Below are 57,671 nucleotides of genomic sequence, written 5' to 3' on the forward strand. Positions count from 1 at the left end.
TCGGCATCGCCGTACGCCACGCCTGGGAGATGACCGGTCTGCCGATCATCGTCACCGAGAACGGGATCGCCACTGCGGACAACTCCCGGCGCGTCGCCTCCACTGCAGCGGCACTGGGCCACTTGATGGAGGCTGTCGTCGACGGTATCGACGTGCGCGGCTATCTGCACTGGAGCGCGCTGGACAACTACGAATGGGGTCATTGGAATCCGACATTCGGTCTTATCGCCGTGGACCGCGATACCTTCGACCGTCATCCCAACCCCAGCCTGGCATGGCTTGGCGAGACCGCCCGCGCAAACGGCGCCACGATCTTGCACCCCGATATCTCACCGCAGGAGGACACCTGAGGTCTGAGCCCTGCCCATCAGGGCCAGGCCATGAACCCTTCCTGCCGGATCGTCCATGTGCCGTCGTCCGGGAAGCCCGGGCAGTTGGTGGATCCGCCTGCCCAGCCGGCGACCATGAGTGAGACTGCCGCGAGCAGGGCGCCGTTGGCGGGCAGGTAGATCGGCAGCAGGCTTCCGATCTGTGTGCTGTGGCCGACTCGATTGATGGTGTTCTTCGCGGTATCCATCAGCAGCGAATCGATCGCCAGGTCCGGGCGGCCGACCCTGGTCGCGGTCATCGCCATCACGGGGAAGTCCCAGCCCCACGCCGAATCCCATTTCCATTTCGCGCGCACGTCGAGCAGGGTTGCCGCCATAATGTCGCGATCGATCAGTGGCGTGGCGGGAACCATGCCGAGGGCACACAACAACGAGGGATGGTCGTCTCGGCGCAGGTAGGGCTCGGTGGCGATCGCCTGATAAACACCACCGTCCCGGTGCGGCCGGGTGAGCCCGTTCTGGACGCGCCCCCAGTGCGCGCGCCGCTGCAAGCCGCGCCGTTCCCGCCAGCCCTGCGCGATCTCCAAGCCCCACCACCAGTAGGCGAGTTCGAAGGTCGGGTCGGCGGTGGTCGTGGCGTCGTAGAACTCCTGGGCCGGCACCAGCGGCGCCGACAGGTGATGTGTCCCGTCGCGTTCCTCGGTGAAATCGGCCATGAATTCCGCAGTCTGCTCGACCAATTCGGCGTAACGCGCCACCAATTCCTGCCGGGCGGTCTCGTCCTTTTCGTTTCGGTAGACGAGCTCGAGCAGATACAGCGGATGCGGTTGCTGCCAAATGAGCAGCGCGCCGATATCCGATGGGCTCTCTCGGCCCTCCGGGCCGACCGCCTTGGGCCACCGGACTCCGGCGTAGCGCTGCCGCTGCGCGGTGGCGCGCGCCGATTCGAGGATGGACAGGTACCACCCGAGGCTGCGTTCGAGCAGTTCCGGTCTGCCCCAGGCAGCGAAATGCGCGGCATGCCACCAGTGCATCTCGAGGTGGAATTTGCCCTGCCACGAGTTCGTGACCAATCCGGTCTCCGCCGGCGGCAGGCTGCCGGAGCAGTTCACAGCGGTCTGGTACTGCGACAGCACTACCCGGCGTTCCAGATCCGCGGCACGCGGATCGCTGCTGCCGGAGAAATCGATCGCAGCACCCGACTGCCAGAACTCCCGCCAGCTGGCCACCGCACGGTCCTGGACCGCGGCGAACTCGCCGGGTTCGGGGTCGGCACCGCCCCTCGGGAGAAAGGTGACGACGAGTTCGAGGGTGTCATCGCCGGCGGTGAGCTCGAAGTGGTGCCCTTCTTCACACTCGGCGAGCCGGCCACCGGACCATTCGAGGCGCACCGAGTACTCGGTATCGTCGAGGGTGCGCCCGAATACACACGAGCTTTCTCCGGTGTGCTCCAGCACAGTCCGATGCCGTTCCGGCACAGCCCAATCCGCGGTGTGGAAGAAACCGGTGCTGGCGTAGGGAAACCGGATGGCGACGGTGGCCAGCCCGGCGGTGAGCAGCGCCGACTCGATCCGGAAAGCAACACGGGCCAGCTGCGGATCGGCGACGGTGGTGACCTGCATTTTCCGTCCCTCGTACTCGAAGGCACTGGTGACCGTGCCGGTCCACAGGTCGAGCTGCTGGTGCGGAACGTCGAGTACGGCTGGGTCATCCGCCGCCTGGCTTCCTGGGTGGGGTCGCAGCGCCAGCCCGATCCGGCCCAGGTCGAGGCGGTGCGGGTTGACGTGCAACCACGTCCCGGCCCGGTATTCCTCCGGCACCCCGGCGCCGAACACGGCGGCCATATCGAACTTGTCCGGGTACTGCACCGCACCGCGTGGCGTCTCATAGGTGGACATGGCATCGTCGAGCACGAACCCGTCCGGGTTCGGCATCGAGTGCCAGCCCCAGGAGGTCATGGTGGCGGTGTTGACCGCCAGCCGACCCGCCGGATAGGCGGCGGTCTGATCATGGAACGCAGTGAAGGTCTGCATACCGGTGATATCGGCGGTGAACCCGAAGTCGCCGTTGCCCACCGTTACCGGGCACGAGGCGTCCGGCGCCGTCAGCGTCACGTTGTGCCGTCGGACCACCGACTCTCGGTCGATCATCTGCACTCCCTTCTCAGCGGACCGATTTGATTCGAGTTGCGACAAGCAGGCCGCTGACCACCGCAAGGGCCGCGGCGACCAGATACAGCAATGTGTAGTTCTTGTCGTCACCGTCGGCGCCGATGAGCAGGAACAGCGGCGCGATGAAGGGCGCGACGCCTTGCGGTATCGCGGTGGAGAACTGGTAGATGCCGACATAGCGACCGGCGTCGGTCTCCCGATCGGGAATGACGTCCAGCATCAGCGCCATATCCACCGACGCGAACAAACCGAGCCCGAGATTGCCGATGATGACACCCGCGATGATGACCGGCACGCTCGGCGCGAGCGCCATGATGATCGCCCCCACGGCGAATATCGACCCGCCCACCAGGACGAACACCCGCCGCCGTTGCAGCCGGTCGGAGAGGAAGCCGCCGCCGAGTGCGCCGAGCATGGTGGCCGGCAGCGCACCTCCCGCCATGATCGCGACTACTCCGGACACCTCCTCCACGCTGACATCCATGCGGGAGGCGATGAAGAACGCGGTGAATGTCGTGTTGAAGGTCACCGCGAGCATGAACAGGAATTTGCCCAACCAGTTCCACGCGAAGTCGGGAGAACGGCGCGGGTCGAACGTGAACGAGCCGACCAGCGACCTAAGTCCCACCGGTCCGGCCTGGACCTTAGCGTGCCGGGTGTCCGGCTCGGGTACGGCGAGGACGAACAGTCCCACCGCCACCATAGCCACGATGCCGGGAACCAAGAACAGCGCGAGCGTGTTGCTGGACAGTGAGCCGGCGATGAGCGCCCCGGCCACCGGGGCCAGATGTTGCACAACACCCAGCATGGCCGATACCCGGCCACGCTGGGTGGGGGCCAGTCGATCGGCCTGCGAGGCAAGCAGAACCGTGATCACGCCGTTGAATCCGGCCTGCGCAATGACCCATCCGAGACAGAGCACCAAGATATTCGGCGATTGCGCCATCACGAGCAGTCCGAGGATGCCGACGACCATGCCCACGACGGCGACGGGGCGGCGCCGGCCGAACCTGTTACGCAAGCCATCACTCAGGCGGCCGATCAGCGGCCCGGTCAAGACCGCAGCGAGACCACCGGCACCGGCGATATAGCCCAGATACTGCTCACGGCCGGGCGCGAGTTGCTCCACCCGGATCGCGAGAGATATCGCGATGGGGGTAACGAACGCCATGTAGACGCCGAAAACCGCGAAGATCATCATGACGACATAGCGGGGACCTGCCGGTGTGATCGTCGCGGACTCACCGGTGGCGAGGCCGGAACGGGTGGGAAGGGGATGATCGCCCGCGGACGGTCCATCCGCGGGCGGCTCTTCGAAAGGAGTGAGCGTCATGAGGACCTCGATGTCGGGATGATTCTGCTCATCGCAGGTGGCCGAAACGTTCGGCACAAGCGCATATGCTGCGCTGACACGTGTTACAAACGCGTGTTAGTACTGAACCTGAAAACAGAATACACTTCAAGTGAGGCGGCGATAACGGATCGGCCACAACACGTCCGCCACGAACGTGAGACGGGCGCTCGCATGCTCCCCTCGCCGATCATCGAGGTCGAACACTGGACAGGCAGGGAATGTGAAGAGGCAAACGACGCGATCCGCCAAACGTGTCACGAGTAGCGACGTCGCCTTCGCGGCAGGCGTCTCCCGCACGACCGTCAGCTTCGTGCTGAACAACCGCGCCGATCAATCGATTTCGGAAGCGACCAGGCAACGCGTCCTCGACGCAGCTCAGCGCCTGGAGTACCGGCCGAACGCGTCGGGCCGCGCACTGGCCGCGGGGCGCAGCGATATCGTCCTGCTGTCCATCCCCGACCTGCCGATGGGCGCCGGGATCAACCGCTTCGTCGAGGAACTCGCCGCAGCCCTCGGCTCCCACGACCTGACCCTGGTCACCCACCTCGCCGGAGCGCACGGCGCGCCCTTGCCGGACGTGTGTGCCACGGTCAACGCCTCGGCGGTCGTCGGCCTCTCACCGTTCGAACCCGAGACCGCGGCCGCCTTGCGCCGCGCCGGCGCCGAAGTGGTGCTGCCCGAGGGGCACCCGGACGAACCGATCATGGAACCGGTGGGCAGGCTCCAAGCCGAACATTTGATCGGCCGCGGGCACCGACGACTCGGTTACGCCCTTCCCGGACACCCGAACCTGCGATCGATGGCACAGGAGCGTTTGCTCGGCGCACAACAAGCATGTGCCGACGCCGGGCTCGAGCCGCCCGCCGTTCGCGTGGTGAACCTCGATATCACCGCCGCCACCGAAGCCGTGCAAGCGTGGACACGTGATTCGGTCAGCGGCGTCTGCGCTTTCGACGACGACACCGCCCTCGCCGTCCTCGCCGGCCTGCGCGAGACCGGCCGCAACGCCCCGGCGGATCTCGCCGTGATCGGCGCCGACGACATCCCCGCAGCGGCACTGGCAGGACCACCGCTGACCACGGTCGTCTTCGACCTCCGGTCGGCGGGACGACGCCGCGCCGAGGCAGTCGTCAGCGCCCTGACCGGCGGACCTCCGCAGTCTTCTCCGGTGTCGGGCCGGCCCTACATCATCGAACGGCGCTCGACCTGATCCGAGCAACCAAAACCGAGGGTGCTGCACTGCTACGACGAACGCGCCACCGCGGCCGGTCGCAGCTCCCGCCCTGCCGAGGCCGAATCTGCGCCACGGGACCGAGTCGGCACGAGAACCCTCCGGCCGCGGGCCGGCCCGGTTGATCTGCGTACGACCAGCCGGGCGGGGAGCGTCACGACGTCCTGCGCATTCATCGGGGCCCTCCGCATCGCATGTTCCAACTGCCGGAAGGCTGCCGCTCCCAGACCCCTCATCGGGGCCGCCACGGTAGTCAGCGGTGGCGAGCAGAAGTCGGCGCCGAACATATTGCCGAATCCCACTACGCTCACCTCTCCCGGAACCTGAATACCCGCTGAGGCCAAGCCGCCCAGCAGACCGATGGCGAGCATGTCATTGAAGAGCACCACAGCCGAGGGAAGGTGGCGCCGCACCGCCTCTGCTGCCGCTGCCCCGCCCGGCACCGTGGGCATATACGGACCGACGCGATAGAGCTTCAAACCGAGTTGTGGCGCGGTTTCGCGCACCGCCCGCCACCGCATACCGTCAGCCCACGACTCGGCCGGACCGGCTACATAGGTGACCGACCGATGTCCGAGATCCGCCAAGTGGCGCAGTGCAGCGCCGACTCCTGCCGCGATATCGTAGTTCGCGCTGCGGGTTCCGGGCACGATCCGGTTCAGCAGGACCGTCGGACACCGGCTCGCCGCTGCACGCAAGCTTCGATCGGACAGTCGCGAACCTGCCGAGATCACACCGTCGAAACCGACCAGGGCCCGGTCGAATACTGCACGTTCCTGTGCCTCTGACCATCGCGTGTCGGCCAGCATGACGCCGTAGCCGGCCGCAGCCGCCGCTTCCTCGATCCCACGGATCAGTCCGAAATAGACCGGGTTCGTGACATCGGGAAGGACCACGACAACCGTGGACGACTTCTGATCCCGACAGGCCTGATGCAGCGGCTTGGCTCGGTAACCCAGATCCTCGGCAACACTGCGGATGCGTGCCGCCGTCTCGGCACTGACCCTTCCTGGCCGGGAGAACGCGCGGGAGACAGTCGACGGTGAGACGCCGGCCTTGCGCGCAACGTCATAGATGGTCACCGGTAAGCCGGTAGCCGGCTGGGACTCGGCCGGATCATTTGTGCAGGACAGCGTCATGGAGACCTCGTCGTCGGAAAAAAAGCTCCGCCCCGTCTAGGGCGATTCTCTAACAAACGCGCTTACCAACGCGCGTTAGTACTCAACCGCGTCAGCGCATCCGAAGGCAACAAGTCGAGGTCACGAAAAGATAACGAATCCTTCGATAAGGGCCCTACCGGGGCTGTCAGCCTGCGAAGCAGGTCTGTGGAAGACCTCGTCCCACATCGGGTACTACGAGGAGCGAACCCGCTTCGACTTGCGGACGGGTGAGCCCGGTCCGGGCGCTCGTGACGTACAGATCGGTCAGCCCCGAACCACCGAACGCACAGGAGGTCGGACGCGACACCGGCAGCGGCACCTCCTGGTCGAGGCGTCCATCCGGCGTGTACCTGCGCACAGCCGCTCCGTCCCACAGCGCAACCCACACTGCGCCGGCAGAATCGACGGTCAGGCCGTCCGGCCATCCCGCCCCCTGTTCGATCTCGACCCATGACCGGCGGTCCCGCGCCTGGCCGTCGACGAACGTGAAGACGTCGATGCGCCGGGTCGGCGAATCGACGTAGTACATCCGGCTACCATCGGGGCTCCAGCCGATGCCGTTGCTTACCGTGACGTCGTCCAGTACGAGGGTGACAGCACCATCCGCGGCGATCCGGGACAGAGTGCCGCCGCCTGCTGCCTCGTCGTAGCGCATGGTGCCCGCCCACAGCGCTCCGTCCGGGGCCACGGCGGCGTCGTTGCCACGGCGGCCCGGCACCGGTTCGAAGTGGAGCCAGGAGAATTCGCCTGCGGGGTCGAGCAGCCCCACGCCGTCCCGGAGGTTCAGCACCGATCCGCCGGTCGCGCGTGGTGCGATCGCACCTACATGCTGGTTCAGGACAAGAGTCTCGTTCGTCCCGGTGGCCGGATGGAGGCGGTGCACGTGGGACGCCAGGATGTCGACCCACCACAGGTTCTCGGACTCGGCGTCCCAGGTCGGCCCCTCACCGAGTTCGGCGCCGGCCGCGACGGCTTCGTACCAGTCGGTCACTCGGGGGCCTCGTCGGCCGGGAACCGGCGGAGCTCGCCGGGTAGCCGCGCACCGATCGGAGAAAGGCCATCTCCGGCTCCGTGCCGCGCCAGCAGATCCATCAGCAGACGGCCCCGGCGCACACGTTCCCGAGCCGTCGTCAGCACGGTGTCGCGCAGATGCAGGCCCGCGGGGTAGATACCCGGCGCTTTCGCCAGGCCGCATTTCAGGTAGGCCGGCGCACCCCGGCGGATGATCTCGGCCGCCTCGTACATTCGCACGTACCCGCCCAGATCGTCCGGTGTCTCGACGTACAGGTCCAGCGGGACCCAGCTCGCACGGCGAATCTCGGTGAGATGCTGGACGGTCAGGTCCGAAGGCACATTCACCGAGTCTGCGCCGAGCCGCTCGTACACCGCGACTGCGGCGGGGTTGACCGGGCCGATCAGGGCCGACAGTTTGAAGGTGGTGTCGGCGGGCAGTGCACTGTTGCACCGCATCCGATGCAGGGTCCACAGCACACCCTCATCGGCGACGAGCAGGCATCGGACCCCCAGTTCGCACGCGCGAACGGCATCCTCCACGCATCCAGCCAGCCCTGCATGGCCGAGCGCGCGGGGACCGGTCCCTCCGGCAGCGGTCCGGGTGCCCGCGCCGATATCCCATGTCGCACGGGGTCCGGTGAACAGGCAGAGCTCGACGTCGTGGGCGGCGCAGGCTTCGACCATCTCGGCGATCTCGGCGTCGGTCAGCATCCAGATCCCGCTGCCCTGGCTGATCCGGTGCACCGGGACATCGAGCCGCTGAGATTCCGCCAGCACTGTCACGACGGCTTCCGGTCCTTCGACGGACGGGATCTCGATCCGCCAGGTGCCGCCGTCCGGGAAGGTTCGCGGCGACGCGTCGCCGTCACGATGCTCAGGACCAGATAGTCCGAGGTCCGCCAGGTGGGGTTCGCCCGCACGCCGGGCTTGCTGTACACCGCTCACGTCGTATCCTCTCGATGGGGGTGGTGATGACCGGAGCCCGCTGGGAGAGCCAGCAGGACTTTGCCGACGGCGGGGTCGGCACTGCGAACCAGGTCCATCGCAGCGGCGAATTCCGCCAGCTGGAACCGGTGGGTCACCAGCGGCCGGGGTCTCAGAATCCCGGCACCGAAGGCTCGTACGGCATACGCCCACGCGGCCGGGGGTGCGCCGAAGACGGTGCGAATCTCGATTTGCCGCACCACCAGGTCGGTGGGGTTCAGACCGGCCGCGCCGGCAGCCGGGATTCCGGTGAGCACCAGCCGGCCACCGCGACGCAACAGCCCGGCCGCGGTACAAGCAGACTCGGGCGCTCCCGCCGCTTCGACCACGAGATCGAAGTCGCCCTCATCAGCGAGATCGTCGCTGATCCGATAGCGGGTCGCGCCGAATTCCGTGGCGAGCGAGTCGAAATGGGAATGCCGCCCGACGACGAGCAGATGCGCCGGGGAGCACGCGGCAAGCAATTGCACGGTGAGCAGTCCGAGCGCCCCGGTGCCCACCACCGCGACCCGCTCTCCGGGCGCAACCGCTGCCTTCAGCGCCGCTGCGGCAGCGCAGGCGGCCGGCTCCAGCAGTGCGGCGGCAGTGAGGTCGGCGTCATCGGCCAGCACATGCAACAGCCTCGCGGGTAGCGTCAGAGTCGTCGCCATCGCGCCTGCGGTGGTGAACCCGGTTTCGTGGTAGCCCGCGGTGCACAGCGTCGTCTCGCCGGATCGGCACCGATCGCATTGCCCGCAGTTCCGGAAACCCTCGCCGACCACCTTCCGGCCAACCAGCGACACGGGCACGCCGGGGCCGACCTCTACCACCGTGCCGGACCATTCGTGGCCCGGCACCACTGGATAACGCACGAAACCTTCGGGCCGGGTTCCTTGCAAGATCTCCCGGTCACTACCACACACGCCGACGGTGTGCACCAGCACCAGGGCCTCGCCGTAGCCCGGCGGATGTGGTCGGTGCGCGGCGATCCGGAAAGAGCCCGGCCGGTCGATGATCAGTTCGGCCCCGGACGGACCGATCATTGCCATACCTTCGGGGCACGCTTCTCCCAGCCCTCGGCCCACAGGTCGAAATGTGCCTGCTTCTGCGGGAACTCCGCGGCCGCATCCGGGTCGAAACGTACCCCGAGGCCCGGTGCATCGCTGCGGTGGAAGTAGCCATCGACGACTTGCGGCGCATCCTGCACCACGGCCTCGATCTCCTGGTCGGCGAAATCGTTGAAGTGCTCCAAGATCTTGAAGTTGGGGGTGTTGAAACCGACCTGCAGGGAGGCCGCGGTGAGCACGGAGCCGCCGACATTGTGCGGGGCCACCAGCACATAGTGGGTCTCCGCGGTCGCGGCCAGCTTGCGGGTCTCCCCGATCCCGCCGATATGCCCGAGATCGGGCTGCACGATATCGGCTGCCTGACTCTCGAAGAGCTCGCGGAACTCGATGCGATCGTGGATGCGCTCGCCGGTCGCGATAGGAGTCTGCGTCTGCGCCGCCACTTTCGCCAGTGCTTTCAAGTTCTCCGGCGGCACCGGCTCCTCCAGCCACGCCGGATCGTAGGGTGCCAGCTCACGGGCCAGGCGTACTGCGGTCGCGGGGCTGAACCGGCCGTGCATCTCCAGCATGAGCTCGACCTCGGGGCCGATCGCGTCCCGGATGGCTTCGATCAGCGCCACCGCCGTCATCGTTTCCCGGTGCGACAGTTCGAACCGCCCGGCACCGAACGGGTCGACCTTGAGTGCTCGGTAGCCCCTTTCGACCACACCGCGGGCCGCGTGCGCGTAGGCCTCCGGTGTCCGCTCGGTGGTGTACCACCCATTGGCATAGGCCTTGACCTTGTCGGTCACCGCGCCGCCCAGCAGCTGCCACACCGGCACACCGAGCGCCTGGCCCTTGATATCCCAGCACGCCATCTCGACGCAGGCGATACCCGACATCACGATCTCACCCGCCCGGCCGTAGTCCCCGTACTTCATCCGCTGCACCAGATCGTCGATGGCAAACGGGTCCGAGCCGAGGATGTGATTACGCTCCGCCTCACGCAGATACCCGAGCAACGCGTCGGTATGCCCCAGCATCCGGGTCTCGCCGACACCGACCAATCCGTCGTCGGTGTGAACCGTCACATACGTCAGATTCCGCCACGGCGTACCGACGACATGGGTGTCCAGCCGCGTGATTCGCATACTTGTGTCCCATCAGAATTCAGACGAAGCCCCCACTCCGACAGCGAGCCTAGCCGGGCGATTCACCTGGTCAAGGCCGTCGGCAACCCTCGGCGGAAACTCGCGGCAACCGCCTGGCATGGACGCTGGGACATGCCCAGAATCGGTCAGGTGACCGCTCGAGTGAATACTGTGACGACAGCAACCGTATGGAGTCTGGACGCCCGCACCGGCGCCCGACGCGAACAGGTGACGATCGAGGCGGACGCGCCCGCGGTGAACACCGCGGTCCGCGCCGCACACGCCACGCTCCCTTCGCTCGCCGATCGTGAACGCCGTGCCGAGTTCCTGCGCGCGGCCGCCGATGAGCTCGATACGCGGCAACAAGAGTTGACTGCCGTGGGTGATGCCGAGACTGCCCTGGGAATCCCCCGGATGACGAGCGAGATCGCTCGCGCCAGTGGGCAATTGCGGATGTTCGCGGAGATCGTGACAGTCGGCGATTTCCTCGACGTGATCATCGACCACGCGGATCCGGGCGCGGTGCCACCGCGCCCGGACCTACGTCGGTACCGGGTCCCGATCGGCGTCGTCGCCGTCTACGCGGCATCGAACTTCCCCTTCGCCTTCTCCGTCGCCGGTGGCGATACCGCGAGCGCGCTCGCGGCCGGCTGCCCCGTCGTGGTGAAAGCCCATCCGGACCATCCGGCAACCTCCGAGGCCACTGCCCGGGTACTCCAGGACGCCGCGCAACGCAGCGGCCTGCCTCCGGATGTGGTCCGAGTGGTGCACGGTTTCGACGCCGGTGTGGCACTCGTCCGGCATCCGCTCGTTGCGGCAGCAGGATTCACCGGTTCAGTGCGCGGGGGACGCGCCCTGTTCGACGCGGCCGCCGCGCGCCCGGTACCGATCCCATTCCACGGCGAACTGGGTTCACTGAACCCGGTCGTCGTCACATCCGCCGCGGCGGCCCAACGTGCCGAGGAGATCGGTACCGGCTTAGCAGGCTCGATGACCCTGGGCAACGGCCAGTTCTGCGTCAAACCCGGTCTCGTCTTCCTGCCGTCCGGTGCCGACGGGGATCACGTCCTGACGACACTGGTCGAGACGATCGCGGGCACCGAACCAGGATTCATGCTGGACGACCGAATACGCGAGAACTTCATCCGTGGGGTGGCCGCCCGCGGCGCACTGCCCGGTGTGGAAACGGTGGTGACAGCGATCCACGAACACCGCCGCGCCGGCGCAGCCGTGCTGACCGCTCCCGTCACCGCTCTGGCCGAGCACGACGTACTGCTCGAGGAATGTTTCGGCCCGGTGACGGTGGTGGCGCGCTACGACTCCGTCGAAGACCTCGACCCTGCGATGGGCCTGTTGCCCGGTAGCCTGAGCGCCACCGTTCACATCAGCGACACCGACTCCACCGACAACTCGACGCATGCCCTGCTCACCAGGCTCGGCGCTGTGGCCGGGCGGCTGGTGGTGAACCAGTGGCCGACCGGCGTGGCGGTCGCTGCCGCGCAGCACCACGGCGGCCCCTATCCCGCGTCGACCTCCACGTCCACGTCTGTCGGGGCCACCGCTGTCGAGCGCTGGCAGCGCCCTGTCGCGTACCAGAACACACCCGATCCGCTGCTTCCGCCCGAACTCCGGGAACAGAACCCGTTGCAAGTGCCGCGCATCGTCGATCGATTCACGACGTAAGCGGCCGACTCGGCCACCCGTTGGTAACCAACACCGTGCGCCACGGCTACTTCCGGCGCGCTCGGCAAGCGGAGCCGGCGAGCAACACGTCGCAACAGCAGTGCCGGCTCTGTGATAGCCTCACAGGGAAGTAACGCGCGTTACCTTTCTTATTGGCAACCCCGCCGAGGCCGTTTTCTCTTGGCGCTTACTGCCGCCATGACCGACCACACCCTTTTTCCTGTCGAGAGTTTTCGCCGAGGAAGGCAGAGCATGTCACGCGAGGATTTCAACCGGAACTGGAGCTACCGCCGGAAGGTGACCCCGTTCCAGGAACTCGGAGGTTCCCAAGTGGCGGCATGGATCCCGGTCACCCTGCCACACGATGCCCTGATCGAAGCCGATCGCCACCCCGATGCGCCCGGCGGGCACACCAACGGCTATTTCCCCGACGGGGCGTTCGAATATCGCAAGAACTTTCCCGTCCCCGAGGACGAGCGGGGCACCCTTGTCTATCTCGAGTTCGACGGTGTGTACCGCGATGCGGTGGTCACAGTCAACGGCGCGCTCGCCGGTCGGCACTCATACGGCTACTCCCGCTTCGTGGTCCGGATCGACCCGTTCCTGCGGTTCGACGCGGAGAACGAGGTGACAGTAGCGTGCCGGTCACACCTCGACAGCCGCTGGTACACCGGCTGCGGTATCTACCGGGACGTACACCTCATCAGGAAGAACGCGGTCCACCTGGCTGTCGACGGTGTCCGGGTCACGACGCCGGACGTCGACGACGAATTCGCCCTTGTCGAGGTTTCCGCGCAGGTGGACAACGCCGGCACAGTGGCAGCAGCGATCACGGTCGAAGCCACCCTGACCGGCGAGGCCGGCGCCGAGATCACCCGCGCGACTACACCCATGACGGTCCTTCCCGGCGGGAGCGACACCTCACGACTCCGCATGCTGATCCAACGCCCGCGGCGGTGGAGCGCAGAGACACCACACCGGTACATCGCCCGTGTCGCGGTAAGCAGCGGCGACCGGCGCTTGGACAAGGTCGAAGTCCCCTTCGGGATCCGAACCGTCCAGGTCGACTCCCGCCGCGGACTGCGGATCAACGGCAATCCGGTGAAGTTACGCGGTGCGTGCCTGCACGCCGACAACGGACCGCTCGGTGCCGCCGCGACCGGGCGGGCCGAGGAGCGCAAGATCGAGTTGCTGAAGGCGGCCGGGTTCAATGCCGTTCGCAGCTCGCACCACCCGGCCAGCAGTGCCCTGCTCGATGCCTGCGACCGGCTGGGTATGTACGTCATCGACGAAGCCTTCGACATGTGGATCCAGGGCAAGAGCGACTTCGACTACTCCGCGGACTTCCCGCAGTGGTGGGAGCGTGACTTGGCAGCAATGGTGGCCAAGGATTTCCACCACCCCAGCGTGCTGGCCTACAGCATCGGCAACGAGAATCCCGAAACCGGCACGCCCGACGGTGGCCGATGGACCAGGCGGATGGTGCGGGTGCTGCGCGACCTCGACCCCACCCGCCCGGTGACCAATGGCATCAACGGGTTCGTCTCGGCCCTCGACCTCGTGCTCGACGGGATGCGACAGCGTAGGACATCCACGGAATCGGCCACGAGCGACGAGCCCACCGGCGCCGGGGTGAACGGGATGATGCACCAGTTCAGCGAACTGATGGGGCAGATCACTGCCTCCCCCGCTGTCACCGAGCGAACCCAGGAGTCGTTCGCCGCGCTGGACATCGCCGGAATGAACTATGGCGAATCCCGCTACGAACTCGACCAAAAGCTGTTCCCCGATCGCGTTGTCCTGGGAACCGAGACCTGGCCGACGATGATCGACCGCAACTGGGCACTGGTGGCGCGATTGCCCCACGTCATCGGGGACTTCACCTGGACCGGACTCGACTACCTCGGCGAAACCGGAATCGGACTGATCCGCTACGCGGACACGGCGAACGAAGGGACAGGGTTCTCCCCCGGCTACCCAGGACTCACCGCCAACTGCGGCGATCTCGACCTGACCGGACACCGCAGGCCCGTGTCCTACTACCGCGAGATCGTTTTCGGACTCCGCACAGATCCCTGGATCGCGGTGCAACCACCGCGAAACCACGGAAGGCCGATCGCGGTCGCCACCCCCTGGGCCTGGAGCGACACCGTCGCGAGCTGGAGCTGGCCCGGCCACGAAGGCGACCCGGTACACGTCGAGGTGTACGCCGACGGCGATGAGGTCGAGCTCCTGCTCGACGGAGAAGTACTGGCACGCAACCCTGTCGGCGCGGAGCGTGCTTTCCGCGCCGACTTCGAGGTCACCTACCGGCCCGGCGAACTCACCGCCGTCACCTACCGGAACGGGGAACCGACCGGCCGGACAGCCCTGGCCTCGGCCGGCGAGGCACAGCAACTGACACTGACGATCGACCGCCACGTACTGCGCGCCGACACCACAGATCTGGCGTTCATCGGCATCGCCGTCACCGACGAGGCGGGCGTCGTCCACACCGGCGCCGAGCGCGAAATCCGCGTGGCTGTGCACGGTGCGGGAGTTCTGCAGGGACTGGGCAGCGCAGCTCCGGTCACCGACGAGAACTTCGGTACCGGTCGCCGCCGGACCTTCGACGGACAGGCACTCGCGATCGTACGGCCCACCGCGCCGGGGAAGGTCACCGTCACTGTGGAAGCCGATGCCTGCGCACCGGTGACCGCGACCATCGGAGTCGCACCTACCTCGTGATCTTCCGGCGCACAACCCCTTCGGCGCCGGAGCACCTCGTTACCTCTTCGATGAGTTCGAGAAGAGGGTCGACTGTCAAGACGGTCGCTTCACTGCAATGTCACTGACCGCGTCGTAGAGGGACGATACGGAGCGCGTTCGGGTGTAGCCGGGGGACGCCGCGACCGACACCCCGCGGAGGCCGTGTTGACCACCGAAGACCTCGACGCCGCACGGCTCTACTTCAGCGGCTCGGTCTCCGGCTGGAAGATCTCTTCTCTGCATCACCCGGTCAGGGCCAGCTGGCGCGAACCTTCGACGACTACATTCGGCAACCCAATCGCAGGGTGATGCGGCCGAGGGGCCGGAGTCCGCTTGTACCGGTCAGCGTGGCGGGTGAGTCCTCTAACCATCCCCGCTGCTCCAGCCACTGCTTCAGCGCGGCGGCCGTGTCGCGCCTGCGGACAAAGGCAGAATTACGAGCTTCAGCATTACGAGCTTCAGCACCGTATGGCAACCGTCGAAGAGGTCGAGCTGGAGGGGCGGACGCCAACGTTATGGACGCGGGCATAGCTTTCAGAAGGAAACCGTTCCGATCCACCCGGGCGTAAACCTCATCGCGTAGCTATTTTCGCAACACTCCGGACATAGCCGGCACTGCACCAGCCTTCCGTAAATATCGATTCGACGTCGATATTTGATACCGTAGCCGGCTGGCCCGCGAGCCGCCGACACGCCGGATACGAGGAGGCCTCGACACCACGAGACAGCTGGGCGGAAAGGTCGCGTTCATCACCGGCACCGGACGCGGCCAAGGACGCTCGCACTCAGTACTTCTCGCCGAAAACGGAGCCGACATCATCGCGGTGGACATCTGCACCGATAGCCCCACCGTGCCCTACCCGATGGCTACCGAGGCCGATCTCACCGAGTCCGCCCGGCTCGTTGAGGCGACTGGCCGGAGATGTGTTACTGCGGTGGCCGACGTCCGCGATATCCGTGCCCTGGACCGAGCCCTCCAGCACGGCATCACCGAATGGGTGGGGTGGATATCGTGCTTGCGAACGCCGGGGTGCTGCACAGCGACAGATCCGAAAAATCGCTGGGACACTCCGCGGCTCGCTGGGGCGACGCCATCGGCGTAATGCTCACGGGCGTATTCAATACCTTGAAGGTCCCCCGAGCGCCCGCTCATCGAGCAGGGCCGGGGTGGCGCGATTGTGATCACCGGCTCCACCGCCGGACTCCAAAGGCATGACGGACGGTTCGGGAGGGATGTCCGGTTGCAGCGCCGTTAAACACGGCCTGGTCGGACTGGCGAGGCTGGGCAAGATTGCTCGGCGGTCACCGAGTACGGGTGAATATCATCCATCCGACCGCCGTCGACACCTTCATGATCCACAATCCGCACTCGCCGATGACCGATGGAAGTGACCTCCAGGCCTTCGCGCGGGTGCTGCCCATCGACCGGCTGCAACCGATCGACGTGAGCCGCGCCATTCTCAAGACCGGCGATCGGGGTCGCTCCCACGATGCGCCTCGGGCGGTCTCCGCACCGAGTCGGGGCTACGACCATGAGCACGAGAACGGCCGGCGCGACGAATAAACATTGATGTCGACATCGCTATAGTTGCCCGGTGCGGGCCGAGTTTTCGCACGACGCGGTCGGATCGGCCGGTCCGGGCACTGGAATCGTCACGGCGAGCTCATCGATCATTTCCACGGAAAGGACCACTCATGCCGGAGGTCACCGGCCGGAAGCCGGCCATCTCCAATGCCAGCCGGGGCCGCAACGCCGCGGGACCCGAGAAGCGGCGCGGCACGGGGCGCACCTACCGCGGCCGCGAGACACGGCGCCGACTTCTCGATGCGGCCAAGGAAGTTTTCGAGCGTGACGGCTTCGTCCACGCGCGCATCACCGACGTCTGCACCACAGCCGGGATCTCGCACGGCTCCTTTTACACCTACTTCGTGACGAAGGAAGAGATCTTCACCGAAGTGGCCGATTCGATCGAACTCGATCTGCTCGCTATCGAACCGGCGCCCGAGGACACCGATCCCGTCGAACGGATCCGCCTGGCCAATGAACACTATCTGCGGGCCTACGGCGCGAACGCCAAGATCATGAGCGTTATTCACCAGGTCTCCACCATCGATGCCGATGTCCGGGCCACCCGCCTCCAACGGCAGAATGCCTTCGCCGAGGTCATCGAGCGCCGCATCCGCCGACTCCAGGAATCGGGTGACGCCGACCCGCTGGTCCACCCTGCCTATGCGGCCCAGGCACTCGGCGGAATGGTTGCTCATTTCGCCGACAACCTGTTCAACACCGACAACGACTTCGACCTCGAGACCGCCACCGAGCAGCTCACCCGAATCTGGGTGAACGCGCTCGGCATGCGCTACCCCGGCCAAGGGCCGGCCGCCACGCGCAACTGAACGGCGGCAGGCACCACAGCTCCCGGCGAGCTCACCGTGGTGAGAGCACAACGACCGGAATAACCCGATCGGTACGAGTCCGATAGACGTCATAGTTGGGCCACAGATCGGTCATGATCTGCCACAGCCGGGGCCGTTCAGCGGCGGTCGCCGTCCGTCCGATCACCGGGATATGCTCGGCGCGTACCTGGATTTCGGCCTGCGGGTGCGCCTCCAGATTCAGATACCAGCCAGGATGCGCGGGGGCGCCGCCTTTGGAGGCGATGACGAGATAGTCTGCGCCGTCTCGGCCGAAGATGAGCGCGGACGTGCGCTGCGCACCGGTACGCCGCCCGGTGGTGGTCAACAGCAAGGTGGCCACACCGTTCCACTCGTAGCCCACCTCGCCGCCGGTTTCGCGGTAGCGCGCGATATGTGCGTCGCCGACCAGACCGAGATCGGGCGGCACGTAACCGGGTTCCCTCACACTCACAGCTGTCCTCACTATCCGAAAAGTACGGGGATCTCGGTGACGCCGCGTTCGTACATACCGATGAAACGGGGCGGTTCGACGTCAGGGTTCAATCGCAGATCGGGCAGGCGGTCCAGCAGCGCCGCGATCCCGGTGCTGATCTCCGCCCGGGCGAGGTGCATACCGAGGCAGGTGTGGACGCCGCCGCCGAAAGCGAACGAGGCACGCAACTTTCGAGTGATATCGAATTCGTCCGGCCGTTCCCATCTTTGCGGATCCCGGTTGGCCGCGCCCAGGCACAGGTGCAGTACAGCTCCCGCCGGCAGCAGGGTGCCGAAGAAATCGGTATCCGTGGTGACGTAACGGGAGAACATCGGGTCGGTGGGCATCCACCGCAGCGCTTCCTCGATCACCGGGCGCAACAACGAACGGTCCGCCCGGACCTGCTCCAGCAGCGCCGGGCGCTGCAACAGCGCGGTCAGCGTGATACCCATCTGTTTCCACGTCGTCCCGGAACCGGCGAGTAGCAGCAGAATTGCGAAGGAGTAGATCTCGGCATCGCTGAGGCGGTGGGAGCTGCCGTCGGGCTCGGCGAGTTCGGCCGCCACCAGCACGCTGATAAGATCGTCCTGAGGTTCCCGGCGGCGGGCGGCGACAATGGGTTCGAGCCGTCGCACGATCTCGACCGGATCATGCATGATCCGGCGGACCTCGAGCGCCTCGGCGACCGGGATACCGAAGCTGCCGGTAATTGTCAGCACCGGAATGGCCGCGCAGAAGTCCACATTCAGTTCGGCGTGACCGTCGTCGATGAACCCGTCGATCAGCCCCTGGACCGTGTCCTCGATCCAGTTGTCGATCCACCAGCCCGTCCGGCCCGGAACGAACGACCGCTGGACCAGTGCCCGGTAGCGTCGGTGCTGTTCACCGCCCATGTTCAGCAAACTGTTCGCCACCCCGGCGCCGCCGGCCGGGTCTACCTCTTCCGGTGCGGAGGCGAACACCACGTTGTTGCGATACGCGGCATCCAGCGCCGCATAACCGAAGGCCGAGTAGTGCGGCCGATCGGGTTCGGGCAGCCCTTGGAAGAATGCCTCGCCCGGATAGCCGGTCAGCTTGTGCACGGTGCCCTTGTGCACCGGTCCGGTCTCCCTCAGCTCCCGCCAGATCGGATACGGATCAGTGGTGAAATCACCACCCATACCCTGGTTGTAGCTGCTGCGCAGATCGAACAGTTGCCGGATCTGCTCCCGGTCGAGTGCATGTGTCTCCGACATCTTGCTCACCTCGCCACGTATCCACCGTCGACCGGGAGCAGCACTCCCGTGACGTTGGCAGCCGAATCCGATACCAGGTACACAGCCGCCGCGGCGCAGTCCTCGGCGGTGATCGGTTGTCCGAGCGGATGCTGGGCACCGGCCTGCCGGACCATCTCCTCCGACGGTACGGCGGCATCGGCACCGAGCCCCCCGGCCGCGAAGAAATTCGTGTGCGGCATGCCCGCCGGGCAGATGGCATTGGCCCGGATACCGAACGGTGCGCCCTCGATCGCGACCGCGCGGGTCAGCTGGTGCACACCGCCTTTGGTGGCGCCGTACACCGAACCACCCCAACCGACCAGGCCCGCAACCGATCCAGTGTTGAGGATGACCCCGCCGCCACCCTGTTCCTTGAAGCGCAGCACCGCGTGTTTGCAGCCCAGGAAGACACCGCGCAAGTTCACCGCCGTCAACCGATCGAAATCCGCCACCGAGTGCTCTTCGAGCAGTGTGCCGAACCGCGGGGTGGGAATACCGACGTTGTTGAACACGATATCCAGGCGGCCGAAGTTCGCGACCGCCGCCTCGAGCATCGCCACCACCTCTCTTTCCGCGGTGACATCGGCCCGGACGGCCACCGCCGCGCCCCCCGCCTTCTCGACGAGCAGCGCGGTCTCTTCGACCCGTTCCGGGCTGATATCGGCGCACACCACCTGCGCACCCTCCTGGGCGAACCGCAGCGCGGTCGCGCGCCCCACGCCCGAGCCCGCGCCGGTGACCACGGCGCTTTTCGCGTCCAGCAACATTGCCGTCACGTTCCTTCCTCATTGGATACCGGGCGCAAAGCACCGGTGCCCGCCGCCGCGCGGCGGGGTCGGCAGTTGCCCAGCCGGACTCAGGCCCGGGTCAGAACCGGCGGTTCGGCGGGCTCGAAGCGGTACAGGCGCTCGGCATTGCCGCGCAGGATCTTGTACTGCGTTTCCGGGGACAGATGACCGATACGGTTCTTCACCACCTGAATGGAATCGGGGAAGGTCGTATCGGAGTGCGGGTAGTCGGTCTCGCACATCAAGTTGTCCTCAGGGATCTCGCCGAGACTCGCGATCGCGTGCGCATCGTCGATGATGCACAGGTAGATGTGATCGCGGAAATCCCCGCGCAAATCCAGGTTGTCCAGGTCGATCGCGCCACTACCGGCATGATCGGCGAACACCTGGCCACGCTTGACCCAGTGGCGCTGCTTGTCGAGTACCTGCTCGGCACGTTCCAGGAAGTAGGGCGCCCACCCGGCCTCCCCTTCCGAGAGCGCGATCTTCAGCTTCGGGAAACGCTGGAACAGTCCACTGAACAGGAACGACAGCATTGTCCCCGACGTCCTGGTGGCACCCCAGGTGAGGTTGGCCATGAACGGCGCGTTCGAGCAGATCTGCGGCAACGTCGACGACGAGCCGACATGCATCGACACGACCATCTCCAGATCGTTCGCCGCCGCCATGACCGGATCCCAATACCCATCGAGGTCATGGATGGTCGGCAGGCCGAGCGGCTCCGGGTTTTCCGAGAAGGCGAACGACGTCGCTCCCTTGTCCGCGCAGCGCTCCATCTCCTTCGTCGCGAGCATCGGATCCCACAGCGGAATCAGGATGAGCGGGATATAGCGGCCGGGCGCGGCCCCGCACCATTCCTCGATCATCCAATCGTTGTATGCCTGCAGGCAGGTGAACCCGAACTCCCGGTCGGAAGCTTCGTAGAAGAGCTGACCGCAGAACCTGGTAACCGACGGGAAGCACAACGAGGCGAGCACTCCCGCCCGGTTCATATCCGCCACGCGCGCCGTGGCGTCATAGCAGCCCGGCGCCATCTCGCTGTAGGGCACCGGTTCCGGGCTGAATTCCTCTTTGGACTTGCCCACCACGGCGCTGAGTCCGGAGCTGGGAAGTTTTTTGCCGTCGTAGACCCAGTAGTCCATTCCGGAGTCGTCGGCTTCCATATGCGGTGCCCGGTCCCGGTCCTTGCTCGGCACCCGATCCACCCATACATTCGGCGGCTCCAGAACGTGATCGTCGACCGAGATCATCCAGTCCAGGTTGAGTTCACTGCTCATCATCTGTCCTTTCTTCAGCGACCTTCGTGCAGGCCGGCTCCGCTCGTGGTTCGCCCCGCAGGGCTCAGCGGAGGTTTGCGATAGCCATGTGTTTGAGTTCCTGGAACCCGCGGATACCGTCGGTTCCGCGCTCGCGGCCGAGACCGCTGTGCTTGTATCCGCCGCTGGGGGCATACGCGCTGTAGAGTCCGGCATTGACATTGACCGCACCGGTCCGCAGACGGCGCGCGACTGCCGTGGCCGCGGCCACATCACCGCCGTAGACCTGGCCCGAGAGCCCGAAATCACTGCCGTTGGCGATCCGTACGGCGTCGTCGATATCCTGGTAGCCGATCACCGAGATCACCGGGCCGAAGATCTCCTCGCGTGCAGCCGGGTTGTCGTTGTCCGGCAGATCCAGCACGGTCGGCTCGAAGTAGTAGCCACGCTCCAGGCCCTCGGGCCGGCCGCCGCCGAAGGCCACGCGGCCCCCGCGGTCCTGTGCCAGCGCCACATACCGCTCGCACCGTTCCCGCTGACCGGCGCTGATCACCGGGCCCATCAAGGCCGTGCGGTCGCTGGGTGGGCCGACCTTGATGCTCGCGTAGGCCTGGGACACCGCGGCGAGAACCTCGTCTTTGCGTTCCTGCGGTACCAGCATGCGTGTCGCAGCGATGCACGCCTGGCCGGCGGTGGCCGCCACCACCGCAGCGGCCCCCTGCGCCGCCCGGTCGACGGCATCGGGCAGATAGATCTGCGCCGACTTGCCCCCGAGCTCCAGGCCCACCCGCTTCACCGTGGGTGCGGCCTGGGCCAGGATCGCCCGGCCCACCGCGGTGGATCCGGTGAACGACACCATATCCACCGCCGGGTCCGTGGTGAGCAGCTCCGCCCCCGCGGCGCCGGGTTCCACCACCACACTGAGCACACCCGGCGGTATACCCGCGACCTCCGCCGCGGCACCGAACAGCAGGGAGGAGATGGGGGTCAACGGGCTCGGGCGCAGAATCACCGAATTGCCCGCCATCAGCGCCGGAATCAGCTTCTGCAGCCCCATGATGAAGGCCGCGTTGTAGGGCGTGATGGCCGCCACCACCCCCACCGGTTCGTGCCGCCGGATACTCAGGGTCGCGCCGCCGCGCACCAGTTCGTCGACCGGGACGGGATTCGTCTCCTCGTGCGCCATCGACAGATACAGGTCGATCGTCGACCGCGCGATGGCCAGCGTGCTGTGGAACTGGATGCCCTCGGCGAAGAACACCGGTTGCCCGGCCTCGGCGACGATCACCTCGACGAGTACCGCACGGGCGCTTTCGAGGTGATCGAGAAAGGCATGCAGGATCTGCGCCCGTTCCCGCGCGGGCAGCTCGGACCACCCTCCGCTGTCGAAGCTGCCGCGCGCCTCCGCAACAGCCCTGGCGATATCCCCGACGGAGGCCGCGGCGATTTCCGCCACGACCGTTTCGTCCGCCGGATTCTCCACGGTGAACACCTCACCGCCGTCCAGCCATTTCCCGGCCACATAGGAGCACCAGTGTGGAACGTTCGTCACGGTCGGGTCCCTTCATCGAACTGGCGAGATCAGAACGGCTCGGCGCTGTACACGACGGCGCCCCCGTAATGCGGTGAGGACTGGCAGGCGACACCGATCGTCGCCTTCGCACGCTGGCGCGCTCCGGCACGGCCCGCGAGTTGCAGATAGCACTCGAGCATCTGCGGAATCCCGTGCATCCGGCCGTTTCCCAGGGCACCGCCGCTGGACAGCACCGGCAGTCCGTCGGGACGGTCGCTATCGATCCGGCCGTCCCGGACGAACTCGTGCGCGTCCCCGACCGGGCAGTAGCCGAGTACTTCCAGCCAGAACCAGACGAATGGGGAGAATCCGTCGTACACCTGGGGCAGGTCCACCTCGTCCGGCCCCACACCGGCGCTCTCCCACAATCGACGTGCGGTCTCGGCGCCACCTGCCATGATGTCGTCGAGCGGCCAGTGCAGGGGCAACCGATGCGGTGCCGGCGCGGAATGCGCGTAGCCGCTGATATGGACCGGACGATGAGGCAGGTCCCGCGCCCGCTCCGCCGAAGTGAGCACGAAAGCGGCCACACCGTCGACCGGGATATCGCAGTCGTAGCGGCACACCGGGTCGGCGAGCATCGGCGCCGCCAGGTACTCCGCCGCGGTGAGCGGTTTTTCGTACCAGTAGGACCAGGGGATGCGCGCGCCGTTCTTCCGTGCCTCGACGACCACGGCCACCATTGCTTCCCGGTCGGCTCCGTATCGCTGCAGGTATTCGTTGTACGGCAGCGCGATCATCGCCAGGGGCCCGAAATAACCGGCCGGCGCGGTCCATTGCTGCTGTCCGGCGATCACCCGCATCGAATTCCCGTGGTAGCTCCCCCGGGGATTGTGCAGCGCCCGGTAGAAGAGCACGGTGTCGGCGGCACCGGTTGCCACGGCATTGACGGCCAGCGCCAGCGCCCCGGAAACCTGGCCGATCCCTTGGAATCCCGCGACGTACCGGGCCCGCGCGCCGAGGTGTTCGGCCATCCACGTGGCGGTCACGGTACTCACCCCGTCCTCGACGGTGTGTGACCCCGCGGTGGGAAACAATGACGCGGCGACGATACCGTCCACCTCGGCGAGTTCCAGTCCGGCGTCCATGATCGCACCCCGGGCGGTATCCACCGCGAGCACACCCAGTGGACGATCGGCGTGTCGTCGCACGGTGCTGTGCATATAACCCGCAATGGCCACCTTGTTGCTCGCCCCGAACCGGCCGCTCATATCTGCGCCTCCGCTGGGTTCGGTCCTGCGAGAACGAAGGCGGGAACGGAAACACCGGGCCCGATGTCCTCGAAGGCAACGCGCACCGCGGACCCGATCTCGACCCGAGCCCCGGGGACCGTCGAGCAGCCGGCCGATCAACCGGAGTTCGGCCTGTTCGGCCAGTTCGACATCGACGAGAACAAAAGGGACGTCCGCAGCGAAGCCGGGCAGGAACGACTGGCGGACCATCGTCCAGGTGCGCACGACTCCGGCCCCGCCGACCGGCTCGAACGCGAACCGTGGTTCGATGCTCGCGCAATGCGGGCAGATGTGGCCCGGTGCCACAGTGAACATCAGGCACCGGCCACACCGGGCGGCGGTGAGAATATGGGCCGCAGCCGCATCCCAGAAGGGCGCAGACTGCTCATCCGGTACCGGCACCGGCCGCCCCACCTCCGGGTTCTTCTCAGCATGTGTCACAGGACGACTCCGGCGTCCTTCAGTGCGTTGATCTGGTCCCATGTGTGGCCCAATTCCAGCAGGACCGTTTCGGTGTGCTCCCCGTGTTCGGGCGCCCGCGTCAGCGCCGGCGGGTGGCCGTCGAACTGCACCGGCACAGTCGGCAGCCGGTACTTCACGTCCTGATCGACCACCTCGCCGAGATAGCCGTTCGCCAACACCTGTGGATCCTCGAGCAACTCCTCCACGGACTGCACCGGCGCCCACGGCGCATCGATACCGGCCAGCAATTCTTTCCACTCCGCGAATGTCCTTGTGGCGAACACGGTCACGAGCTCGGCGATACAAGCGTTCCGGTTCTCCCGGCGAGCGGCCAGATCCGCGAAGCGTGGGTCGTCCACCAATTCGTCTCGCCCAACCAGCCGGCAGAAGTCGGCCCAGTATCGGTCGCCCTGGAGAAAGACCAGCTGGATATGCCGTGCATCCTTCGTCCGATATGTGCCGACCAGCGGGTTGGGCGACTGCTCGTTGCCGGATACGGCCCGTGGCTTCTGCCCCTGGAGTGCGGCGAGCAGATCAGACGACAACGTCCACATGGCGGTGGCGAGCAGCGAGACGTCGACCACAGTTCCCCGGCCGGTGCGCTGGCGACGTATCAGCGCGGAGGCGATCCCGAAGGCCAGTGCCATGGCAGCGTTGCGGTCGCCCATCGCACCACGTTGGCTGATGGGGTTCGCGCGGTCCGGTGGTGTCAGGACATGGGCCATCCCGCCGCGCGCCCAGAACGCCGAGGAATCGTAGCCGGGCAGATCGGCGTCGGAACCGTGTGCGCCGTAACCGTGCCCGCGGGCATACACCAGTTTCGGATACCGTGCGGTCAGTGTTTCCGCGTCGAGCCCCAAACGGCCGAGTGCGCCGGGCCGGAAGTTGGTGAGGAACACATCAGCGGTTTCGAGCAGTTGCTCGAGAACGGCCCGCCCGCTGTCCGCCCGCAGATCCAGGGCGACCGACCGTTTACCCCGATTCGCCAGTGCCAGCGAAAGATTGACGCCACCGCTGTCCGTGCCTATGCCCTGGGTGGCGAGACCGCGATAGGGGTCGCCCTCGATGCGTTCGATGCGAACCACGTCCGCTCCCCAATCGGCGAGCAGCGCACCGGCGACCGGGACGAAAACCCATTGCGCCAACTCGACTACTCGCAAGCCGCTGAACGCGCGATCGTCCACGTCTGGCTCCTTGTTCCGGCAGTGATACCTGGTTGATCGGTGGAGACGGCCCGGGTCGGCCGGACCTGCGCGCCGCACCGGGCCCGGCTCTAGGCCCGGCGGCCGCACCAGCAGCCATATGCCCGGTCCGGCCGATGACGATTACGTCTCGGGCGAGATCGGAGGATCAATAGGAGGGGCGCCACACCTGACAGGCAAGGCCCGAGTTTCCATCAGCGTATGCGCTAGTATTTCAGCGTCAGTGACTAAATGATAGTGCCCTGTGACTTGAGGCACAAGCAGATCGCTCGAATCGACGGACGCCGCTTTCGCCTCTGCCCCAACGCCGTACACCACAGGGGTGGCGCTGGATCAGCCGATGCTGCAATGGAACGCCACCCTGGACGGTGCTGCGGGCCACAGTCCCGGGCCCTCGGACCGGACCGGACCGGGACATTGCAGATATGCGGCGTCAGGCCACCGTTTTCTCGGTTCCGCGAGTCGCGGCACGCGGCATGCCCGACTCGGCGGGCCGGTGACGACCACCGATCAACAGCGCCAGCACAAGACCAACCGTGGACGTGGCAATGATGAATACGAAGCCGGCGTAGAGCGCCGATTCGGTAGGCAGATGCGAACCGGCGGCCGCGTTTGCGGACAGAATTACGCCGATCACCGAGGTACCTGCGGCCACGCCGAAATTCAGCGTCACCCGGTTCATCCCATTGGCCGCGCCGGTCTGCTCCGGCGGCACCGATTCTACGATCAGATTCGGCATGGCAGGATAGCTCATATTCTGCCCGATGAGGGTCACGCCCAGGCAAATGATCGTGCCCGCGAGACTGTCGGTCATGAAGAACCACAGGCAGGTTCCGGCAATGTAGAGAACGCACGCGGTGGCCAGCGACCAGCGCGCCCCGACCCGCGCAGCGATCCACCCACTCGACCATGCCCCCACGTAGCAGACGACACAGAGCGCGAGTTGCACCACTCCGGCCGTGGTCGGTGTCAGGCCGTGACCGATCGACGTTTCTTTCGGTAGCTGCAGAATCATCGGGGCGAGCATCGCCAGGGCCCCCATCGGTCCCATTCCGATGAGAATCGTGGCCACCGTCGTCAGCCCGACCTTGCGATTCCTGAACTGCCGCATATCGACAATCGGCTCGGGAACCCGCAGCTCCCACCAGATCCAGGCCGACAACGCCACCAGGCCGAACCCGATGGGCAGCAGCACCCCTCCGTCGGTCCAGCCCCACACATTCCCCTTCGTGAGCCCGAACAGCACGCCGGCGGTCGCCGGCACCAGGAGAACGGCACCGACGATATCGACCGTCGGCCGCGGCGTGATACCGGTGGTCGGTGGCAGCCCGAAGTAGGAGATCAGCGCCGAGCCGATGCCCAGGACGACGGCGACGCCGAACATCAGCCGCCAGCCGCTCAGGTCCAGCAGGACCCCGGCGAGCAGTGCTCCGATACCACTGGAAATGGGCACAATTCCGCCGAGCAGAGCGATCGCTACCGGCACCCGCGGGGCCGGCAGCAACTCCCGGATCAGACCGATCGAGATCGCGATGGCCCCGGCGGACAGGCCTTGCAACCCGCGGCCGAGTATGACCATCCACAGGTCGACGGCCAGCGCGCTGACCAGCGACCCGGCCGCAGCACCCAGCAGAATGAGAGTCAGGATTCTCTTACGGCCGAAGATATCGCCGAGCCGCCCACAGGTGGCTGCGGAGCCTGCACCGACGAGAAGGTAGGCCGTTGTCGTCCAGCCGACAGCGGCGGCGTCGACCTCGAAGACCCTCATGAACGTGGGGACCGCCGCGAACGCCATCGCCGTCTCGGTAACCGCGAAGACTTCGATGGCGATCAACATGACCAGAAGTAGCGCCTCACGGCGTGCTCCGGATGCGTTGGCCGGCGGGGGTTCGACCGTCATTGGCCCTCCCGGGATGAGGCTGAATTTTCGATCCGCTCACACCGTCCGGCCATCGAACCCAGCCGGGAACCATGGACGTCCATGGGGCACATCTTCGACTCAGCAATCTTGATATCGACGTCAATATTGCGTCTGGCAGACAGATTACCGCCGGCCCGCGGTGAATGTGGCGAAACCGCCGGTATCACGCCCTTTTCCACACCGCCGGACGACCGTCGCCGACACTGGTACGAAGTGCTCCGCGACGACCGGATCGGCCGACCGGCTATTGTTGGATGTCCACGTCAGGGGTAGTGCGCCGATGCGAGGGGGGTGACATGCCCATCAAGCCTTCCCCGGCCGTTGTTCGCGCCGGCCAGCTCCTGCAGCACATGGCCCGGCAACCGTCCACCTCCTACTCCATTGCCGAATTGGCGCGCGCTACCGATATACCCCGCGCGACATGCGATTCCGCATTGCAGGCCCTCGCCGAACTCGGCTTGGTGGTCCGCCGCGGACCCGAACTCCGATATGAGCTGGGGGGATTCTGTATCGCCCTGGGCGATGCGGCCCGAGCGGCCAATCCGATCCTGAATGCCGCCGGCGTCGAAGCGGAAGGCCTGGCTCGGACACTGAACGCGTGCGTGGCAGTTTCCGCACCGATCGGGAACGAGACGCGGGTGGTGACTGTCTCCGATTGGGGCCCACCCCTGGGCCTGCGGCCACGGCCGGGCCAGGCGGTACCCATCGCTCCCCCGTTCGGCGCCGTTTTCGTCGCCTGGGACAGCACGAAAGCAGCCGCCTGGCTGGCACAGGCCGACGAAGCCGCCCCGGAGGAAGAACCGGACCGTTGGCAGAAGGCACTGGACGCGATCCGCCGCCGGGGTTACAGCATCTCGGTAACGCCCGCGCCCCACCGCATCCGGGACCTCGACTCCGTCTTCGAGATCGCACTCAGCGCCCCGGGTAACGAGCACGCACTCCGCCGCGAGGAACTCGCCGGACGGATGCAGCACACCGAGTATCTGGCAACGAATATCGATGACGAGGCAGTCATCCGGTTGACGCAGATCTCCGCGCCGGTCTTCGACGCGACCGGCCGCGCCGCGGTATCGCTGATGGTGATGGGCCCGCAGCACGAGCTCACAGGCCGAGAGGTCAGCGCCATCGGACGGCAGGTCGTCGATGCCGCCCGCCGCGCCGCCAAGGCCGCAGGTAGCGACACCGGTTACTGATCCGGCACAGCGCACTGCGCCCCGGCGGCGAGGTCACCGCAACCCGTGAACTCCAACGCTCGATACCGCAGGCGTGCCCGCACTCGGCTGCATCCGCTATGCACCGGGCCCGGATTCATCAATAATGTCGATGTCAATATCGACATTCGGATACTCTCGTCGGAGAGATCAGCTCGGGGTGCCGGTCCACCGATCCACACCACTACATCGGCCCCACTCGATTCCGTCCGGTCACCTGCCGATGAGCCCGGTGATCGGCTGCGCACCAACGGAATGCTCGAACACCACAGGGAAGAGGCATCGTGGCTTCACCGACCGAACAACAAACCCCTGTCCCCCGAACCATGACCGAACTCCTGTCTCCGGAATGGCTCACCCGGGCACTCGGCACGCGCTTTCCCGATGTGCGCATCACCCATGTCACGCCGGGACCTGTCGTGAGCCGGGTCTCGACCAACGTCCGTTTCCATATGGAGGGAGCGGGCGGTCTTCCGGAAGGCCTCTCCCCTGATCTGTGCGGTAAGGGCTACTTCATGGACACCGGCTGCTGGCCGGCCCGGCAGGCTGGTGTTTCCGAAGCCTTCTTCTACCGGCACCTCGCCTCGACGAGCGGTATACGAACACTACGCAGCGTGTACGCGGACGTGGACGAGGAAACCCGGCATGGTGTGGTCATCACCGAGGACGTTGTCGCGCAGGACGCGGTATTCCTCGACGCCACCAGCGATTACACACCCGGTCTGGCGGCCGACAGCCTCGCCGAACTCGCCACCCTGCATGCCGCGACCTGGGGAGACCCGGCACTGGGCACCGCCGACTGGCTGAGTTCGCGCTTCGAGTCACTTCTGATGGGGCGTGGCGTCAAGGAGATCCGCGACAATTTCCACAGTGAAATCGGCGCGGGGGTGCCGTCGGAGATCCGCGACGCCGACCGGCTCGTCGCCGCGTACCGGGCACTGGCGGCGCAAGCCCATACCGCGCAACCGTGGTCGGTCATCCACGGCGACCCCCACGTCGGCAATCTCTACCTCGACAGCCACGGCCGGCCGTCGTTCCTCGACTGGCAGCTGGTTCAGCGCGGGCCCTGGTACCTCGATGTCGGCTACCATATCGCCTCCACGCTCACCGTCGAGGATCGGCGCCACAACGAGAAAGCGCTCCTGCGGCACTACTTGGATCATCTACGCGCGGCGGGCGTGGACGCGCCTTCCTGGGACGAGGCATGGTCCGGTATTCGCCGGGGCATCATTCACGGCTTCTATCTGTGGGGCATCACCCTGAAGGTCGATCCCGCCATCACCACGGTGCTCCAGCACCGTCTCGGCACGGCTGCCGCCGACCACGAATCGTTCGCCGCCGTCGGTGTATGACAGCGACCCTGAGGGGTGCCACGCGAAGGTGGCACCCCCGCACCATCGCCCGGCCCGGCGTCCACGCGCGATCCGCGTGGTGATCGCTATGTCGGCACCGCCACCCAGTCGGTATGCGGCGGGTCAGAGCAGCGCGGGAAGGATCTCGTCGACCAACGTCCGGACCACCGCGTCCGCGGCACCGGCGCCCGGTACCGGCAGGAAAATGAAATGCCGCGCGCCGGCGGCGACGAATTCCTGGAGCCTGCGGGTCACCTCCTCCGGAGTCCCCGCAGCGGCGACGCTGTCGATCATGTCGTTCAAGTCCTGGTTATAGGTACCGCCGATCGTTCGCGCCGCCTCTTGCCGAGCGCGGGTACCGTCCCGGTCGATATTGACGAATACGAAGGCGCACCATTCGAAGCCGGACAGATCACGGCCGACCTCGTCGGCACAGGCCCGGATGGTCCGGGCCGCCGCAGCGTAGCGGCGCGGTGAGTACAGGTAGGGCATCCATCCGTCACCCACCAGCGCCGCCCGGCGCATCGCCCGCTCCTTCCGGCCCGCAACGATGATCGGCGGTCCGCCCGGCTGGACCGGCGCGGGATGGATGCGCACATCGGTCATCGGGTAGAAAGGCCCATCGTGCGAGATCCATTGGGCGGTCCACAGGCGACGCAGTAGCGGTATCGCCTCGTCGGCACGCCTGCCGCGCTCCCGCCGGGGAACTCGGCAGGCACGGAACTCCTGCGGATACTCGCCGCCGATGCCGACCCCGAGCGTCAGCCGGCCGCCGGTTGCCCGGTCCAGATCCGCCACCTGCTTCGCGATTACCGCCGGCGGATACAGCGGCAACGGCAGCACAGCCGTACCGAGGCGTACCCGTTCGGTCACCGCGGAGAGCCGGGCCAGGGTGATCATTGCTTCCGTCGACGGGTTACGGGAAGCGATATGGCCACCGGCCCAAAGGGAGTCGATGGGAAGCCGTTCGAGCCGGGCGGCCTGGTCCGGGCAACCCCCGACGACGAAACCGGCCTTCACGCGCTCCTCCACCCTGCCCGTCACCCGCATCTCCTTCCGGTTTCCCACCACCCGAACCGTCCGGCCGGCCGGATCGGACACCTCGTTGCCGACGAACGAGCTCACGTAGACGAGCCGTCGCAGCTATTCCACCGGGTGCTCGTCAGCCGCCGCGCGCCTCGATCATCGCCTTACGATTGACTTTCGTCGCGGCGCTACGCGGAATCTCTTCGATCACCTCGACCGTCTTCGGCACCTTGTAGGCAGCCAGCCGGCTCTTGGCGTAGGCGATGATCTCCTCGGCGGCCGGCGGATCGGCAGGGTCGGCCGGTTCCAGAACGACGTGCACCCGGCGCCCCCAATCCGGGTCGCGCAGCCCGATCACCACCACGTCGGCGATCTTCGGGTGGTCGATGAGCGCCGCCTCCACCTCGGCCGGGAACACATTCGCGCCGCCGGAGAGGATCAGATCCGCCGCTCGGTCCTTCAGGTACAAATACCCCTCGTCGTCGAGATAGCCCATATCGCCGGCGCTGCAGAATCCGTCGGCGGTGGCGGCCGCGCGGGGCGCGTCGCCGAGGTAGGTGTAGCCGCCCCCGATCGACGACCGCAGATAGAGCGTGCCGATCTGTCCCGGGGGTAGTTCCCTACCGTCCTCGTCGAGTATTCGCATCTCGGTATCCCGGAAGCCACGCCCCACACTGCCCTCGTGGGTCAGCCATTCGTCGCCGCGCAATGCGGTCAGCCCGAATGCCTCGGTCATACCGTAGGCCATGAACATTCGCTCCGGACCGACCAACTCGATCCAGCGGCGCATCAGAGACGGCGGCATGGGTGCCGCACCCTGCAGTATCCATTGCAAGCTCGACAGATCGCGCTGCACTACCCCGGGCACATCGGCGATACGCTTCAGCATCGTCGGAGTTGCGGTGAAGGTCGACACCCGATGCCGTTCGATCACATCCAGCACTCGTGCCGCATCGAACTTCTCCAAGATGACGAGCCGGTCTCCGGCCAGCAGGCTCAACAGGGTGGAGAAGCCGTTCGTGTGATACAGCGGCGCCAGCACCATCACCGTCTCCGGCCGCGGAACCGGCTGCCAGAGTTGCGCGAACGGTGTCCCCAGGTACTCGTCCCAGATCCCCGGATACCCGGGCAGGATCACCTTGGGCATCCCGGTGGAACCACTGCTACAGATCCCGAACCGTTGCGGTGCGATGGCATCCGGAAGTTCGGAAATCTCGTCCTCGGCGGTCTGGCGGAGCCACGGGATATCGGCCGGCGCGAGATTCACTTTCGCATCGACCACCTCCCGCAGCCGCGACAATTCCCACTCCGGCAGGTCCCAGCGGACCGGCACCGGCACCGCACCGAGTTTCCACGCGGCAAGCGCACCCAGCACGAATTCGGGAGTATTACGCAAACTCAACGCCAAGCGGTCACCCACGGCCAGACCCCGCGCCGCCAGCGCGGCGGCCACTTGACTCGAACGCTGGTGCAGCTCACGCCAACTGAAGGCGGGTTCGGTTCCATCGAGCAGAATGAATCGGACAGCGAGATCGTCCGGACGCTCCTCCGCCAGCTCGGCCAGCCGTCTCCCGTAGCTCATCGCAGGACTGTTCATGGACCGCCTTCCTATAGTCGCCCGGTCGCCGGCCGAGACACCGTGACGGTTTCTCCGCGGCCGCGCACCGGGATACCACAGACATCAACATCGATGTCAACATCAGTATGCAGCGACTGCCAACTCGGCATCGGCAGAACACCGCAATCCGGTGCCGGAGACGGCCGGACGAGGTTGTTGCCGACCACCGACCGATTGACCGATGGCTCGACGACCCGTCGATCCCTGGGCTCTCGGCCACCGGGTGTACTTCAGTGAGACACTTGCGCCCGATGCGGCGATGATCCCGCGGTTCCCTAACGGCGGTCCGGCCCGGATCGCCAGGCCCGCGTCGGCCGGAGGCACCGCCAAGACTGCCGACCTCCGCTCACCGGCGCCTACGAAGCAATCCATACGCAATGGAAGACCGATTACGAGATGATCGGTGATCCCACCGTCTACCAGTCCGGCGACACGCCGCCCACCTACGCCGATTGAACCGGATACCGCGGGCCGGGTCTCCGATGAGGGAAGTCCCGGCCCGCGGTATCTGCTGCTGTGGCCGGGCGGTTACCGGGACCTCGTCGCATCACCGGCGCATTCCGGGCCGGCAGCGTGGGCCGGACCGCTCCGCCGCCTGGACTTATTCCGGCGATCGCGGTCCGGAGCGGCCATACCCCGGCGACCCTACCGGCGATACGGGGGCTCACTGCTGATCGGTTGTTTCGTCACCCACGAGCGTGGTGCGGTGCATGAGGCGACGGGCGGTGGCCGCGAACGGACGGGCACGGTGCAGCAGAGTGGTGTTGTTCCAGACGACCAGATCGCCCTCACGCCACTGGTGGCGAAGTACGAAACGGGGCTGGGTCACCCAGTTTTCGAGTTCTTCGAGCAGACCGGCCCCTTCGTCCTCCGGTAAACCGGTCACCCGGTGCGCGGTGGCGCCGACCAGCAGGGAAATACGTCCGTCACGGTGCGTCCAGGTCAGTGGATGCTCGCGAGTGGGCACGGCGTCCCAGCGGGCGCGTTGTTCCTCGTCCGCGTCCGGGTTGGCGCGCTGCTGAGCGGCGGCGAAGCTGTGCAGGACGCGCAACCCGTGCAGCTTACGGCGCCGGTCCGCACTGAGTTCGCGGTAGGCCTGGGTGGTGTCGGCGAATTCGGTATCGCCGCCGGATTCGGGGATTTCCCGCGCGGCGAGCAGAGTCGCTTTCTGCGGGCTGGTGCCGGTGGCGCCGTCGAAGTGCCACAGGAAGTTGCCGCGGCGCAGCGCGGCCAGGCGCGGGTCGGTGCGGCCGGGGTCCAGCGTGATGGTGTCGATTTCACTGAACCGGTGCTCTCCGGTACGGGCCGGCAGCGGGCGACCGAGGCGACGGGTGAGAGCAACGAGTTCTTCATCGCTGATCGCGACGTCCCGGTAGACCAGGACATGATGGCGGGCCAGCAGATTCCGGCATTCCGCCGCCCCGGCCTCGCTGCTGAGCTCGGCGCCGGCGAGACCGGAGATCTCCGCGCCGAAAGGGTCCAGTGTTTCGACTGTGGGCGGCATCTACTTCTCCTCCATCATTGGTGATACGTACAAGAATGGCATACTCATATCTGAGAGCGAAAGTATCGAATGTGAGAGGGAGTGCCTGCCGCAATGGTTCGAGGGGTCGGGGCCCGTAGTGCGGGCACGAGAGACCAGCTGGTGGCCGCGGCGCGGCGGGTGATGGTGCGGGACGGGTACGGTGCGATGACCTACCGCGCCGTCGCCCACGCCGCCGCTGTCAGCCCGGGCCTCGTGCAGTACCACTTTCCGCGTTTGGAATCCCTTTTCGTCGCCGTCGCCGAGGTCGGCACCGACGATGCGGTCGCGTACCTGCGGGCGCTCACCGGACGTTCGCGACCACTGCGCGCGCTGTGGCGTTACGCCGGTGATCCGGCGGGAACCGCGCTGCTGGGACAGCTGATGGCCCTGGCGGCACACAATCCGGATGTCAGCGCGGCGCTCGGGCGCGGTGGAAAGCGGGTACGCGCCGCGATGATCGAACTGATCGAACGATCCGAACCCGGCTACCCACTGCGTGAAGCCGGCCTCACACCCGCTGCACTGGTGTTCACTCTGACCGCGCTTCCGCGCATGCTGCACCTCGAAAGCGCCTTTGGTGTCGACCTCGGCCACTCCGACACTGTGGCCTTCATCGAAGGCCTCCTCGATCGGATCGAACCTCAGGACCACGACAACCCATCCGACCCGGAGCAGGAGACCACCTGATGAAAATCGTCACCCAGCAGATTCTGGGAGGCCCGGACGTGTTGCATACCGCCGAGGCCCCGCGACCCGAGCCGGGCCCCGGCGAAGTACTGATCGCACTGGGCGCGACCTCGCTCAACAGCGTAGATCGCAAACTACGTGACGGCACAGTGACCCACTTCGGTGCGCCCCCGTTCACACTCGGATTCGATATCTCCGGACGCGTCGTCGCCTCCGGCGATGACGCAGTACACCCGGTGGGCAGTGAAGTCTTCGGTATGGCGCACACCGCTACCGGAACTTACAGCGAATTCGTCGCAGCCCCGGCGCGCGCGTTGGCTCTGCGTCCGCCGGGCCTGGACGACCTGCGCGCCGCCGCCCTGCCGACCGCGGGACTGACCGCCTGGCAGGCCCTGGACCTCGCCGCCGTGCGGGAGGGTGAGCACGTGCTGATTCACGGCGGCAGCGGCGGTGTGGGGCATCTCGCCGTGCAGCTCGCCGTATTGCGCGGCGCCCGAGTCACCGCCACCGCGCGAACCACCAACTCGGATTTCTTGCGGCATCTCGGCGCCGGGCAGGTGATCGATTACACCGCAATCGCTTTCGACGAGATTCTATCCGAGGTGGATGTCGTACTGGATTTCGTCGGCGGCGACTACGGCCGGCGGTCCGTATCGGTACTCGCCGCCGACGGGCGCTATATCGGTGCGCAGGCAGCGAATACGCCCGACGACCCGCGGGTGCGTTCGGTGACCGGCCGACCCTCGGCGAGCATGCTGCGCCGGCTCGGCGAACTGGTCGTCGAGGGATCGGTCCGGGTTCATATCGACCGGGTACTTCCGCTGTCCGACGCCGCACAGGCGCACGCCTTCGCCGAGAACACCCAGCTGCGCGGCAAGCTGGTCCTCACTCCGTGGACCTGACATCGCCAGGAGGCGCCGGACACAGCGGTCCACTCAGGCGCGTCACCAATGCTCCGGCGCCGGGGTGCCCATGGTCAGCGGCCGGGCATACGACAGATCCTCGTGATTGCGTGTGCCCACCGGGTAGGCCCCCTTCTTGAACAGAGACGACTGCAGCACCGACCCGTCGGCGAGGAACATCGCCTCCACGGTCGAGCGCCGGAGGGCGATCCGCCAGCGGCCGTCGCGGCGCTCGAGCCGGTCGAGGTAGCGGCCCGTGATGACCTGGACGTTGCGCCCGTCCCGGCCGAGCAGAATCACCACCACATAGCTTTCGGCGTGCGCGGTGTCACCGTCGATCTCGCACGTATGCGTGGTGATGTTGTGGGTATGCACCTGCGAAGTGGCGGCATGGGCCCGGTTCGCCCACTCAGCATATTCCGGCCCGGAATTGATTGCGGCGCCGTGCTCGTCGACGCCGTCCTCGTGATAGGCGGCGGCGATCAGGTCGGCATCGTGCCGATCGCACCCGCGGGCATGTGTGGCCACACAGTCGAGGATCGCGAGACGATCCGCCAGATATCGGACGTCGCGTTGCAGAGCGAGCACATCCCGCTGCAGCGCCTCGTAGTCGGCATTCGTGGTCTCGGTACTCGCGGTCATGAGTCTCCTGCGTCGAACGATTCGATGGGCCACGTTCGGCCGGTCGGCAGAGGGCGCCGGGCACGAAGCGGTGCTATATGATCGTATAGCACCGCGGCATGGTTGGATGGAGTTTCGGCGATGATCGGAGGATGACTATGGCGGGAGCGGCCCGGCGTTTCGGTTCGGAGACATCGAAAACGCGTGACATCCTGCTCGATTGCGTCGAGAAGTTGATGCTGGAGCAGGGATACGCGGCGGTCACCTTTCGTGCCGTCGCCACAGAAGCCGAGGTGACCCCCGGCCTGGTCCAATACTACTTCCGCACCCTCGACGGGATCTTCTCCGCCGCGATCCAGCGCTATTCCGAGCGTAATATCCGCTATCTGGCCAAGGCCCTGGATGCACCCGCCGAAGATCTGCTCCAGGTAATCTGGGAGTACAGCTGGGACGAAGCGGCCAGCTCGCTCACCACGGAGTTCATGGCGCTGGGCAACCACCGCAAATCGGTTCAGGCCGAGATCGCCGAGGCCACCGAACGCGTTCGCAAACTTCAACTGGAAGCACTCGAGAAAAACTTCGACGGCCGGGGACCGTTCGGCGGCAACCTGACCCCGGGAGCGTTGCTGCTGCTCATCTCGGGCATTCCGAAGTTCCTCGAACTGGAGGAGAGCGTCGGCGTGCACACCGCACACCAGGAACTGGTGGACGCCTTCGAGCAATTCCTGGGGACGAAAAACTCTGCGCAACCACGCAAACGCTCGGTACGCCGCCGAGCTCGATAGTCCCCACGCCCGGCAACTGCGCCCGGGCGCCACCGGACCGATACGGGCCGCGAACGCCGAGTCGCGGCGCGACGAGGGGAGGCCACAACCTCCGATACGGGACCACCCGGCATCGATTCCGCGATTCCACGTCCGGGCAGCGCCGCGCCGCCTACGCTATACGATCGCATAGGCGATGGGCCTGCGCGGCATCGTCCGGTGCCGTGACGGAACCGGCGGGTTCCCAGGCGAGTTCGCCGTCGACCAGGCCGGTCGCTACAGGCGGACAGCGTCAGGGCGTCGTCGTGCCGACACCGGCGGCGAGTGGACCGTCGGGGCCGCGGCCCGGCGCGCGATGACCGAAACCATCGGTCGACGCAACGATAGGAGTGGCCGGTGACCCGAGCCGGCTTCATCGGACTCGGCAGCCAGGGAGCACCCATGGCTCGCCGCATCATCGTGTCCGGATTCGAGACGACGTTGTGGGCCCGCCGCCCCGCCGCCCCGCCACACCGACACCGTTCGACACCACCACCGCGCAGCGCGCAGTCACCCGCCGAGCCGGCGGCTCGCAGCGATGTGGTGTGCCTGTGCGTGGTCAGCGACGACGATGTACGCGAGATCCTGACCGGGAGGACGGTGGGCCGGCCGGGCTCGCACCCGGCGGCACCGTGGCAGGTCACACTTCTCGGCGGCAACCTCGACCTCCTGGCCACCTACGGCGGGGACCTGCTCCGCAAGGATGTCGACTTGCTCGCCGCCCTGGCCGCCGGCGCTTCGGCGGCCCACAGCATCGCACTCAGCGCCGTCGACGCCGCCCTCACCGTGATGAACCGTCTCCGCTGAGCGCCTCCAGGAAGCCTTGCCCAACTACTGCAAATACGCTATACATCCGTATAACCTGTCTGTAGTCCGGGTCACACCGTGTAGGTGGAACCGCTCCTGATCTGCCCTTGTATTCAGCCGAAAGTGATGTGAACAATGGAGAAATCCGGACGCGTCGTCGCCGTCACCGGAGGAGGGTCCGGCCTCGGCCGGGCCATCTGCGAGCACTTGTCCCAGCACCATTCGTTCATCGGTGTACTGGACCGCGACCGTGCCGCAGCCGAGGAGGTGGCCGGCGAACTGCGCGCCACCGGCACCAAAGCAGTTGCTTTCGAGGTCGATGTCGCCGACAAGGCTGCGGTGGACTCGGCTTTCGGCACACTCCGGTCCGAGCTCGGTCCGGTCGACATCCTGGTGACCAGCGCCGGTATCTCCGGGTTCACCTCCTTCGAGAAAATCACCCTCGAGGAGTGGAATCGCTACCTCGCCATCAACCTCACCGGCACCTTCTTGTGTATGCAGGCCGCTCTACCGGATATGGCCGCACGTAACTGGGGCCGCATCGTCACCATCTCCTCGGCCGCCGGCCAGGTGGGCGCGCTGCGCCAAGGCCATTACTCCGCATCCAAAGGCGGCGTCATCGCCATGACCAAAACTGTCGCACTCGAATACGCCGCCCGCGGTATCACGGTCAATACCCTGCCCCCGTTCACCGCGGACACCCCGATGCTGCGCGCCGCACAGGAAGCCCGCCAGGTCCCCGGCGCCCAGACAATGGCCCGCATCATCCCGGCGGGCCGGGTGGGGACCGCCGACGAACTCGCCGCGGTGTGCACATTCTTGTGCTCGGACGCCGCGAGCTACATCACCGGCCAGGCGATCGGCGTCAACGGCGGAGCTGTCGTATGAGCACCACGGGTTGCACAAACCCGTAATCCAGCACGAGTGAACAACCGAGGTCGCACCATGAACACCGACACCACTTCGAACGACGACCGCAAAGCCACGCAGTTCCACTTCGATCGGCACGCACCCGAATACCGCGACCGATTCGACGAGATCACCGAGCAGATGCACCGGCAATGTCCGGTGGCCTGGACATCCACCTACGGCGGCCACTGGGTCGCCGCGACCGCCGACGCGGTCTTCGCGCTGGCACGCTGCCCGCATGTCTCCAACGACCACGACCTGCATAACGAGCGCCGTGGCTACAAGGGCATCTCCATCCCCACCATGATCGAGTCCTCCCCCGCCCGCGGCGGCATGCTCGAAATGGACGACCCCGAACATCGCATATACCGCAGTGCCATGAACCCGTACCTGTCCCCCGCGGCGATCAATCGCTGGGTGCCGGTGATAGACGAGGCGGTCCGGGCCTGCCTGGACGAACGAATCGAGACGGGCGCCATCGATTTCGTCGACGACCTGGCCAACGTCGTTCCCGCCGTATTGACGCTGGCGATGATGGGGGTGCCGCTGCGCAACTGGTCCGTGTACAACGAACCGGCGCACGCCGGCGTGTACACACCACCGGATTCCCCGGACGCGCAGCGGGTCACCGAGCTGTACCTGCAAATGGGCCTGGACATGCTGAAGAATCTCAACGAGATCCGTGAGCAACCGCGGCCGGGCATCATCCACGCTCTGACACAGATTACGGTGGACGGCGAGCCCGCGCCGGACATGGAACTGCTCGGCATGCTGAACCTGCTCGTCGGCGGCGGGTTCGACACCACCACGGCCCTCACCGCACGTTCGCTGGAATGGCTTTCGGACCACCCGGGGGAACGTGCACGCCTGAGCCTGGAACGCGACGAGCTGCTCGACCCCGCGACCGAAGAGTTCCTGCGCTACTTCACCCCCGCGCCCGGTGACGGCCGCACCATCTCCGACGACTGCGAAGTGGCCGGCACGCGATTTGCCGAAGGTGAACGATTGTGGCTGTCCTGGGCCATGGCCAACCGTGATCCCGCGATCTTCGAGGACCCGAACACCATCGATATGGAACGACGGGCAAACCGTCACTTCAGTTTCGGACTCGGCAACCACCGGTGCATCGGCTCCAACTTCGCGCGCACGGTGTTCAAACGCATGCTCATCGCGGTGCTGGACCGGATGCCGGACTACCACTGCGATCCGGTGGGCCGGGTGCACTACGACAGCATCGGCGTGATCCAGGGCATGCGGCATCTCCCGGCCACATTCACCCCCGGCCCGCGACGCGGCCCCGGCCTGGACGAAACACTCGAAAAACTGCAGCGTATCTGCGACGAACAAGAACTTGCCCGACCGATCACCGAACGCGCCGATGTGGCACGAATCGAATGATCGGCCAGCACTGAGGAACAGTCCTGTCGCTCGGCCCGCGACAGACGCTGAGCACCTCGAATCTGCGTTGCCTACGTCCGGCCGGTCCGCATCGGGTGTGGCCGGCGCCGAACCACCGGGCAGTTCCTTCCGCGTCGACGTCCGTCACGCCGCCAATGCATTCCGGCCTCTCGCACCGGCTGTCGCCCGGACCTTCAATCGGTAGGAAAAATACTTCCCGGCCTCGCCTTCCACGCTACCCTGTACGCACGTACAGCGAGCGCCGGTGACCTGAAAGGAGCCGCTGTGGACAAGAACGACATGATCCTCGTCAGCGTCGACGACCATATTGTCGAGCCACCCGATATGTTCGACAACCACCTGCCGAAAAAATACGCCGACGATGCCCCCCGGTTGGTGCACAACCCCGACGGCTCCGACACCTGGCAGTTCCGGGAAACCGTGATTCCGAATGTCGCGCTCAACGCGGTAGCCGGTCGCCCCAAGGAAGAATACGGCCTGGAACCGCAGGGTCTCGACGAGATACGGCCCGGCTGTTTCGATCCCAACGAACGGGTGAAGGATATGAATGCCGGCGGTGTGCTGGCAACCATGAACTTCCCTTCCTTCCCGGGTTTCGCGGCACGCTTGTTCGCCACCGAAGACGCCGACTTTTCGCTGGCGCTGGTACGGGCGTACAACGACTGGCATATCGACGAATGGTGCGCGTCGAACCCCGGCCGTTTCATACCGATGGCACTACCGGTGATCTGGGACGCCGAACTGTGCGCCCAAGAGGTGCGACGCGTATCCGAAAAAGGCGTCCATTCACTGACTTTCACCGAGAACCCCGCGGCACTGGGCTACCCCTCGTTCCACAGCGAATACTGGGCGCCGCTGTGGCGGGCATTGGTGGATACCGACACCGTGATGAACGTCCACATCGGCTCCTCCGGAAAACTGTCCATTCCCGCACCCGACTCCCCGATGGACGTCATGATCACCCTGCAGCCGATGAACATCGTGCAGGCAGCGGCCGATCTGCTGTGGTCCCGGCCGATCAAGGACTACCCGGATTTGAAGGTCGCGCTGTCCGAGGGCGGCACGGGCTGGATCCCGTACTTCCTCGACCGCGCCGACCGCACCTTCGAGATGCACGCCACCTGGACCGGTCAGGACTTCGGCGGCAAACGCCCCTCCGAGGTATTCCGGGAACATTTCCTGACCTGTTTCATCTCCGATCCCCACGGGGTGAAGAACCGCCACGACATCGGTATCGACAACATCTGCTGGGAAATGGATTACCCGCACAGCGATTCCATGTGGCCGAACGCCCCCGAGGAGCTCGAACGCGTCTTCGGCGACCACGGCGTCACCGACGACGAAATCAACAAGATCACCCATCAGAACGCGATGCACTGGTATTCTTTCGACCCTTTCCAGCACGTACCCCGCGAAGAGGCCACTGTCGGCGCACTGCGCCGGGCCGCGGAGGGACACGATGTTTCCGTCCAGGCACTGAGCCGGCGGGAGAAGAGCGGCACCACGTTCGCCGAATTCACCGCCAGCGCCAAGGCCATCTCCGGCGTCCAGGACTGATAGCCCCGGACGCGATTCCGAAGCACCGCCTTCTGCACGCATTTCGGACATCGAATGTGCCCGGCTGTCGACCTGGTGGGCCACTGCCTCCGAATAGGGCCCACCAGGCACCAGCGGAAAACCACAGGGCTACCGGTCGTCCACGTGCCCGATGCCGGCACACGGCATTCTTCACCGTTCGTGATCCGCGGTCGAGTAATGGATCGAATAGAACTCGCCCGTTCGCGGGCAGACGGACACCACAATGACGAGTTACGACTACATCATCGCCGGTGCCGGCTCGGCCGGGTGCGTTCTGGCCAACCGCCTTTCCGCGGATCCGAAGACCAGCGTGCTGCTGCTGGAGGCCGTCGGCGGCGACCGCAATCCACTGTTCCACCTCCCCAAGGGCGCGGGCATGCTCTTCGAGAGCGAAAAGCGCATGTGGCACTGCGAGACCACGCCGTTCGGGCCGAACCCGCACAGCGAGTAGTGGCTTCGCGGAAAAGCGGTGGGTGGGTCGAGTTCGGTGAACGGCATGATCTACAACCCCGGTCACCGCGCGGGTTACGACGCCCTCGAGCAGCTCGGCAACAAGGGCTGGGGCTGGGACGAGATCCTGCCGATTTTCACCAAGATCGAGGACAACGAGTTCGGCCCTTCGCCGACCCGCGGGTCCGGTGGACCGCTGCACATCTCCGTACCGCGCGCCCCGACCCGCTCTGCGACGAGACGATCGACGCCGCGACGGGCATCGGCCTGAAGCGAGTCGACGACATCAACGAATCCGATGAGGAACGTGTCGGCTATGCCACGTCGACGATCCGGAACGGGTGGCGGGTCAGCGCCGCCACGGCATTCCTCAAACCCGCCTCGCGCCGCGCCGATCTCACCGTCCGCACACATATGACGGTACAGCGCCTCTTACTGGAGAACGGCCGGGCTGTGGGCGTGGTGGCCGCGGGTAAGGGTGGCACCGCCGAACTCCGCGCCGGCCGCGAGGTGATCGTCTCACTCGGCAGCCTCGCCCGAGGCGAGCGGTTTCGTCGGGATCGGCCTCGGTGGCCAGTGGATAGGTATGGATTCGATATCGGCGCACCGGTCGACGGCGGTGATGTCGATGCCCGCCTCGGCCAGGGCAACGGCGTGGCTTCTGCCCTGGCCCCGCACGGCGCCGGTGATGACGGCGACGCGCCGAGCCGGCTCGCTCATGCGATCACCGCGGGCATGGTGTCCCAGCCGCGCACCGTAGAGGTCCGGGACCGGCGGGCGCCGGACATGTCGATCTCCCATTCGGGCCACCGCTTCAGCACCTCTTGGAGCGCCACCCGCCCCTCCAGCCGAGCCAGCGGTGAACCGACGCAGAAGTGCGGCCCCCGGCCGAAGGTGAGATGGCCACCCGGTTTCCGGTGGATATCGAAACGGTCGGGATCATCGAAATGACGCTCATCGCGGTTGGCCGAGGCGAGCATCAGCAGCAAGGGACTGCCCGCGGGTATGACCTGCCCTTGGAAGGTCACGTCGCCCGTGGCCACATAGCGCGCCACATGGGGCCCCGGCGGCTCGTAACGCAGCAGCTCTTCGACGGCATTCGGGATCAACGCGTGGTCGGCGGCCAGTTCCGTGCGCTGATCCGGATGTTCGGCGAGTACCTTGCCCATCCAGCCGAACAGGCGGCCGGTTGTCTCGACTCCCGCGCCGGCGACGACGGCCAGGAACACGATGAGTTCCTGCTTCGTCAATTTACGCACAGTTCCTGTCTCGTCCTCGAACTCCACCGCGAGCAGTTCGGTGATCAGGTCGTCCGAGGGATGTTTCTCCCGCCATTCGACGTACTCGCCGAACATCTCGCCGGTGAAGTAGTGGTCTTTCTGGATCGCCATCGGCTTACCCGGCTCGTTGCGCAGCACCTGATTCGCATGTGCCCGTACGGCCGGCTGTTCGGAATCCGGGATACCGGCGAGCATGCCGATCGTGCGCATGGGCAGTTCGGCGCCCAGATCCTCGACGAAATCGAAGCGTCCGCCACCGACGAGCGGATCCAGGCATGCCACGCAGAACGCCCGGATCTTCTCCTCGACCATCCGCATCTTCCTCGGAGTGAAGGCCCTGGCCACGATCGCGCGGTGGATGGTGTGCAGCGGCGGATCCTCGTTGATGAAAATGCCGGGGGGCATCACCGGATCCGTCATGACGACTTCGAGGATGTCGCCTTTGGCGGAACTGAGTCGCGCGGTGTCCTTCAGTGCCGCGTCGACGTCCGCATAACGGCTCACACCCCAGAAATCGTGACGCTCGTTGTAGTACAGCGGCTGTTCGTCGCGCAGCCGCCGGTAGGTCGGATAGGGATCGAGATCGATATCGAAATCCCAGGGGTCGTAGTACAGATCGCTCATTACCTACTCCTCGGCGGGCACTCGTGCGCAGCACCCCGCGGCATGCTATACAGACGTATAGTACGGTACTATACATTCGTGCAGCAGGACTGGTGCGCGTTCCGCCGGAGAACCGGCCGCCGTAGCGACCGGCACAGCGACGATCCGAGCCGTTCACCGCGGTGGCCCATCGACAAAGGAGTAACGATGCGGGTAGAGGTCGAGTCCTCGCGCTGTCAGGGTCACACCCCGTGCGCCATGATCGCTCCGGAGAGTTTCGCGCTCGACGCGGTAGACGGGCATGCGCGCGCCATGCCCGGCGCCGTTGCGCCCGAACACGAGAGACAGGTCCGCGAAGCCGTGCGGTCGCGTCCCGAGCAGGCCGTTCGCATCCGGACAGAGTGAACTCCCCGGATGGAGGTTGCACGTATTCCCCGACAGAACGTGAGGAACTGATGCCCGAAGCACAACCTGTCGCCGTGGTCACGGGTGCCAGTCGCGGTGCCGGCGCCGGAATTGCTCGCGCACTGGGCAGTCACGGCTGCACGGTGTACGTCACCGGCCGTACCGACGTCGCGGCCACATCGGGCCCGCAGGGAACAATCGCCGAAACGGCCGAGTCGGTGACCCGGGCAGGGGGCCACGGCGTGGCGGTCCGCGTCGACCACGGCGACGACGAGCAGGTGCAGGCGCTGTTCGACCGGATCGACCGAGAGCATGGCCGAATCGACATCCTGGTCAATAATGCCGCGATCATCCGCAACGAGATGATGAGACGGACCAAGTTCTGGGAAGAGCCCGTCAATGTCATCGACACCCTCGATGTCGGGTTGCGCAGCAGCTATGTCGCCACGGTGTATGCCGCGCCCCTGATGGTTCCGCACCGGAAAGGACTGGTCGCGTTCACCTCGTCATCGGGCGCGGTGCACTACGCGTTCGGCCCCGCCTACGGAGTTCCGAAAGCCGGCACCGACAAGATGGCGGCCGATATGGCATTCGATTTCCGCGATGCCGGGATCGCCGCGGTGTCGATCTGGATGGGCTCGCTACTCACCGACCGTGTTCGCAAGATCATCGCGAAAAAACCCGACGAGTTCGGGCATATCCTCGAGACCGCGGAAACCCCCGAGCTGACCGGTCATGTCATCTGGGCGCTGTACAACGACCCGGACCTCATGGACCTCACCGGGCAGACGCTGATCGGCGCGGAGCTCGCGGCCCGGTACGGAATCGAGGACGAGGGCGGTCGCCGGCCGCCCTCGTATCGCGATCTCTTCGACGTTCACCCCCACACCCAGCAGGCGCATGTGATGCGATGAAGCCTAGCCTCGCGGCCGCGCGCCGCGCCCGAAGGTGATATCGGCATGGTCGGGATCCCGCGGTTGCGGAACACCACCTCCTCGAGCGGGCGCCGGCGCATCGGCCCGTGCCGGCCACGCGGCCAGCCGACGACGATATGCCCGGCCAGGAACCACTCCTCGGGAACACCCACCGATTCGCGCAGAATCTGCCCACCGTCATTGGAAGCCCAGCTCGTCAGGCACGCGCCCAGCCCCTGCGCACGCGCCGCGAGGTAGAAGTTCTGCAGCGCGGGATAGATCGAGCCGCCCTGCAGGAACTCCGAAGAGAAATCGTTCTTGAACGCGGTGAACAGCACCGAGGTGTATTCGCCGGCCCGGTCGTGCGGGTCGCCGCTTGCAGGCAGCGCGTGAGCGTGGCGTCGTCGACCGGTTCGTCGGTGAACCGGCGGATCGACCGCGCCGTGGACAGCACTTCCCAGACATCGTCACTCGCAGAGGACATTCCATCGGGTTATCCGACGGACGCGGAAATGTCGAGAGCCCGGACTTAGTCCGGGTAACGGCTGCCGGAGCCTCCGCGCAGAACAAACAATGGGCGAACAGTTCCCCGATACGGTGGCGCCGCCCTCCCCAGCAGCAAAAACGGCACGGATGTCCGCACACTGCACTTTGTCATCGATACCCGAAGCGCGGACGATCCGGGACTTTTCGAGCCACGGCAATAACCGTACGGCTGCCGAAATGATGCTGTACGCTCGTATAGCACTGGCGCGAGAAGGAGAAACACCTTGAACAATCGGTTCTCATTGGAGGGGCGGGTCGCCGTGATCACCGGCGGCGGTACCGGGATCGGCCGGGGGTCCGCACTGGTCCTGGCCGAACACGGCGCCGACGTGGTCCTGGCCGGGCGCCGGCCGGACCCGCTCGAATCCACCGCGCAGGAGGCTCGAGCGCTGGGTCGGCGTGCCCTGGCCGCGCCGACCGATGTCACCGATCCGGCGGCCTGCCGAGGGCTCATCGACACCGCACTGGCCGAATTCGGCCGGATCGACATCCTGGTGAACTGCGCCGGCGGTGCCCAGACCAAGTCGATCTTCACATGGGCCGACGACGAGTTCGAGCAGGTGTTCGCACTCAACTTCGGTGCGGCCTGGCATCTTTCCCGGGCGGCCGCACCAACGATGATCGAGCAGGGCCGCGGCACGATCGTCAATATCTCCTCCGGGGCCAGCCTGTTGTCCATGCCGCAGGCCGCGCCCTACGCAGCCGCCAAGGCCGCGATGAACAACCTCACCGGTTCCATGGCCGCCGCCTGGACGCGAAAAGGCATCAGAGTTAACGCGATCGCAGTCGGGGCGGTGCGCGCGGCCACACTCACCGACGACGCCGCACGCTACAATCTGGACCCCGAGGCCATCGCCATGTCGAACGGATCGGGGCGTCTCGGCGAACCCGACGAAATAGGTTACGGCGTCCTCTTCTTCGCCTCCGACGCCTCGAGTTTCTGCTCCGGGCAGACGCTCTACATGCACGGCGGACCCGGACCGGCGGGCATCTGACAGTCATTTGTTCTCCGGAGGCACCACAATGAGCGCATCCCGCCGCATGATCGTCACCCCCCTGGTGATGAACTCGATCGGCCACAACTTCCACGGAATCTGGCGGCACCCGGAGGCGGCGAACCGGAATTTCGACACCTTCGATCTATGGGTGGACCTGGCCGAACAAGCAGAGCAGGCCAAGATCGACGCATTCTTCTTCACCGATGTACTCGGTGCCGGGCCTTCTTTCGTGGTTATCGAATCTCCTGTGCGGCTGTGATTTCCGCGAGTTCACAGGCCTGACGCAGATAGCCGAAGTGGCGAGCGCCGCCCGAGTCGGCCGGCAGCTGCATGGTGCGTCGGCTGCGCAGGCTCAGCAGTCCGGCCTTGACCCGCGCGAATACCTCGTGCCAATGCAGGTGGTCGATCGAGTGGCCGGTGTGCTCCTGCCACAGTGCGATCGTTTCCGCACGGGTGCCGAGCCCGGCGAGCCGCGGCACACCCTGACCGACCGACAGTGATTCATCGAACAGTAGCCACCAGGCCAGGTCGGCTATGGGTCCGGCCAGCGACGCCTGCTCCCAGTCCATCACCCCGACCACGCGGAAATCGTTGTCGAACATCATATTGCCGATACGAGCGTCGCCCCAGGACACCCCGGGCGGGGACATCGGCGGCCGATGCTCGTTCAGCCAATCGAGCAGCGTTCGCACGATCTCGGGTATCTCGTTGCCGAAGGCCCAGTCCGCGTAGCGAGTCCAATACGCAAGGTGCTGTGCGATACCGGGTGCGCCGTGCTCGGGCCGGTCGAAGAAGGATACGGTTTCCATCGGTAATCGGTGGATCGCGGTCAGCTGGCGCATCGCGCTCTCCCACAGGGTTCTTCGCTGGCCAGGTGTTGCGTCGGCGAGCCAGCCGGAGGAGTTGTACGGCGGCATGCTCACCGGTACGCGACCGTGCATACGCCGCATGACGTAGAACGGCCGGCCGAGGACGGCGGTGTCGCGCTCGAACCACAATGCCTGTGGCACCCGCACTTCCGGATGCCCGGCCAGGGCGGTGAGGACGTCGTACTGCATATGGAATTTCGGTTCGAAGAACACCTGATGTTCCGGCGCCGGTGCGATACGAACGACAAGGTCGTCCACGCGCTCCCCGGCGCGTACCGTGACCAGGATGGTTTCATTCGAAAAGCCCGCGCCACGAGGGTAATCGGGCGGATCGATCGCAACCGACGCAACGCCGAGCCGATCGGCCAGCCAGGGCCGCAGCGCGGCTACCATAGCGTCGAGATCTCGGCCTTTGGAAAACAGGGGCGCATTCTCCATTGCTGTCCCGTTACCTTTCGATGGTGGGACCGCCGAATGCGGTCCGCCGGAATGGCCACAGTTGTGCGGCGCCATCATGGGCATTCGCGGACGCCCACGTGAACGCGTGGTGCGGCAGGCCGCCGACAGCGCAGCCGATCTTTCTGTCGTGGAAGCGTCTGCCTATGAGTTGAAGGTGATGTTGAGTTCTCGCAGCCCGCGGAGCAGGAAGGTGGGTTCATAGGAATAGTTGCGGTCGGTCGCGGGGCCGTGGACGGTGTCGTCGATGGCGATATCGGTCACGCGGTCGAGTAGCCGGTTCAGCGTGACCTGCCCCTCGATTCGTGCCAGGGGCGCACCCGCGCAGGTGTGGATGCCGCGGCCGAAGGCGATGTGCTCGCGGGCATTACGACGGTCGAGCCGGAATTCGTCGGGATCCTCGAACTTGCGCGGGTCACGGTTGGCCGCGGTGATGCACAACATGACCACGGTGCCTGCGGGGATGTCGACGCCGCCGAGGGTCGTGCGCTTGCGCGCGAGCCGGAAGTCGACCTTGGTCGGGCTCTCGGTGCGCAGTGATTCCTCGATGAACGGGCCGATGAGGCCGCGGTCCTCACGGAGGATCCGCTGATACTCGGGCTTCTCGCCCAGCACCCGTACCGCCGCGCTGAGCAACTTGGTGACCGTCTCCTGCCCGGCCGCGAACAAGAACGTGGCCGGCCGCACCAGTTCGATCACCGACGGTTCGGACCCGTCGGGGTACAACGTGGAGGCCAGAACGCCGAGAATATCGCTCCGCGGATTTGCGCGCCGGTCGGTGATGTACGCGCTGAATGTGTCGTCGAGCCACTCCAATGGATTGGTGCCGGGTGCATCCTGGTACATCGACCCCTCGATACTGCCCGGCGTCGTCTGACCGGCCAGCCTGGCCCGGAACTCGTCGCGGTCACCATCGGGTACGCCCAACAGGTCGGCGATGACCAGCGTGGCGAACGGCTTGGCGTACTGGCCCAAGAATTCGCAACGGCCGTCGGTGAGGAATTCGTCGAGTTGGCGGTCGGCCTGAGCCCACATGAACTCCTCGTTCTCCTTCAGCCTCTTGGGCGTCAGCAGCCGGTTCAGTAGTCCCCGGGTACGGGTGTGCTCCGGGGGATCCATGGTCACCATGTGCTCGGAGATCCTGAACAGGTGCCGGTGAGCCTCGATCTGGGCGCCGATATCATCGCCTTCCGGCTGGAACGGCAGCGGCGGAAACGGCCCGCTGACCGAGACGGCGGCCGAGAAGTCGTCCTGGTTGCGGAAGACCTCGATGGCCTCGCGGTACCCGGTGACCGTCACGACTCCGTAGTGCGGCTCGCGGAATACCGGGGTCCGGCTGCGCAGGTGATCAAGGTACTCGTAGGGATCCTGCGCTATGGCCGGGTCAGAGAAGTAGTCGGCGGATGCCAGGTCGCTCATGCGCTCATCGGCCTTTCGGTGCGATAGTGGAGGCATATATCTGAGAATCACACTCTCGCCCAGAGTAGAATGACACTCTCGAAAATGGGGCGAAACTCGCGAATCGATCGACAACCCGACGCCAGGAGCGTGCCGAAACAGCCACCATCCGTTTGCCATCGGATCCCGGCGTCACGATCGGCGGGCTGGGTCCGATCCCAGTTCATGCGTGCGTTACGAGTGCGCGACCGAGGCTGTTGCCTCCGAGAAGCGGCCACCCGGGCCGGCGCCGAGCCTCTCCGATGCGCCCGAGCGGTTACCGACGTCCACGGGCGGCCTCGTATCCGGTGGTCATCCAATACACGGTGCGGTCGACCGCGGGTACGATCGCTGTCACTTCGATCTCGCCGCCGGCGACCCGCCCCAGAAGCCCATATACCAGGCTGGTCAGGGTCGCATCCAGGTCCTGGATGAATTCGGGGTCGATATCGGCCAATGCTGTCATCGCGGCGGGAACGACGGCCTCGAGTCCGTGGTTGATCAACGTTTCGCCGCCCGCCGCGGCCCGTGCGCGGAAGTATGCGACGAGCAGGCCGGGATGGCGCTCCCAAGGTTCGAAGATCGGGCGGAGTACGCGCATGAGGGCGGTATGGAGTGGCTCGCCCGGGTGGGCCGTGTAGTTCGACAGTTCGGCGTAGCGGTTCTCCCGCATCCACCAGTCCAGTGCGGCGAGGATCAGTTCGTCGCGGGTGCCGTGCAGTTTGTAGATCTTGGTGAGCGATACCCGGGCACGCCGGGCCACCTCGCGCATCTGTATTGCGTCGTATCCGTCGGTCTCGAGCATGGAGACGACGGCCTCGCGAATGCGTTGCTCGCCTTGGCCGAGCACCGAGTCCATGGTGACATCGCGCTGTTCGGTCAATTCGCCCGATTCCTTCCCTCTCCATTGCGGAACTGCTATTCTCGCATCGTGGTAATCAGATTACCACAGCTCAAGCACAGTTTTCGTTCACATACGCCGCACTCCTCGTGGGTTCCACCGAGGGGACGCAAATCTGCTCGGCACCGAAGCGAGGATCGATGGGTTCGTTAGATGGCAAAGTCGCCTTCATCACCGGAGTGGCACGGGGACAGGGCCGAAGTCACGCCGTCCGGCTGGCTGCGGAGGGAGCGGACATCATCGGCGTGGATATCTGCGCCGATATCGCTTCCAACAGTTACCCCATGGCGAGCCGGGACGAGCTCGAGGAAACGGTTGCGCTCGTCGAGGCGAAAGGCCGCCGGATGCTCGGGTCGGTGGCCGATGTGCGCGACTTTCCCCAGCTCCGCGGCGCCCTGGACGCCGGCGTTGCCGAGTTCGGCCGCCTGGACATCGTCTGCGCAAACGCGGGTATCGCACCGCTGTCGCTGGAAGAGGTTCCCATCGAAACCGAACTCGAGCAGTGGGCCGATGTAGTCGGTGTGAATCTTTCCGGCGCGTTCCACACCGCCCGTGCGGCAGTTCCGCATCTGATCGCCGGCGGCAGGGGCGGCTGCATCGTGTTCACCAGTTCCACGGCCGGCCTGGTCGGTATGGGTGGGCTGGACGGTGGCGGGCTCGGATACGCAGCATCCAAGCACGGCATCGTGGGGATCATGCGATGTCTGGCAAATAATCTTGCGGCACACAGTATTCGGGTCAATACAGTGCATCCGACGGCGGTCAATACCATGATGGCGGTCAATCCCCAGATGATGGAATGGGCGGCCAACAATCCTGATGGTGGCCCGCATCTGATGAACCCGATGCCGGTGGCGATGTTGGAGCCGCAGGACATCAGCGCGGCCATCGCATTCCTGGCCTCGGACGAGGCGAAGTACATCACCGGCGTGGCCATGCCCGTCGATGCCGGCTTCTGCAACAAGTTGTGAGGGATGCGATGACTCAGAGTTCACAATCGCCGGGCAGGGTCGCCGGGAAGCGTGTGCTGATCACCGGTGCCGCCCGCGGGATGGGCCGCAGCCATGCGGTGCGGCTGGCCGAGGAGGGCGCCGATCTCGTTCTGATCGATATCTGCCGGTCGCTGCCCGAACTCGAATATCCACTGTCGACGCCGGAAGATCTCGCCGAAACCGCGCAACTGGTCGAGAAGCACGGTCGCCGCGTCATCACCGCGGTGGTCGATATACGCGACGCGCAAGAGCTGTCGGCGGCGGTGGACGAGGCGGTGGCGCAACTCGGCGGGTTGGACGCGGCAGTTTCCAATGCCGGTGTCCTGACGGCCGGGACCTGGGATACGACCACCGTCGAGCAGTGGCGGACTGTGGTCGATATCAATCTGATCGGGACGTGGAATACCTGCGCCGCCGCACTTCCGCATCTTGTCGATCGCGGTGGCAGCATTGTCAACATCAGTTCCGCGGCGGGGCTGAGGGGCACCCCGTTGCATATCCCCTACACCGCCTCCAAACACGGTGTGGTCGGGCTGAGCCGCGCGCTGGCCAATGAGCTGGCCGCGCAGAACGTCAGGGTCAATACCGTGCACCCGACCGGTGTGGCGACAGGTATGTCCCCGGAGTCGTTGTTCGGGCTGCTCTCCGAGAAGCGTCCGGATCTGGCCCCGCTGTTCGGTAACGCGCTGCCGGTGGTGATGACCGAGGCCCTCGATATCAGTAACGCCGTGCTGTACCTGATTTCCGATGAAGCCCGGCACGTGACCGGGATGGAATTCAAGGTCGACGCCGGTGTCACCCTCAGATGAAAGCGAAGGATATGGGAACCATCGATAGCGCAGCGGTGAGTACTGCGCAGCGGTCGGAACGAGGCCGGCGCGAGTTCGCCGAAGTGATGACCTTCGCGCCGCCGGGAGATTCGAGCCCGACGACAGCCCACGGCCTGATCGATTTCGTCTTCGCCGAAGTATGGACCCGGCCGGTGCTGAGCCGCCGGGACCGGCGGTTCGTCACGCTGGCGTGCATCGCCGATTCCGACGCCGAACAGCCGCTGATCGAGCATGTGTATGCGGCGTTGAACAGCGGTGATATCTCCATCTCCGAAATGCGCGAGACAGTATTGCATTTCGCCGTATACGCGGGGTGGCCGAAGGCGTCACGGTTCAATATGGTCGTCGACCAGCAGTGGGAGCGGATCCACCAGGAACGTGGACTCCCCGTTCCTGCCCCCGAACCCCTGCTGCCACTGGTGACACCGAGCGATCCGGAGGCGCGGCTGGCGCGCGGTGTGGAGTCGTTCAAAGAGGTCAACTGCATGCCCTTCGCACCGGACCGCGATAATCCGTACCAGGGGGCCGGCATTCTCAATTTCGTCTTCGGGGAGATGTGGCTGCGCCCGGGGCTGAGTATGAAAGCGCGCCGGTTGATCACCGTGGCGTGCGTCGGATTCCAGGACGCACCGATTCCGATCCTCTCCCATGTTTACGCCGCCTTGAAGAGCCGTGATGTGTCCTTCGAGGAAATGGATGAGCTGGCGCTGCAGTTCGCCGCCTACTCCGGCCTGCCGAAGGCGACACACCTCAGTCAGGTGATCGAAGAGCAGAAGGCTCGCGTCTTGAACGAGTGGCGTGCCGAAGACGCGGCGACTTCCTAGGAGCACCGATGGCCCTCATTACTGACAATCTCGATCCTTCGGCTGTCGAACTGCCGGGTTCGCTGTTGATCGGCGGCGACCGGATAGATCAGAGTTCCGGCGGTACCCACGCACACATCTTCCCGGGGACCGGCCGCCCGAACGGAACCGTCCAGCTCGCCGGCTCCGAGGAGATCGACCTCGCTGCCGAGTCGAGCCGGAACGCCCAGCGCGAATGGATATCGTTCACGTCGGACCGTCGTCGCGACCTGCTGATCGATCTCGCCGATGCAGTGCACGAACATATGGCCGAGTTCTCCCGGCTGAATGTTCAGGATTACGCCGTACCGATTTCCCTGGCGATCAACACCCTGCTGCTCGAACGCTTTCTGCGCCACTTCGCCGGGTATGTCGACAAACCGCACGGGCTCAGTACCCCGGCGGCCGGATCGTTCGACCTGAACCTGATCGAACGGGAGCCTTATGGCGTCGTCGGCGTCATCGCCCCGTGGAACGGTGCGATGGTTGTAGCCGCATCGTGTGTGGCGCCCGCACTGGCGGCCGGTAACGCCGTCGTCTTCAAACCCTCGCCATTGGCCCCGTTCGCGGCATTGCGGTTCGGCGAGTTGTGCACTGAGGTAGGGCTGCCGCCGGGGCTGGTGAATGTGGTGCCCGCCGGGCCCGAAGGCGGTGAGGCGCTCGTCCGGCACAGCGGAATCGGCAAAATCCACTTCACGGGCGGCGGGACGACCGCGCGCAAGATACTTGCGACTGCCGCAGAGAATCTCGTGCCGGTGGTGGCCGAACTCGGCGGAAAATCCGCCAATATCGTATTCGAGGACGCGGATCTCGATGCCGCCGTGCAGCTGTCGGCCTATCAGGGTCCCATCGTCCAATCCGGCCAGAGCTGCGCATGCGCCAGCCGCGTACTGGTCCACGAATCCGTCTACGACGCATTTCTGGAGCGGTTCGTCGCCACCGTCGAATCCGCGCGAGTCGGCGATCCCTTCGACCCCACGGTGCTGTTCGGCCCGGTGGTGAGTGCGTCGGATGCCGATCGTATCCTCGGCGTGATCGACGGAGCCGTTTCCGCCGGCGCCGGCGAACTACTCACCGGCGGACAGCGAATGGGCGGTGAGCTGGCCGAAGGCTTTTTCATCGAGCCGACGGTGTTCGCCGATGTCGACAACCGGTCGGACTTGGCGCGAGCCGAAACCTTCGGACCCGTGGTATCGGTGATGAGATTCACCGACGAGGCGGAAGCGATCCGGATCGCGAACGACAGCCCCTATGGCCTGAATGCCTTTATCCAGACCACGAATCTGACCCGGGCACATCGTGTTTCACGACTTCTGCAAGCCGGTTCCGTCTGGATCAACCAGGTCAGTGATATCTCACCGCAGGGCCCCTACGGCGGCTACAAACACAGCGGTTTCGGTCGTACCGGTGGTCTCGAGGGCCTCTACGAGTTTCTGCAAGTGAAGAACATTCGGATCGGGATGGGCTGAGCCCGGCCCAGTCGCTCAACTGCTAGACATCCCGACTCGCCACCGCGGCGCGCAATGCGGGCGTCCGATGCTCGCCTCCCTTGTCACGAAAGGCTGACATGACCGATCTGGCGTCTGTCGATTACTTCTCCGATGCACTGGTCGCTCAGGACCCCTACGAATATCTGGCATACCTGCGTAGCCGGAACCCGGTGTTCCGTGAACCCCACTACGGAGTCGTTGCGGTCACCGGCTACCAGGAAGCCAACGAGGCATTCCGCAATACCGATGCCTTCTCCGCCTGCGTCGCTATCGGCGGTCCGTTCCCGCCACTTCCGTTCGAACCCGCCGGTGACGACATCAGCGCGCAGATCGAGGAGCACCGGCACCAGTTCCCAATCTTCGAGCACATGGTCACCATGGATCCCCCGGAGCACACACGTACTCGTACCTTGCTGAGCCGGCTGCTCACACCGAAGCGGCTCAAAGAGAACGAAGAGTACATGTGGCGGTTGGCGGATCGGCAATTCGACGAGATCGTCACTCGGAACCGGTGTGAATTCCTCGACGACTACGCAAAGCCGTTCGCCACCCTCGTCATCGCCGACCTGCTCGGTGTTCCGGATGGCGATCGGGACAAGTTCCGGGCCCGGCTGGCCGGCCACAAAGACCCCGGCACCAGGGTGGGGGCGCTGGACCATGAACCGGTGGGTACCAATCCGCTGGAGTGGCTGGAAGAAACCTTCGGCGAGTACATCACCGATCGCCGGGCCACGCCCCGCGAGGACATCCTGGGCGTACTCGCGGCCACGACCTACCCCGACGGATCGGTGCCCGAGGTGATCGATATCGTGCGCCCGGCCACCTTCCTTTTCGCGGCAGGCCAGGAGACCGTCACCAAACTGCTCAGCTCGGCCGTCCGTGTGCTCGCCGAGCGTCCGGAGCTCCAGCAGCTCGTACGCGCCGACCGCAGTCTCGTCGGTCCGCTCATCGAGGAATCGCTCCGTTTCGAAAGCCCTACCAAGGTCGACTTCCGGCTGGCTCGCAAGAGTACGCAACTCGGGGGCGTCGATGTCCCCGCCGGCACGGTGCTGATGTTGTGTATCGGCGCCGCCAACCGGGACCCACGCAAGTTCGAGAATCCGGATGAATTCCGGGTCGATCGCCGAAACGCCCGCGAGCACATTGCCTTCGGACGTGGCATCCACACCTGCGCCGGCGCACCGCTGGCCCGCACCGAGGGCCAGGTCACCGTCAATCGGATGCTCGACCGCTTTCGTGACATCGCCATCGACGACAGCATGCACGGCGAACCGGAGCAGCGCAGCTATCGCTATGAACCGACATTTCTCCTGCGCGGCCTGCGGGAATTGCACATCACCTACACGCAGGCGAAATGAACAGGCTCGACCGAGCCGAAGACATGGTCGGCAACTGGTCAACGAGGTCCAGTTGAGGAGGAACACCGTGAAACCACGACGAATTGCCGTAGCCCTCTTGGCGATGGCCTTGCTCACCGCCGGATGTAGCGGGCGCGGCGGCGCCGGCAGGGAAGCGAACCCGAGTGACGTCGAAACCGGAGACTTCGGTGATCTGTCGGGTGTCTGTCACGGAGGGTCGGCGACCGGTGCACCAGCCCAAGGGGTGACGGCCGAGGAAATCGAGGTCGGCGTCTTCAGCGATGTCGGGTTCACCAAACAGCCGGAATTCGTGGACGCGGCAAAGGCGTTCACGTCGTGGTGTAACGCGGCCGGTGGTATCAACGGCCGGAAACTGGTGTTCGAAGTCCGCGATACGAAACTCATGGAGGTCCGGCAACGGATGCTCGACTCCTGTCGCGAGGACTTCGCACTTGTCGGCGGCGGCGCCGCTCTGGACGGCCTCGGCGTCAAGGACCGCCTCTCGTGCTTGCTGCCGGAATTCCCCGCGCAGGTCTCGCAATCGCAGAATCTGCAGTCCGACTTGCAGATCAGCGCCCTGGCCAGCACCTACGCACACTACGAGCCCTATTTCGGCTTCCGGAGCTGGCTGCTGAACGAGGCATATCCGGGCTCGGCGGGCGCTGTCGGGATCATCAACGGCGACTCACCGGTCACCAAGGTGCTCGGCGACAAGGCCGTCGAGGCGATCCGGGCGGCCGGCGGGACCGTTACCTATAACGATCTCTACCCGGCATCCGGTGTCCCGGACTGGACTCCCTATGCGCAGGCGATCAAGAGCAAGGGCGTCAAGGGCCTGGTCTTCTACGGCGACTTCCGGCAGCTGGGGAAGCTGGAGGACGTTCTGACCAGCATGAACTACAAGCTCGACTGGATCGACCCGACCAACAACTCCTACAACAAACAGTTCCTCCGGGCAGCCGCGCAATCGGCGGATTTCCAGAACAATGTTGTCGACCTGACCGGCGCGGTGCCGATCGAAGCCGCCGATGCCTCGCCGGCAATGAAGCAGATGCACGATATGTTCGCAAAATACGCACCGGGAGCGGAACTCGCGCTGGGCTCGGTACGCGCCCTGTCGTCCTGGTTGCTTTTCGCCAAGGCCGCCACCAGCTGCGGTGACCAGCTCACTCGCAGATGTGTCTTCGAAGCGGCCGGCACGGAGACCGACTGGACCGGAGGCGGATTGCATACCCCCCGCGATCTGTCGGACAACGACGCGGCACCGCGCTGCTTCAATGTCGTGCAGGCCACCCCGAACGGATGGCGGCAGGCCGATTTCGCGCCCGATCAAGGACTGTTCCGCTGCGATGTGGCCCCCTACCGATATACCGGTGACTACGGTGCCGCGACCACCCTCGCTGATGTCGGCA

At 65.8% G+C, this 57,671-nt stretch carries 46 protein-coding genes and 6 pseudogenes (1 of these 52 cut by a window edge); 26 read left to right on the top strand and 26 right to left on the bottom strand.

Annotation, left to right across the window (positions count from 1 at the left end; translation table 11 throughout):
- Positions 1-44 precede the first annotated feature (44 nt).
- Positions 45-350 (top strand): annotated as a pseudogene (locus ACIA75_RS24095) (family 1 glycosylhydrolase); the annotation flags it as partial.
- A gap of 17 nt (positions 351-367) precedes the next feature.
- On the opposite strand, the gene ACIA75_RS24100 reads toward ACIA75_RS24095, so the two are convergent.
- Entirely contained in the window at positions 368-2,479 is a 2,112-nt protein-coding gene (locus ACIA75_RS24100; RefSeq protein ID WP_397107627.1) for a hypothetical protein, read from the bottom strand.
- Between the two features lie 13 nt (positions 2,480-2,492).
- Complete coding sequence (locus ACIA75_RS24105) at positions 2,493-3,890, bottom strand: MFS transporter (RefSeq protein WP_397107629.1); 1,398 nt, start codon at positions 3,888-3,890, stop codon at positions 2,493-2,495.
- Positions 3,891-4,074: 184 nt separating this feature from the next.
- Here ACIA75_RS24105 and ACIA75_RS24110 point away from each other — a divergent pair, with 184 nt between their 5' ends.
- Positions 4,075-5,064 (top strand): LacI family DNA-binding transcriptional regulator, encoded by a 990-nt coding sequence (locus tag ACIA75_RS24110; RefSeq protein ID WP_397107631.1) that lies wholly within the window; start codon positions 4,075-4,077, stop codon positions 5,062-5,064.
- Positions 5,065-5,096: 32 nt separating this feature from the next.
- Here ACIA75_RS24110 and ACIA75_RS24115 read toward each other — a convergent pair whose 3' ends face one another.
- The 5 genes from ACIA75_RS24115 to ACIA75_RS24135 form a co-directional block, all read right to left on the bottom strand.
- Positions 5,097-6,167, bottom strand: a complete 1,071-nt coding sequence (locus ACIA75_RS24115; protein WP_397107633.1) for a LacI family DNA-binding transcriptional regulator — start codon at positions 6,165-6,167, stop codon at positions 5,097-5,099.
- Positions 6,168-6,390: 223 nt separating this feature from the next.
- Positions 6,391-7,236 carry an SMP-30/gluconolactonase/LRE family protein gene (locus ACIA75_RS24120; RefSeq protein WP_397107635.1) on the bottom strand — a complete coding sequence of 282 codons (846 nt, stop codon included), beginning with the start codon at positions 7,234-7,236 and terminating at the stop codon, positions 6,391-6,393.
- Positions 7,233-8,204, bottom strand: coding sequence for a hypothetical protein (locus tag ACIA75_RS24125; RefSeq protein ID WP_397107637.1), 972 nt, complete (start codon positions 8,202-8,204; stop codon positions 7,233-7,235). Before ACIA75_RS24125 ends, ACIA75_RS24120 begins: the two co-directional genes overlap by 4 nt.
- Positions 8,201-9,265 carry a zinc-binding dehydrogenase gene (locus ACIA75_RS24130; RefSeq protein ID WP_397107639.1) on the bottom strand — a complete coding sequence of 355 codons (1,065 nt, stop codon included), beginning with the start codon at positions 9,263-9,265 and terminating at the stop codon, positions 8,201-8,203. The genes ACIA75_RS24125 and ACIA75_RS24130 overlap by 4 nt, the downstream gene beginning before the upstream one ends.
- Positions 9,262-10,419, bottom strand: coding sequence for a mandelate racemase/muconate lactonizing enzyme family protein (locus ACIA75_RS24135; protein WP_397107641.1), 1,158 nt, complete (start codon positions 10,417-10,419; stop codon positions 9,262-9,264). The genes ACIA75_RS24130 and ACIA75_RS24135 overlap by 4 nt, the downstream gene beginning before the upstream one ends.
- A gap of 171 nt (positions 10,420-10,590) precedes the next feature.
- Between ACIA75_RS24135 and ACIA75_RS24140 the strand changes: the two genes are divergently transcribed.
- From ACIA75_RS24140 to ACIA75_RS24155, 4 genes are all read left to right on the top strand, one after another.
- On the top strand, positions 10,591-12,102 hold the full coding sequence (locus ACIA75_RS24140; RefSeq protein WP_397107643.1) for an aldehyde dehydrogenase (NADP(+)): 1,512 nt from the start codon (positions 10,591-10,593) through the stop codon (positions 12,100-12,102).
- A 252-nt stretch (positions 12,103-12,354) separates the two neighbouring features.
- Positions 12,355-14,829 carry a glycoside hydrolase family 2 TIM barrel-domain containing protein gene (locus ACIA75_RS24145; protein ID WP_397107645.1) on the top strand — a complete coding sequence of 825 codons (2,475 nt, stop codon included), beginning with the start codon at positions 12,355-12,357 and terminating at the stop codon, positions 14,827-14,829.
- Positions 14,830-16,165: 1,336 nt separating this feature from the next.
- Positions 16,166-16,414 (top strand): hypothetical protein, encoded by a 249-nt coding sequence (locus ACIA75_RS24150; RefSeq protein ID WP_397107647.1) that lies wholly within the window; start codon positions 16,166-16,168, stop codon positions 16,412-16,414.
- 131 nt (positions 16,415-16,545) lie between these two features.
- Positions 16,546-17,247, top strand: a complete 702-nt coding sequence (locus ACIA75_RS24155) for a TetR/AcrR family transcriptional regulator (RefSeq protein WP_397107649.1) — start codon at positions 16,546-16,548, stop codon at positions 17,245-17,247.
- A gap of 31 nt (positions 17,248-17,278) precedes the next feature.
- Here ACIA75_RS24155 and ACIA75_RS24160 read toward each other — a convergent pair whose 3' ends face one another.
- The 9 genes and pseudogenes from ACIA75_RS24160 to ACIA75_RS24200 all read right to left on the bottom strand — a co-directional run bounded on the left by ACIA75_RS24160 (position 17,279) and on the right by ACIA75_RS24200 (position 27,409).
- The gene (locus ACIA75_RS24160; RefSeq protein ID WP_397108017.1) at positions 17,279-17,713 is read right to left on the bottom strand and encodes a nitroreductase family deazaflavin-dependent oxidoreductase; all 435 of its coding nucleotides are present in this window, start codon (positions 17,711-17,713) and stop codon (positions 17,279-17,281) included.
- Positions 17,714-17,730: 17 nt separating this feature from the next.
- The gene (locus tag ACIA75_RS24165) at positions 17,731-18,975 is read right to left on the bottom strand and encodes a cytochrome P450 (RefSeq protein WP_397107651.1); all 1,245 of its coding nucleotides are present in this window, start codon (positions 18,973-18,975) and stop codon (positions 17,731-17,733) included.
- Between the two features lie 5 nt (positions 18,976-18,980).
- Positions 18,981-19,763: an SDR family NAD(P)-dependent oxidoreductase gene (locus ACIA75_RS24170; RefSeq protein WP_397108018.1), complete on the bottom strand. Its 783-nt coding sequence runs from the start codon at positions 19,761-19,763 to the stop codon at positions 18,981-18,983.
- A gap of 89 nt (positions 19,764-19,852) precedes the next feature.
- Entirely contained in the window at positions 19,853-21,061 is a 1,209-nt protein-coding gene (locus ACIA75_RS24175; RefSeq protein ID WP_397107653.1) for an amidohydrolase family protein, read from the bottom strand.
- Positions 21,062-21,125: 64 nt separating this feature from the next.
- Positions 21,126-22,592 carry an aldehyde dehydrogenase family protein gene (locus ACIA75_RS24180; RefSeq protein ID WP_397107655.1) on the bottom strand — a complete coding sequence of 489 codons (1,467 nt, stop codon included), beginning with the start codon at positions 22,590-22,592 and terminating at the stop codon, positions 21,126-21,128.
- Positions 22,593-22,621: 29 nt separating this feature from the next.
- Positions 22,622-23,824, bottom strand: a complete 1,203-nt coding sequence (locus tag ACIA75_RS24185; RefSeq protein ID WP_397108020.1) for a thiolase family protein — start codon at positions 23,822-23,824, stop codon at positions 22,622-22,624.
- 165 nt (positions 23,825-23,989) lie between these two features.
- Positions 23,990-24,328: pseudogene (locus ACIA75_RS24190) on the bottom strand (OB-fold domain-containing protein); the annotation flags it as partial.
- Positions 24,283-25,491: a CaiB/BaiF CoA transferase family protein gene (locus ACIA75_RS24195; protein ID WP_397107657.1), complete on the bottom strand. Its 1,209-nt coding sequence runs from the start codon at positions 25,489-25,491 to the stop codon at positions 24,283-24,285. The pseudogene ACIA75_RS24190 and the gene ACIA75_RS24195, both read right to left, overlap by 46 nt.
- Before the next feature lie 451 nt (positions 25,492-25,942).
- Positions 25,943-27,409, bottom strand: a complete 1,467-nt coding sequence (locus ACIA75_RS24200; RefSeq protein WP_397107659.1) for an MFS transporter — start codon at positions 27,407-27,409, stop codon at positions 25,943-25,945.
- Between the two features lie 317 nt (positions 27,410-27,726).
- On the opposite strand from ACIA75_RS24200, the gene ACIA75_RS24205 reads away from it, so the two are divergent.
- Both ACIA75_RS24205 and ACIA75_RS24210 read left to right on the top strand, forming a co-directional pair.
- On the top strand, positions 27,727-28,623 hold the full coding sequence (locus tag ACIA75_RS24205) for a helix-turn-helix domain-containing protein (protein ID WP_397107662.1): 897 nt from the start codon (positions 27,727-27,729) through the stop codon (positions 28,621-28,623).
- Positions 28,624-28,925: 302 nt separating this feature from the next.
- Positions 28,926-29,993, top strand: a complete 1,068-nt coding sequence (locus ACIA75_RS24210) for an aminoglycoside phosphotransferase family protein (protein ID WP_397107664.1) — start codon at positions 28,926-28,928, stop codon at positions 29,991-29,993.
- A 123-nt stretch (positions 29,994-30,116) separates the two neighbouring features.
- Here the strand turns inward: ACIA75_RS24210 and ACIA75_RS24215 are convergent, their stop codons facing one another.
- The 3 genes from ACIA75_RS24215 to ACIA75_RS24225 form a co-directional block, all read right to left on the bottom strand.
- The gene (locus tag ACIA75_RS24215) at positions 30,117-31,037 is read right to left on the bottom strand and encodes an LLM class flavin-dependent oxidoreductase (RefSeq protein WP_397107665.1); all 921 of its coding nucleotides are present in this window, start codon (positions 31,035-31,037) and stop codon (positions 30,117-30,119) included.
- Between the two features lie 118 nt (positions 31,038-31,155).
- Complete coding sequence (locus tag ACIA75_RS24220; RefSeq protein WP_397107667.1) at positions 31,156-32,601, bottom strand: class I adenylate-forming enzyme family protein; 1,446 nt, start codon at positions 32,599-32,601, stop codon at positions 31,156-31,158.
- Positions 32,602-33,301: 700 nt separating this feature from the next.
- Positions 33,302-34,141, bottom strand: a complete 840-nt coding sequence (locus ACIA75_RS24225) for a TauD/TfdA dioxygenase family protein (RefSeq protein ID WP_397107670.1) — start codon at positions 34,139-34,141, stop codon at positions 33,302-33,304.
- A gap of 93 nt (positions 34,142-34,234) precedes the next feature.
- Here ACIA75_RS24225 and ACIA75_RS24230 point away from each other — a divergent pair, with 93 nt between their 5' ends.
- Positions 34,235-34,849, top strand: coding sequence for a TetR/AcrR family transcriptional regulator (locus ACIA75_RS24230; RefSeq protein WP_397107672.1), 615 nt, complete (start codon positions 34,235-34,237; stop codon positions 34,847-34,849).
- Positions 34,849-35,751, top strand: a complete 903-nt coding sequence (locus ACIA75_RS24235) for an NADP-dependent oxidoreductase (protein ID WP_397107674.1) — start codon at positions 34,849-34,851, stop codon at positions 35,749-35,751. Before ACIA75_RS24230 ends, ACIA75_RS24235 begins: the two co-directional genes overlap by 1 nt.
- Before the next feature lie 42 nt (positions 35,752-35,793).
- Here ACIA75_RS24235 and ACIA75_RS24240 read toward each other — a convergent pair whose 3' ends face one another.
- The gene (locus tag ACIA75_RS24240) at positions 35,794-36,393 is read right to left on the bottom strand and encodes a nuclear transport factor 2 family protein (protein ID WP_397107677.1); all 600 of its coding nucleotides are present in this window, start codon (positions 36,391-36,393) and stop codon (positions 35,794-35,796) included.
- Positions 36,394-36,530: 137 nt separating this feature from the next.
- Here ACIA75_RS24240 and ACIA75_RS24245 point away from each other — a divergent pair, with 137 nt between their 5' ends.
- The 6 genes and pseudogenes from ACIA75_RS24245 to ACIA75_RS24270 form a co-directional block, all read left to right on the top strand.
- The gene (locus tag ACIA75_RS24245; RefSeq protein ID WP_397108022.1) at positions 36,531-37,157 is read left to right on the top strand and encodes a TetR/AcrR family transcriptional regulator; all 627 of its coding nucleotides are present in this window, start codon (positions 36,531-36,533) and stop codon (positions 37,155-37,157) included.
- Between the two features lie 420 nt (positions 37,158-37,577).
- Positions 37,578-37,825 (top strand): annotated as a pseudogene (locus tag ACIA75_RS24250) (NAD(P)-binding domain-containing protein); the annotation flags it as partial.
- 292 nt (positions 37,826-38,117) lie between these two features.
- Positions 38,118-38,870 carry an SDR family NAD(P)-dependent oxidoreductase gene (locus ACIA75_RS24255; protein WP_397107679.1) on the top strand — a complete coding sequence of 251 codons (753 nt, stop codon included), beginning with the start codon at positions 38,118-38,120 and terminating at the stop codon, positions 38,868-38,870.
- A gap of 57 nt (positions 38,871-38,927) precedes the next feature.
- Entirely contained in the window at positions 38,928-40,289 is a 1,362-nt protein-coding gene (locus ACIA75_RS24260; RefSeq protein WP_397107682.1) for a cytochrome P450, read from the top strand.
- Between the two features lie 285 nt (positions 40,290-40,574).
- Complete coding sequence (locus tag ACIA75_RS24265; protein WP_397107684.1) at positions 40,575-41,867, top strand: amidohydrolase family protein; 1,293 nt, start codon at positions 40,575-40,577, stop codon at positions 41,865-41,867.
- A 244-nt stretch (positions 41,868-42,111) separates the two neighbouring features.
- Positions 42,112-42,872, top strand: a pseudogene (locus ACIA75_RS24270) (GMC family oxidoreductase); the annotation flags it as partial.
- A gap of 4 nt (positions 42,873-42,876) precedes the next feature.
- On the opposite strand, the pseudogene ACIA75_RS24275 reads toward ACIA75_RS24270, so the two are convergent.
- Together ACIA75_RS24275 and ACIA75_RS24280 are read right to left on the bottom strand one after the other, a co-directional pair.
- Positions 42,877-43,058, bottom strand: a pseudogene (locus tag ACIA75_RS24275) (SDR family mycofactocin-dependent oxidoreductase); the annotation flags it as partial.
- Complete coding sequence (locus ACIA75_RS24280; RefSeq protein ID WP_397107687.1) at positions 43,055-44,242, bottom strand: cytochrome P450; 1,188 nt, start codon at positions 44,240-44,242, stop codon at positions 43,055-43,057. The pseudogene ACIA75_RS24275 and the gene ACIA75_RS24280, both read right to left, overlap by 4 nt.
- A gap of 186 nt (positions 44,243-44,428) precedes the next feature.
- Here ACIA75_RS24280 and ACIA75_RS24285 point away from each other — a divergent pair, with 186 nt between their 5' ends.
- Positions 44,429-44,626: a ferredoxin gene (locus ACIA75_RS24285; RefSeq protein WP_397107689.1), complete on the top strand. Its 198-nt coding sequence runs from the start codon at positions 44,429-44,431 to the stop codon at positions 44,624-44,626.
- 50 nt (positions 44,627-44,676) lie between these two features.
- On the top strand, positions 44,677-45,540 hold the full coding sequence (locus ACIA75_RS24290) for an SDR family NAD(P)-dependent oxidoreductase (RefSeq protein ID WP_397107691.1): 864 nt from the start codon (positions 44,677-44,679) through the stop codon (positions 45,538-45,540).
- Positions 45,541-45,543: 3 nt separating this feature from the next.
- On the opposite strand, the pseudogene ACIA75_RS24295 reads toward ACIA75_RS24290, so the two are convergent.
- Positions 45,544-46,024 (bottom strand): annotated as a pseudogene (locus ACIA75_RS24295) (nitroreductase family protein).
- Between the two features lie 286 nt (positions 46,025-46,310).
- Here ACIA75_RS24295 and ACIA75_RS24300 point away from each other — a divergent pair.
- Positions 46,311-47,081: an SDR family NAD(P)-dependent oxidoreductase gene (locus tag ACIA75_RS24300; protein ID WP_397107693.1), complete on the top strand. Its 771-nt coding sequence runs from the start codon at positions 46,311-46,313 to the stop codon at positions 47,079-47,081.
- Between the two features lie 28 nt (positions 47,082-47,109).
- Positions 47,110-47,343, top strand: a complete 234-nt coding sequence (locus tag ACIA75_RS24305) for a hypothetical protein (protein ID WP_397107695.1) — start codon at positions 47,110-47,112, stop codon at positions 47,341-47,343.
- Here ACIA75_RS24305 and ACIA75_RS24310 read toward each other — a convergent pair.
- The 3 genes from ACIA75_RS24310 to ACIA75_RS24320 form a co-directional block, all read right to left on the bottom strand.
- Positions 47,318-48,391 carry a phosphotransferase family protein gene (locus tag ACIA75_RS24310; RefSeq protein ID WP_397107697.1) on the bottom strand — a complete coding sequence of 358 codons (1,074 nt, stop codon included), beginning with the start codon at positions 48,389-48,391 and terminating at the stop codon, positions 47,318-47,320. The genes ACIA75_RS24305 and ACIA75_RS24310 overlap by 26 nt on opposite strands.
- A gap of 162 nt (positions 48,392-48,553) precedes the next feature.
- A complete protein-coding gene (locus ACIA75_RS24315) occupies positions 48,554-49,828 on the bottom strand; it encodes a cytochrome P450 (protein WP_397107699.1) in 1,275 nt (424 codons plus the stop codon).
- A gap of 295 nt (positions 49,829-50,123) precedes the next feature.
- Positions 50,124-50,705 (bottom strand): TetR family transcriptional regulator, encoded by a 582-nt coding sequence (locus ACIA75_RS24320; RefSeq protein ID WP_397108024.1) that lies wholly within the window; start codon positions 50,703-50,705, stop codon positions 50,124-50,126.
- 182 nt (positions 50,706-50,887) lie between these two features.
- On the opposite strand from ACIA75_RS24320, the gene ACIA75_RS24325 reads away from it, so the two are divergent.
- From ACIA75_RS24325 to ACIA75_RS24350, 6 genes are all read left to right on the top strand, one after another.
- The gene (locus ACIA75_RS24325; protein ID WP_397108026.1) at positions 50,888-51,718 is read left to right on the top strand and encodes a mycofactocin-coupled SDR family oxidoreductase; all 831 of its coding nucleotides are present in this window, start codon (positions 50,888-50,890) and stop codon (positions 51,716-51,718) included.
- Between the two features lie 8 nt (positions 51,719-51,726).
- The gene (locus ACIA75_RS24330; RefSeq protein WP_397107701.1) at positions 51,727-52,548 is read left to right on the top strand and encodes a mycofactocin-coupled SDR family oxidoreductase; all 822 of its coding nucleotides are present in this window, start codon (positions 51,727-51,729) and stop codon (positions 52,546-52,548) included.
- A gap of 11 nt (positions 52,549-52,559) precedes the next feature.
- Entirely contained in the window at positions 52,560-53,393 is an 834-nt protein-coding gene (locus ACIA75_RS24335; RefSeq protein ID WP_397107703.1) for a carboxymuconolactone decarboxylase family protein, read from the top strand.
- Positions 53,394-53,401: 8 nt separating this feature from the next.
- Positions 53,402-54,880 (top strand): aldehyde dehydrogenase family protein, encoded by a 1,479-nt coding sequence (locus tag ACIA75_RS24340; RefSeq protein WP_397107705.1) that lies wholly within the window; start codon positions 53,402-53,404, stop codon positions 54,878-54,880.
- A gap of 98 nt (positions 54,881-54,978) precedes the next feature.
- Positions 54,979-56,259, top strand: coding sequence for a cytochrome P450 (locus ACIA75_RS24345; RefSeq protein WP_397107707.1), 1,281 nt, complete (start codon positions 54,979-54,981; stop codon positions 56,257-56,259).
- Positions 56,260-56,362: 103 nt separating this feature from the next.
- On the top strand, positions 56,363-57,671 hold the 5' portion of the coding sequence (locus ACIA75_RS24350; protein WP_397108028.1) for an ABC transporter substrate-binding protein. The gene runs 23 nt beyond the window's last position; only the first 1,309 of its 1,332 coding nucleotides appear in the window; its start codon is at positions 56,363-56,365; the stop codon falls past the right edge of the window.

Origin of the sequence: Nocardia sp. NPDC051750, from assembly GCF_044453135.1 — a bacterium.
Classification (GTDB): Bacteria; Actinomycetota; Actinomycetes; order Mycobacteriales; family Mycobacteriaceae; genus Nocardia.

Excerpts from the sequence above, each read along its gene's own strand:
- ACIA75_RS24100 (WP_397107627.1), bottom strand. The coding sequence starts at position 2,479 with ATGATCGACCGAGAGTCGGTGGTCCGACGGCACAACGTGACGCTGACG.
- ACIA75_RS24130 (WP_397107639.1), bottom strand. The coding sequence starts at position 9,265 with ATGATCGGTCCGTCCGGGGCCGAACTGATCATCGACCGGCCGGGCTCT.
- ACIA75_RS24135 (WP_397107641.1), bottom strand. The coding sequence starts at position 10,419 with ATGCGAATCACGCGGCTGGACACCCATGTCGTCGGTACGCCGTGGCGG.
- ACIA75_RS24145 (WP_397107645.1), top strand. The coding sequence starts at position 12,355 with ATGTCACGCGAGGATTTCAACCGGAACTGGAGCTACCGCCGGAAGGTG.
- ACIA75_RS24155 (WP_397107649.1), top strand. The coding sequence starts at position 16,546 with ATGCCGGAGGTCACCGGCCGGAAGCCGGCCATCTCCAATGCCAGCCGG.
- ACIA75_RS24165 (WP_397107651.1), bottom strand. The coding sequence starts at position 18,975 with ATGTCGGAGACACATGCACTCGACCGGGAGCAGATCCGGCAACTGTTC.
- ACIA75_RS24170 (WP_397108018.1), bottom strand. The coding sequence starts at position 19,763 with ATGTTGCTGGACGCGAAAAGCGCCGTGGTCACCGGCGCGGGCTCGGGC.
- ACIA75_RS24175 (WP_397107653.1), bottom strand. The coding sequence starts at position 21,061 with ATGAGCAGTGAACTCAACCTGGACTGGATGATCTCGGTCGACGATCAC.
- ACIA75_RS24185 (WP_397108020.1), bottom strand. The coding sequence starts at position 23,824 with ATGAGCGGCCGGTTCGGGGCGAGCAACAAGGTGGCCATTGCGGGTTAT.
- ACIA75_RS24200 (WP_397107659.1), bottom strand. The coding sequence starts at position 27,409 with ATGACGGTCGAACCCCCGCCGGCCAACGCATCCGGAGCACGCCGTGAG.
- ACIA75_RS24205 (WP_397107662.1), top strand. The coding sequence starts at position 27,727 with ATGCCCATCAAGCCTTCCCCGGCCGTTGTTCGCGCCGGCCAGCTCCTG.
- ACIA75_RS24220 (WP_397107667.1), bottom strand. The coding sequence starts at position 32,601 with ATGAGCTACGGGAGACGGCTGGCCGAGCTGGCGGAGGAGCGTCCGGAC.
- ACIA75_RS24225 (WP_397107670.1), bottom strand. The coding sequence starts at position 34,141 with ATGCCGCCCACAGTCGAAACACTGGACCCTTTCGGCGCGGAGATCTCC.
- ACIA75_RS24230 (WP_397107672.1), top strand. The coding sequence starts at position 34,235 with ATGGTTCGAGGGGTCGGGGCCCGTAGTGCGGGCACGAGAGACCAGCTG.
- ACIA75_RS24235 (WP_397107674.1), top strand. The coding sequence starts at position 34,849 with ATGAAAATCGTCACCCAGCAGATTCTGGGAGGCCCGGACGTGTTGCAT.
- ACIA75_RS24240 (WP_397107677.1), bottom strand. The coding sequence starts at position 36,393 with ATGACCGCGAGTACCGAGACCACGAATGCCGACTACGAGGCGCTGCAG.
- ACIA75_RS24245 (WP_397108022.1), top strand. The coding sequence starts at position 36,531 with ATGGCGGGAGCGGCCCGGCGTTTCGGTTCGGAGACATCGAAAACGCGT.
- ACIA75_RS24255 (WP_397107679.1), top strand. The coding sequence starts at position 38,118 with ATGGAGAAATCCGGACGCGTCGTCGCCGTCACCGGAGGAGGGTCCGGC.
- ACIA75_RS24260 (WP_397107682.1), top strand. The coding sequence starts at position 38,928 with ATGAACACCGACACCACTTCGAACGACGACCGCAAAGCCACGCAGTTC.
- ACIA75_RS24280 (WP_397107687.1), bottom strand. The coding sequence starts at position 44,242 with ATGAGCGATCTGTACTACGACCCCTGGGATTTCGATATCGATCTCGAT.
- ACIA75_RS24285 (WP_397107689.1), top strand. The coding sequence starts at position 44,429 with ATGCGGGTAGAGGTCGAGTCCTCGCGCTGTCAGGGTCACACCCCGTGC.
- ACIA75_RS24290 (WP_397107691.1), top strand. The coding sequence starts at position 44,677 with ATGCCCGAAGCACAACCTGTCGCCGTGGTCACGGGTGCCAGTCGCGGT.
- ACIA75_RS24305 (WP_397107695.1), top strand. The coding sequence starts at position 47,110 with ATGAGCGCATCCCGCCGCATGATCGTCACCCCCCTGGTGATGAACTCG.
- ACIA75_RS24310 (WP_397107697.1), bottom strand. The coding sequence starts at position 48,391 with ATGGAGAATGCGCCCCTGTTTTCCAAAGGCCGAGATCTCGACGCTATG.
- ACIA75_RS24315 (WP_397107699.1), bottom strand. The coding sequence starts at position 49,828 with ATGAGCGACCTGGCATCCGCCGACTACTTCTCTGACCCGGCCATAGCG.
- ACIA75_RS24320 (WP_397108024.1), bottom strand. The coding sequence starts at position 50,705 with ATGGACTCGGTGCTCGGCCAAGGCGAGCAACGCATTCGCGAGGCCGTC.
- ACIA75_RS24325 (WP_397108026.1), top strand. The coding sequence starts at position 50,888 with ATGGGTTCGTTAGATGGCAAAGTCGCCTTCATCACCGGAGTGGCACGG.
- ACIA75_RS24330 (WP_397107701.1), top strand. The coding sequence starts at position 51,727 with ATGACTCAGAGTTCACAATCGCCGGGCAGGGTCGCCGGGAAGCGTGTG.
- ACIA75_RS24335 (WP_397107703.1), top strand. The coding sequence starts at position 52,560 with ATGGGAACCATCGATAGCGCAGCGGTGAGTACTGCGCAGCGGTCGGAA.
- ACIA75_RS24340 (WP_397107705.1), top strand. The coding sequence starts at position 53,402 with ATGGCCCTCATTACTGACAATCTCGATCCTTCGGCTGTCGAACTGCCG.
- ACIA75_RS24345 (WP_397107707.1), top strand. The coding sequence starts at position 54,979 with ATGACCGATCTGGCGTCTGTCGATTACTTCTCCGATGCACTGGTCGCT.